Annotated in this window: 48 protein-coding genes and 2 tRNA genes (1 of these 50 running past the window's edge); 26 read left to right on the top strand and 24 right to left on the bottom strand. The window is 69.2% G+C overall.

Annotation, left to right across the window (positions count from 1 at the left end):
* Nucleotides 1-984, bottom strand: a 984-nt coding sequence (locus IEY88_RS30425) for a LacI family DNA-binding transcriptional regulator (RefSeq protein ID WP_189158333.1), incomplete at its 3' end; no start/stop codon positions are given.
* A 99-nt stretch (nucleotides 985-1,083) separates the two neighbouring features.
* Between IEY88_RS30425 and IEY88_RS30430 the strand changes: the two genes are divergently transcribed.
* The 8 genes from IEY88_RS30430 (at nucleotide 1,084) to IEY88_RS30465 (ending at nucleotide 12,102) form a co-directional block, all read left to right on the top strand.
* Nucleotides 1,084-2,337: an ABC transporter substrate-binding protein gene (locus tag IEY88_RS30430; protein ID WP_189158334.1), complete on the top strand. Its 1,254-nt coding sequence runs from the start codon at nucleotides 1,084-1,086 to the stop codon at nucleotides 2,335-2,337.
* 10 nt (nucleotides 2,338-2,347) lie between these two features.
* Nucleotides 2,348-3,217, top strand: a complete 870-nt coding sequence (locus tag IEY88_RS30435) for a carbohydrate ABC transporter permease (RefSeq protein WP_189158335.1) — start codon at nucleotides 2,348-2,350, stop codon at nucleotides 3,215-3,217.
* On the top strand, nucleotides 3,214-4,035 hold the full coding sequence (locus IEY88_RS30440) for a carbohydrate ABC transporter permease (protein ID WP_189158336.1): 822 nt from the start codon (nucleotides 3,214-3,216) through the stop codon (nucleotides 4,033-4,035). The genes IEY88_RS30435 and IEY88_RS30440 overlap by 4 nt, the downstream gene beginning before the upstream one ends.
* Before the next feature lie 20 nt (nucleotides 4,036-4,055).
* The gene (locus tag IEY88_RS30445; RefSeq protein WP_189158337.1) at nucleotides 4,056-5,174 is read left to right on the top strand and encodes a glycoside hydrolase 5 family protein; all 1,119 of its coding nucleotides are present in this window, start codon (nucleotides 4,056-4,058) and stop codon (nucleotides 5,172-5,174) included.
* A 4-nt stretch (nucleotides 5,175-5,178) separates the two neighbouring features.
* Nucleotides 5,179-8,085 carry an alpha-mannosidase gene (locus IEY88_RS30450; RefSeq protein WP_189158338.1) on the top strand — a complete coding sequence of 969 codons (2,907 nt, stop codon included), beginning with the start codon at nucleotides 5,179-5,181 and terminating at the stop codon, nucleotides 8,083-8,085.
* Nucleotides 8,086-8,088: 3 nt separating this feature from the next.
* Entirely contained in the window at nucleotides 8,089-8,988 is a 900-nt protein-coding gene (locus tag IEY88_RS30455) for a glycoside hydrolase family 18 protein (RefSeq protein ID WP_189158339.1), read from the top strand.
* Between the two features lie 116 nt (nucleotides 8,989-9,104).
* Nucleotides 9,105-10,613, top strand: coding sequence for a PKD domain-containing protein (locus IEY88_RS30460; protein ID WP_189158340.1), 1,509 nt, complete (start codon nucleotides 9,105-9,107; stop codon nucleotides 10,611-10,613).
* Between the two features lie 13 nt (nucleotides 10,614-10,626).
* Nucleotides 10,627-12,102 carry a hypothetical protein gene (locus IEY88_RS30465; protein ID WP_189158341.1) on the top strand — a complete coding sequence of 492 codons (1,476 nt, stop codon included), beginning with the start codon at nucleotides 10,627-10,629 and terminating at the stop codon, nucleotides 12,100-12,102.
* On the opposite strand, the gene IEY88_RS30470 is transcribed toward IEY88_RS30465, so the two are convergent.
* Nucleotides 12,099-13,235, bottom strand: coding sequence for a cytochrome P450 (locus IEY88_RS30470; RefSeq protein ID WP_189158342.1), 1,137 nt, complete (start codon nucleotides 13,233-13,235; stop codon nucleotides 12,099-12,101). The two genes, IEY88_RS30465 and IEY88_RS30470, sit on opposite strands and share 4 nt — an antisense overlap.
* 169 nt (nucleotides 13,236-13,404) lie before the next feature.
* Here IEY88_RS30470 and IEY88_RS30475 point away from each other — a divergent pair, with 169 nt between their 5' ends.
* Nucleotides 13,405-13,581 carry a hypothetical protein gene (locus IEY88_RS30475; RefSeq protein ID WP_189158343.1) on the top strand — a complete coding sequence of 59 codons (177 nt, stop codon included), beginning with the start codon at nucleotides 13,405-13,407 and terminating at the stop codon, nucleotides 13,579-13,581.
* Nucleotides 13,582-13,650: 69 nt separating this feature from the next.
* Here the strand turns inward: IEY88_RS30475 and IEY88_RS30480 are convergent, their stop codons facing one another.
* The 3 genes from IEY88_RS30480 to IEY88_RS30490 are packed head-to-tail and all read right to left on the bottom strand — an operon-like array spanning nucleotide 13,651 to nucleotide 17,572.
* Nucleotides 13,651-14,604, bottom strand: a complete 954-nt coding sequence (locus tag IEY88_RS30480; RefSeq protein ID WP_189158344.1) for an ABC transporter substrate-binding protein — start codon at nucleotides 14,602-14,604, stop codon at nucleotides 13,651-13,653.
* Between the two features lie 12 nt (nucleotides 14,605-14,616).
* Nucleotides 14,617-16,557, bottom strand: coding sequence for an ABC transporter permease (locus tag IEY88_RS30485; RefSeq protein WP_189158345.1), 1,941 nt, complete (start codon nucleotides 16,555-16,557; stop codon nucleotides 14,617-14,619).
* Nucleotide 16,558: 1 nt separating this feature from the next.
* Complete coding sequence (locus IEY88_RS30490) at nucleotides 16,559-17,572, bottom strand: quaternary amine ABC transporter ATP-binding protein (protein WP_229693924.1); 1,014 nt, start codon at nucleotides 17,570-17,572, stop codon at nucleotides 16,559-16,561.
* Between the two features lie 222 nt (nucleotides 17,573-17,794).
* Here IEY88_RS30490 and IEY88_RS30495 point away from each other — a divergent pair, with 222 nt between their 5' ends.
* A complete protein-coding gene (locus IEY88_RS30495; RefSeq protein ID WP_229693925.1) occupies nucleotides 17,795-18,760 on the top strand; it encodes an ABC transporter substrate-binding protein in 966 nt (321 codons plus the stop codon).
* A gap of 21 nt (nucleotides 18,761-18,781) precedes the next feature.
* Here the strand turns inward: IEY88_RS30495 and IEY88_RS30500 are convergent, their stop codons facing one another.
* Nucleotides 18,782-20,551: a hypothetical protein gene (locus IEY88_RS30500; RefSeq protein WP_189158347.1), complete on the bottom strand. Its 1,770-nt coding sequence runs from the start codon at nucleotides 20,549-20,551 to the stop codon at nucleotides 18,782-18,784.
* Between the two features lie 19 nt (nucleotides 20,552-20,570).
* Between IEY88_RS30500 and IEY88_RS30505 the strand changes: the two genes are divergently transcribed.
* On the top strand, nucleotides 20,571-21,329 hold the full coding sequence (locus IEY88_RS30505) for an alpha/beta hydrolase family protein (RefSeq protein WP_189158348.1): 759 nt from the start codon (nucleotides 20,571-20,573) through the stop codon (nucleotides 21,327-21,329).
* Between the two features lie 47 nt (nucleotides 21,330-21,376).
* On the opposite strand, the gene IEY88_RS30510 is transcribed toward IEY88_RS30505, so the two are convergent.
* Nucleotides 21,377-21,450: transfer RNA gene (locus IEY88_RS30510), tRNA-Pro, on the bottom strand.
* A 62-nt stretch (nucleotides 21,451-21,512) separates the two neighbouring features.
* Here IEY88_RS30510 and IEY88_RS30515 point away from each other — a divergent pair.
* Nucleotides 21,513-21,583, top strand: a tRNA-Gly gene (locus IEY88_RS30515).
* Between the two features lie 144 nt (nucleotides 21,584-21,727).
* On the opposite strand, the gene IEY88_RS30520 is transcribed toward IEY88_RS30515, so the two are convergent.
* Nucleotides 21,728-22,282, bottom strand: coding sequence for an NAD(P)-dependent oxidoreductase (locus IEY88_RS30520; protein WP_189158349.1), 555 nt, complete (start codon nucleotides 22,280-22,282; stop codon nucleotides 21,728-21,730).
* A 57-nt stretch (nucleotides 22,283-22,339) separates the two neighbouring features.
* On the opposite strand from IEY88_RS30520, the gene IEY88_RS30525 reads away from it, so the two are divergent.
* The 3 genes from IEY88_RS30525 to IEY88_RS30535 all read left to right on the top strand — a co-directional run bounded on the left by IEY88_RS30525 (nucleotide 22,340) and on the right by IEY88_RS30535 (nucleotide 23,497).
* Nucleotides 22,340-22,639: a winged helix-turn-helix transcriptional regulator gene (locus IEY88_RS30525; protein WP_229693926.1), complete on the top strand. Its 300-nt coding sequence runs from the start codon at nucleotides 22,340-22,342 to the stop codon at nucleotides 22,637-22,639.
* Nucleotides 22,636-22,971 carry a VOC family protein gene (locus IEY88_RS30530; RefSeq protein ID WP_189158350.1) on the top strand — a complete coding sequence of 112 codons (336 nt, stop codon included), beginning with the start codon at nucleotides 22,636-22,638 and terminating at the stop codon, nucleotides 22,969-22,971. Before IEY88_RS30525 ends, IEY88_RS30530 begins: the two co-directional genes overlap by 4 nt.
* 190 nt (nucleotides 22,972-23,161) lie before the next feature.
* On the top strand, nucleotides 23,162-23,497 hold the full coding sequence (locus IEY88_RS30535) for a histidine triad nucleotide-binding protein (RefSeq protein ID WP_189158351.1): 336 nt from the start codon (nucleotides 23,162-23,164) through the stop codon (nucleotides 23,495-23,497).
* Here the strand turns inward: IEY88_RS30535 and IEY88_RS30540 are convergent.
* On the bottom strand, nucleotides 23,478-24,086 hold the full coding sequence (locus tag IEY88_RS30540) for an MBL fold metallo-hydrolase (protein WP_189158352.1): 609 nt from the start codon (nucleotides 24,084-24,086) through the stop codon (nucleotides 23,478-23,480). The two genes, IEY88_RS30535 and IEY88_RS30540, sit on opposite strands and share 20 nt — an antisense overlap.
* Nucleotides 24,083-24,763, bottom strand: coding sequence for a 2-phosphosulfolactate phosphatase (locus IEY88_RS30545; protein ID WP_373294219.1), 681 nt, complete (start codon nucleotides 24,761-24,763; stop codon nucleotides 24,083-24,085). The genes IEY88_RS30540 and IEY88_RS30545 overlap by 4 nt, the downstream gene beginning before the upstream one ends.
* A gap of 27 nt (nucleotides 24,764-24,790) precedes the next feature.
* Between IEY88_RS30545 and IEY88_RS30550 the strand changes: the two genes are divergently transcribed.
* Both IEY88_RS30550 and IEY88_RS30555 read left to right on the top strand, forming a co-directional pair.
* On the top strand, nucleotides 24,791-25,243 hold the full coding sequence (locus IEY88_RS30550; RefSeq protein WP_189158354.1) for a ribose-5-phosphate isomerase: 453 nt from the start codon (nucleotides 24,791-24,793) through the stop codon (nucleotides 25,241-25,243).
* A complete protein-coding gene (locus tag IEY88_RS30555; RefSeq protein ID WP_189158355.1) occupies nucleotides 25,236-26,036 on the top strand; it encodes an Fpg/Nei family DNA glycosylase in 801 nt (266 codons plus the stop codon). The genes IEY88_RS30550 and IEY88_RS30555 overlap by 8 nt, the downstream gene beginning before the upstream one ends.
* Nucleotides 26,037-26,093: 57 nt before the next feature.
* Here IEY88_RS30555 and IEY88_RS30560 read toward each other — a convergent pair whose 3' ends face one another.
* From IEY88_RS30560 to IEY88_RS30575, 4 genes are all read right to left on the bottom strand, one after another.
* Nucleotides 26,094-26,831 (bottom strand): hypothetical protein, encoded by a 738-nt coding sequence (locus IEY88_RS30560; RefSeq protein ID WP_189158356.1) that lies wholly within the window; start codon nucleotides 26,829-26,831, stop codon nucleotides 26,094-26,096.
* A gap of 57 nt (nucleotides 26,832-26,888) precedes the next feature.
* Nucleotides 26,889-28,103 (bottom strand): GNAT family N-acetyltransferase, encoded by a 1,215-nt coding sequence (locus IEY88_RS30565; protein ID WP_189158357.1) that lies wholly within the window; start codon nucleotides 28,101-28,103, stop codon nucleotides 26,889-26,891.
* Nucleotides 28,104-28,144: 41 nt separating this feature from the next.
* Entirely contained in the window at nucleotides 28,145-29,497 is a 1,353-nt protein-coding gene (locus IEY88_RS30570) for an aldehyde dehydrogenase family protein (RefSeq protein WP_189158358.1), read from the bottom strand.
* Between the two features lie 185 nt (nucleotides 29,498-29,682).
* Nucleotides 29,683-30,291, bottom strand: a complete 609-nt coding sequence (locus tag IEY88_RS30575; protein WP_189158359.1) for a mycothiol-dependent nitroreductase Rv2466c family protein — start codon at nucleotides 30,289-30,291, stop codon at nucleotides 29,683-29,685.
* 163 nt (nucleotides 30,292-30,454) lie between these two features.
* Here IEY88_RS30575 and pepN point away from each other — a divergent pair, with 163 nt between their 5' ends.
* The 3 genes from pepN (at nucleotide 30,455) to IEY88_RS30590 (ending at nucleotide 35,432) form a co-directional block, all read left to right on the top strand.
* Nucleotides 30,455-33,016, top strand: a complete 2,562-nt coding sequence (gene pepN, locus IEY88_RS30580; protein ID WP_189158360.1) for an aminopeptidase N — start codon at nucleotides 30,455-30,457, stop codon at nucleotides 33,014-33,016.
* Nucleotides 33,017-33,090: 74 nt separating this feature from the next.
* On the top strand, nucleotides 33,091-34,800 hold the full coding sequence (locus IEY88_RS30585) for a GNAT family N-acetyltransferase (protein WP_189158361.1): 1,710 nt from the start codon (nucleotides 33,091-33,093) through the stop codon (nucleotides 34,798-34,800).
* Nucleotides 34,797-35,432, top strand: a complete 636-nt coding sequence (locus IEY88_RS30590; RefSeq protein WP_229693927.1) for a GNAT family N-acetyltransferase — start codon at nucleotides 34,797-34,799, stop codon at nucleotides 35,430-35,432. The genes IEY88_RS30585 and IEY88_RS30590 overlap by 4 nt, the downstream gene beginning before the upstream one ends.
* 41 nt (nucleotides 35,433-35,473) lie before the next feature.
* On the opposite strand, the gene IEY88_RS30595 is transcribed toward IEY88_RS30590, so the two are convergent.
* From IEY88_RS30595 to IEY88_RS30605, 3 genes are read right to left on the bottom strand one after another with little or no spacing between them, the layout of a single operon-like run.
* Nucleotides 35,474-35,947 carry a DUF5130 family protein gene (locus IEY88_RS30595; protein WP_189158362.1) on the bottom strand — a complete coding sequence of 158 codons (474 nt, stop codon included), beginning with the start codon at nucleotides 35,945-35,947 and terminating at the stop codon, nucleotides 35,474-35,476.
* Nucleotides 35,934-36,179 (bottom strand): aa3-type cytochrome oxidase subunit CtaJ, encoded by a 246-nt coding sequence (gene ctaJ, locus IEY88_RS30600; RefSeq protein ID WP_189158363.1) that lies wholly within the window; start codon nucleotides 36,177-36,179, stop codon nucleotides 35,934-35,936. Before ctaJ ends, IEY88_RS30595 begins: the two co-directional genes overlap by 14 nt.
* Nucleotides 36,180-36,199: 20 nt before the next feature.
* The gene (locus IEY88_RS30605; RefSeq protein ID WP_268241270.1) at nucleotides 36,200-37,402 is read right to left on the bottom strand and encodes an MFS transporter; all 1,203 of its coding nucleotides are present in this window, start codon (nucleotides 37,400-37,402) and stop codon (nucleotides 36,200-36,202) included.
* Between the two features lie 270 nt (nucleotides 37,403-37,672).
* Between IEY88_RS30605 and IEY88_RS30610 the strand changes: the two genes are divergently transcribed.
* Nucleotides 37,673-38,200, top strand: coding sequence for a DUF2345 domain-containing protein (locus tag IEY88_RS30610; protein ID WP_189158365.1), 528 nt, complete (start codon nucleotides 37,673-37,675; stop codon nucleotides 38,198-38,200).
* 16 nt (nucleotides 38,201-38,216) lie between these two features.
* On the opposite strand, the gene IEY88_RS30615 is transcribed toward IEY88_RS30610, so the two are convergent.
* Nucleotides 38,217-38,789, bottom strand: coding sequence for an HNH endonuclease (locus IEY88_RS30615; protein ID WP_229693928.1), 573 nt, complete (start codon nucleotides 38,787-38,789; stop codon nucleotides 38,217-38,219).
* 248 nt (nucleotides 38,790-39,037) lie between these two features.
* Between IEY88_RS30615 and IEY88_RS30620 the strand changes: the two genes are divergently transcribed.
* The 4 genes from IEY88_RS30620 to IEY88_RS30635 all read left to right on the top strand — a co-directional run bounded on the left by IEY88_RS30620 (nucleotide 39,038) and on the right by IEY88_RS30635 (nucleotide 44,226).
* The gene (locus IEY88_RS30620) at nucleotides 39,038-41,134 is read left to right on the top strand and encodes a prolyl oligopeptidase family serine peptidase (RefSeq protein WP_189158367.1); all 2,097 of its coding nucleotides are present in this window, start codon (nucleotides 39,038-39,040) and stop codon (nucleotides 41,132-41,134) included.
* 86 nt (nucleotides 41,135-41,220) lie between these two features.
* On the top strand, nucleotides 41,221-42,051 hold the full coding sequence (locus IEY88_RS30625) for a mechanosensitive ion channel family protein (protein WP_189158525.1): 831 nt from the start codon (nucleotides 41,221-41,223) through the stop codon (nucleotides 42,049-42,051).
* Nucleotides 42,052-42,192: 141 nt separating this feature from the next.
* Nucleotides 42,193-42,576, top strand: a complete 384-nt coding sequence (locus IEY88_RS30630; RefSeq protein WP_229693930.1) for a globin — start codon at nucleotides 42,193-42,195, stop codon at nucleotides 42,574-42,576.
* Between the two features lie 57 nt (nucleotides 42,577-42,633).
* Nucleotides 42,634-44,226 carry a glycoside hydrolase family 13 protein gene (locus IEY88_RS30635; protein WP_189158369.1) on the top strand — a complete coding sequence of 531 codons (1,593 nt, stop codon included), beginning with the start codon at nucleotides 42,634-42,636 and terminating at the stop codon, nucleotides 44,224-44,226.
* 48 nt (nucleotides 44,227-44,274) lie between these two features.
* On the opposite strand, the gene IEY88_RS30640 is transcribed toward IEY88_RS30635, so the two are convergent.
* Both IEY88_RS30640 and IEY88_RS30645 read right to left on the bottom strand, forming a co-directional pair.
* Nucleotides 44,275-44,901, bottom strand: coding sequence for a DUF8010 domain-containing protein (locus IEY88_RS30640; protein ID WP_189158526.1), 627 nt, complete (start codon nucleotides 44,899-44,901; stop codon nucleotides 44,275-44,277).
* Nucleotides 44,894-45,325 (bottom strand): acyl-CoA thioesterase, encoded by a 432-nt coding sequence (locus IEY88_RS30645; RefSeq protein ID WP_189158370.1) that lies wholly within the window; start codon nucleotides 45,323-45,325, stop codon nucleotides 44,894-44,896. The genes IEY88_RS30640 and IEY88_RS30645 overlap by 8 nt, the downstream gene beginning before the upstream one ends.
* Nucleotides 45,326-45,410: 85 nt before the next feature.
* On the opposite strand from IEY88_RS30645, the gene IEY88_RS30650 reads away from it, so the two are divergent.
* The gene (locus tag IEY88_RS30650) at nucleotides 45,411-45,908 is read left to right on the top strand and encodes a DUF2975 domain-containing protein (protein WP_189158371.1); all 498 of its coding nucleotides are present in this window, start codon (nucleotides 45,411-45,413) and stop codon (nucleotides 45,906-45,908) included.
* A 56-nt stretch (nucleotides 45,909-45,964) separates the two neighbouring features.
* Here the strand turns inward: IEY88_RS30650 and IEY88_RS30655 are convergent, their stop codons facing one another.
* The 4 genes from IEY88_RS30655 to ssb all read right to left on the bottom strand — a co-directional run.
* Nucleotides 45,965-50,908, bottom strand: coding sequence for an NAD-glutamate dehydrogenase (locus IEY88_RS30655; protein ID WP_189158372.1), 4,944 nt, complete (start codon nucleotides 50,906-50,908; stop codon nucleotides 45,965-45,967).
* Between the two features lie 380 nt (nucleotides 50,909-51,288).
* Nucleotides 51,289-55,395, bottom strand: coding sequence for a histone H1-like repetitive region-containing protein (locus IEY88_RS30660; protein WP_189158373.1), 4,107 nt, complete (start codon nucleotides 55,393-55,395; stop codon nucleotides 51,289-51,291).
* An 18-nt stretch (nucleotides 55,396-55,413) separates the two neighbouring features.
* Nucleotides 55,414-57,090 (bottom strand): energy-dependent translational throttle protein EttA, encoded by a 1,677-nt coding sequence (ettA, locus tag IEY88_RS30665; protein ID WP_189158374.1) that lies wholly within the window; start codon nucleotides 57,088-57,090, stop codon nucleotides 55,414-55,416.
* 262 nt (nucleotides 57,091-57,352) lie between these two features.
* Nucleotides 57,353-57,671: the 3' portion of a single-stranded DNA-binding protein gene (gene ssb / locus IEY88_RS30670; protein ID WP_189158375.1), read on the bottom strand. The gene runs 77 nt beyond the window's last position; 319 of the gene's 396 nt are visible here — the last part of the coding sequence; the start codon falls outside the window, past its right edge; its stop codon occupies nucleotides 57,353-57,355.

Consider the following 57,671-nt stretch of genomic DNA (forward strand, 5'->3'; position numbering starts at 1 on the left):
AACCCCAGTACTCCCCCGAACCACCAACTCAGGCAACACATCCTCGACATCCGTCGGCAACGCCCCACCAACAACAGCCACCAACGCCCGAGCCGCCCGAGCCCCAAACGCGAACGTGTCCCGCGACAAAGCAGTCAACCGCCCGTGCTGACACAAAACCGAGTCATCCCAAGCAACGATCGACAACTCCGAAGGCACAGCCACCCCAAGAGAAGCAGCAACCTCAGCCCCAGCCACAGCCATCACATCGTTGTCATAAACGATCGCCGTAGGCGGCTCCCCCCTCCCCAGCAACTCCCGGGTAGCAGCCGCCCCAGACTCAGCCGTGTAGTCCCCAGCAACCACCACACCGTCCACACCGTCCACAGCAGACGAAGCAAACGCAGCATCCCGCCGAACCGTGTGCAACAGGGACGCCAACCCGGCCACCCGAGCAATCCGACGATGCCCCAAGCCCTTCAAGTACTCCACCACGGAAGTCATGGCCGCGTAGTCATCAGCCCACACCGAAGCCAACGCCCCATGATGCCCGGCCCCACCGACAACCACAGCCGGCAACCCAAGCGAAGACATCAGCGAAACCCGAGGATCCGACACCAGCAGATCCACCAAGAACACCCCATCAACCCGATGCTCAGCCCACCACCGCTGGTACAACGCGATCTCTTCTTCACGCGACGACACCACCTGCAACAACAACGCACACGAGATCTCAGACTGCATCCCAGCGATCAACTGGAAGAAGAACGCCTCGTCCCCCAAAGCCCGAGGCGGCCGCACCAGAACCAGCCCCACCGCATCGGCGGACGCGGACGACAGCGCCCGAGCGGTCACGGAAGGCCGATACCCCAAAGACGAAGCCACGGCCAGCACCCGCGAGCGAGTCGACTCGGACACCCCGGAACGGCCGTTCAAGGCCAGCGACACGGCTCCCTTGGACACCCCGGCCTCCGCCGCGATGTCCTTGATCGTCGGCCTCTTCACGACACCCCGCTCTGTCCGAAAGGAGACAACAAGACGTTCGGAGGCTAGCCGGAGATAAACCGGTTTAGCTAGGGTCCGCGAGCAAGGAGGTGGGTGTCAATGAAGAGGCGCACGTTCCTCGCGGGCCTGGCGGCGGTGCCCGTAGCGGGATGCGGTCTGTCCGGCACGTCCAACACGTCATCATCGGCAACAGGCCAGGTCACGGGCGAGATCACGTTCCAGACCTGGTCCCTCAAGCCCAAGTACACCGACTACGTCAACGGTGTCATCGACGCTTTTCAGAAGCAGCACCAGGGCACCACGGTGAAGTGGGTCGACCAGCCCGCGGACGGGTACCTGGCCAAGGTCATGGCGGACGCGAGCGCGGGCAGTCTGCCCGACGTGATCAACGTGCCGCCGGACCTGAGCTTCCCGCTGGCCAAGGCGGGACAGCTCGTCAACCTCGACGAGTCCCTCAAGGACGCCAAACCCGAGTACCTCGACAACGCCTGGCAGGCGTTCGAGATCCCCGGCAAGGGCGGCTGCTACGGCTTCCCGTGGTACCTCAATACCGGCCCGATCTTCTACAACAAGGCCCTGTTCACCCAGGCGGGCCTGGACCCGGACAAGCCACCGACGAACTTCAAGGAACTCGAAACCCAAGCACTCCAACTGGCGCAGAAGAAGATCGCGATCCTCGGCCAGACCCCGAGCATCGCCGACTTCGGCCTCTACGGCGTCAAGCTCTTCGAGAACGAAAAGTTCACGTTCAACGAGGCCAAGGGCGTCGAGTTCGTCGAAAGCTACAAGCGGATGTACGACGCGGGCGCGCTGATCCCCGAGGCGCTCACGCAGAACTACACCGGCGCCGGCGCGAAGTTCATGGCGCAGCAGACGGCGCTCAACCCCGGCAGCGCGTACGACCTCGGCAAGTTCAAGACCGACGCGCCGAGCCTCTACGCGAACATCGGCATCTCCACGCCCATCACGAACACGGGCAGCGCCAACATGTTCCTGCACGGCATGAGCGTGCCGAAGAGCAGCAAGAACCAGGCGACGGCGCTGGCGTTCGGCCGGTTCGCCACCAACGCCGAGAACCAGGTGAAGTTCGCCAAGCTCGCCTCGATCTTCCCGAGCACCAGCAAGGGCGGCGACGACCCGTACTTCACCACCGAGGACGGCACCGACGAGGCACGGGTCAGGGTGGCCGCGGCCAAGCAGCTCAAGACCGCGGTGAACTACACGCCCGTGCAGTTCAGCGACCAGATGCGCGAGGCACTGCTGCAGCAACTGGCCGACGCCATGCTCGGCAAGAAGTCGCCGAAGCAGGCCCTGGACGACGCGGTCGCCGAGTGCAACCGCCTCCTCAAGTAGGCCAACACAGATGACTCATCGCCCGTACACGCCGTGGCTGTTCCTGGCCCCAGGACTGGCCATCTGCTCGCTGTTCGTCATCTTCCCGTTCCTGAACATGATCGTGCTCGCGTTCACGGACGCGAGCGCGCTGGGCGGCGGCCAGTTCACCGGTGTGGACAACTTCGTGCGGATGGTCCAGGACCCCAAGTTCTGGGCCGCCGCGCGCAACAGCGGTCTCTACATGGTGGGTGTCGTCCCACCACTGGTGCTGTTGCCGCTGCTGATCGCGATGCTCGTGCAGAAGGTCGTGCCGGGCATCGGGATCTTCCGCACGGCGTTCTTCACGCCGGTGATCGCGTCCACGGTCGTGGTCGGGCTCATCTGGACGTGGCTGCTCGACAGCCGCGGCCTGGTGAACAACGTGGTGGAGGCGCTGGGCGGCACCAGGATCGGGTTCCTGACCGACTCGACGCTGCTGCTGATCAGCTCGATGGTGGTGACGGTCTGGCGCGGCCTCGGCTACTACATGGTGATCTACCTGGCCGCGCTCGCCAACGTGCCGAAGGACCTGCACGAGGCCGCGATGGTCGACGGCGCGGGACCGGTCAGGAGGTTCTGGTCGGTCACCGTGCCCAGCCTGCGGCCGACGATGGTGCTGGTCGGGGCGCTGAGCGCGGTCAACGGGTTCCGCGTGTTCTCCGAGATCTACCTGCTGTCGGGCGGGTCCGGCGGTCCGGGCGGGGCGAGCACCACCCTGGTGATGCTCATCCAGTCGGTCGGCCGCGGCCTGACCGGTGAGGTCGGGTACGCGTCGGCGCTCAGCGTGGTCCTGTTCGTGATCCTGCTGGGCCTGCTGCTGGTCACCCTCAAGCTCAACCGCAGGGAGGACCAGCTGTGAAGCGCGCCCACGTCTACCTGGCCCTGCGTTACCTCGGGCTGCTCGCCGTCCTCGCGATCAGCATCGGGCCGTTCCTGTGGCAGTTCGCGACCAGCATCAAGGGGCCGAACGAGGACGTCTTCGTCCCCGACTTCATCCCCGACGACCCGACGTTCGGCAACTACGCCGCCGTCGCCGACGTGGTGCCGGTCTGGAACTTCGCGCTCAACTCGCTCGGCGTCGCGAGCGTCAACGTCATCACGAACTGCCTCGGCGCGGCCATGGCCGGCTACGCCCTGGCACGGCTGAAGTTCAGGGGACGCCGCTTCGCCGCCGTGGTCTTCGCGAGCAGCATCCTGGTGCCGTTCGAGGCGATCATGATCTCGCTGTTCCTGGTGATGCGCGGCTTCGGGCTCACCAACACGCTCACCGCGGTCGTGCTGCCCGGCGCGATCGCCGCGCTCAACGTCCTGTTGCTGCGCAACGCCTTCCTCGCACTCCCCGCCGAAGTCGAGGAAGCCGCGATCATCGACGGCGCCAACGCGTGGCAGCGCTTCACCCGCCTCGCGCTGCCGTCGGTGAAGGGCACGCTGGTCGTGGTGGCGCTGTTCTCGTTCATGTTCAGCTGGGACGACTTCCTGTGGCCGCTCATCGTGCTGAGCGACCAGGAGAAGTACACGCTCACCATCGGCCTCGCGTACCTCCAGGGCACGTTCGTGCAGAACCAGCGGCTGGTGGCGGCGGGCACGATCATCGCCGTCGTCCCGCTGATCCTGCTGTTCCTGTTGCTGCAGAAGCACTTCTTCCGCGGAGTGGGAGAAGGCGCGATCAAGGGCTGACCAAGGCGAGGAGCTCAACCTTGCGTTTCGGCGTGAACTACACCCCGTCCCAGGGCTGGTTTCACCACTGGCTCGACTTCTCCCTCGACGACGTCAAAGCCGACTTCGAGTCCATCAAGGGCCTGGGCCTCGACCACGTGCGGGTCTTCCCGCTGTGGCCGGTGTTCCAGCCCAACCGGAGCCTCGTCCGCCCGAAAGCTGTCGAGCAGCTCGCCCAGATGCTCGACGCCGCTCACGAGACAGGACTGGACGTCCAGGTCGACGTGCTGCAAGGGCACCTGTCGAGCTTCGACTTCTACCCGTCGTGGGTGCAGACCTGGCACCGCCGCAACATCTTCACCGACCCGGACGTCATCAGCGGGCAGCGGTTCTACGTCCGCACCCTCGCCGAGGCCCTCAGGGACAAGCCGAACTTCCTCGGCTTCACCCTGGGCAACGAGGTCAACCTGCTCACCGAGTCGAACCCCTGCGCGCCCGAGCAGGCGGGCGAGTGGATCGACACGCTGCTCGGCGAGTGCGACAAGGCCGCACCGGGCCTCCCGCACGTCCACTCCGAGTACGACGCAGTCTGGTACGAGAGCGAGCACGCGTTCCTGCCGGAGCACGCCGCCAACAAGGGTGCGATGACGACGGTGCACTCGTGGGTCTTCAACGGCACCGCGCAACGCTACGGGCCCATGTCCGCCGAGAGCGTCCATCACGCCGAGTACCTGGTCGAGCTCTCGAAAGCGCACGCCAAAGACCCAGAACGGCCCGTGTGGCTGCAGGAGGTCGGCGCCGCCCAGCCCGAGATCAGCGCCGAGCAGGCACCGCGGTTCGCCGAGCAAACGCTTGCGAACGTGCTGACCTGCTCGAACCTGTGGGGCGTCACGTGGTGGTGCTCGCACGACGTCGACCGCGCGTTGATGGACTTCCCCGAACGCGAGTACGAGTTGGGGTTGTTGACGACGGAACGCGAGGTCAAGCCGCTCGGCGAGGCGATCGCCCGGATCGTGCGCGAGGCAGCGTACGAACCGGTCGAGCGCACGCCGATCACGCTGCACGGCGACCGGCCCTCGTGGGGTCCGGGCGGTGCTTTCTTCGAAGAGTGGATGGGCTTGGCGCGTGACGGCGTGCGGGCCTCGATCGAGCTGGGGTGACGACGTGCACGACGAACGCGCGCTGCTGGAAGAACGACTCAACCGCACGCTGAAGGAACGCATCCGCCCGGCCGTCTACGGCGAGACCGCACCGCTGGAGCTCGCCGTCTGGACCGTGCCGGACGAGCCCGTCCCGGTCGCCGAGGCCCTCGGAGCCACCTACGAACCGGCGCAGGTCGGCGACGCCTGGGGCGCGCCGTGGAGCACGAGCTGGTTCCGGCTGACCGGCAGCGTCCCCGAGGCTTGGGAGGGCAAGCAGGTCGAGGTCGTTCTGGACCTCGGCTTCACCCATCCCGGCCCCGGTTTCCAGTCCGAGGGCCTCGCCTACACGGCCGACGGCCTGCCCATCAAGGGCATCGAGCCGCGCAACACCTACCTGCCCGTGGACGGCTCCGAGGTGCTGTTCTACCTGGAGGCCGCGGGCAACCCGACGATCCTCGACTTCCACCCGTTCCTGCCGACCTCGCTGGGCGACAAGGAGACGGCGGGCACCGAACCGCTGTACAAGATCCTCAAGGCCGAGCTCGCGGTGTTCCAGCCGCAGGTGTGGCACCTGATGCTCGACATCGAGGTGCTCCAGTCGCTGATGAGGGAACTGCCGGACCACGACCCGCGCCGGCACAAGGTCCTGCACGCGCTGGACCGGGCGATGGACGCGCTCGACCTCAACGAGGTCGCCGCGACCGCCGACCTGGCCCGGGAGGAACTGGCCGGTGTGCTGTCGCTGCCCGCCAACGCCTCCGCGCACAAGGTCTCCGCGATCGGCCACGCGCACATCGACTCCGCCTGGCTGTGGCCGCTCAGGGAGACCGTCCGCAAGTGCGCGCGCACGTTCTCGAACGTCACCAAGCTGATGGACGAGTACCCGGACCTCTACTTCGCGTGCTCGCAGGCCCAGCAGTACGCCTGGATGAAGGAGCACCACCCGCACGTCTGGGACCGCGTCCGCGAGAAGGTCCGGAGTGGACAGTTCGTGCCGGTCGGCGGCATGTGGGTCGAGTCCGACACGAACATGCCCGGCGGCGAGGCGATGGCCCGACAGCTCGTGCACGGCAAGCGCTTCTTCCTCGACAACTTCGGCGTCGAGACCGAGGAGGTCTGGCTGCCCGACTCGTTCGGCTACAGCGCCGCACTCCCCCAGCTGATCAAGCTGTCGGGATCGCGCTGGTTCCTCACCCAGAAGCTGTCGTGGAACCAGATCAACAAGTTCCCGCACCACACGTTCTGGTGGGAGGGCATCGACGGCACGCGGATCTTCACGCACTTCCCGCCCGTCGACACCTACAACTCGTCGCTGTCCGGCGAGGAGTTGGCACGGGCGTCGAGGCAGTTCGCCGAGCACGCCAAGGCCTCGCGTTCCCTCGTCCCGTTCGGCTACGGCGACGGCGGTGGCGGCCCGACCCGCGAGATGATGGAGACGGCGCACCGCGTCGCGAACCTCGAAGGCTCGCCGACGGTCCGCGTCGAACCCCCGCGCGACTTCTTCCAGGCCGCGCAAGACGAGTACCCGGACGCCCCGGTGTGGGCGGGCGAGCTGTACCTGGAGAAGCACCGCGCCACCTACACCACGCAGGCCAAGACCAAGCAGGGCAACCGCCGCAGCGAACACCTGCTGCGCGAGGCCGAGCACTGGTCCACAGCCGCCGCGTTGCAGGGCGCCGACTACCCGTACGAAGACCTCGACCGGTTGTGGAAGACCGTGCTGCTGCACCAGTTCCACGACATCCTGCCCGGCAGCTCGATCGCCTGGGTGCACCGCGAGGCGGAGGCCACCTACGCCCGCGTGGCATCCGAACTGAAGGCCCTCACGGCCACCGCGATCGACGCGCTGAAGGGCGAGGGCGACGACGAGCTGACGTTCGACGTGCTCGGCGGTGACACACCTCGCCCGTTCGTCGCACCGGTGGACGGCGTGCTGGACAACGGCAGGCTGCGCGTCACGATCGACGCCGAGGGGATCGTCACCTCGATCCTGGACCTCGAGGAGGACCGCGAAGTCCTGCCACCGCACGGGTTCGCGGGCATGCCGCAACTGCACCGCGACAACCCGAACCAGTGGGACGCCTGGGACATCGACCCGTTCTACCGCAACTGGAAGGCCGACCTGACCCCGTCCGAACGCGTCGACGCTTCCGAAGGTGTCGTGGTCAGGGCGAAGTTCGGCGACTCCGTGCTCACCCAGACCATCCGGCTGCGCGAGGGCGCGAAGCAGGTCGACTTCGACACCGAGGTCGACTGGCAGGAACGGGAGAAGCTGCTCAAGATCGCGTTCCCGCTCGACCTGCGCGCCGAGGTCTCCACGGCGGAGACCCAGTTCGGGCACCTGCACCGCCCGGTGCACACCAACACCTCGTGGGAGGCGGCCAAGTTCGAGATCTGCGCCCACCGCTACCTGCACGTCGGCGAACCCGGCTACGGCGTCGCGGTGGTCAACGACTCGACCTACGGCCACGAGGTCACCCGCACCACCCGTGACGACGGCGGAACCACCACGACCGTGCGCCTGTCCCTGCTGCGCGCACCGAGGTTCCCCGACCCCGAGACCGACCAGGGCGAGCACCGCTTCCGCTACGCCCTCGTGATCGGGAACCTGCCGGCCGCCATCGACGCCGGCTACCGCATCAACCTGCCGCCACAGGCCGTCCGGGGTTCGCGAGCACCAGAACCGTTGGTGCGCACGGATAACCCGGCGGTGAGGGTCGAGGCCTTGAAGCTGGCCGACGACCGGTCGGGCGACGTGGTCGTCCGGCTCTACGAGGCGCACGGCGGCCGTGCCCGCGCCTCGATCAGCACCTCCTTCGCCCACACCCGGATCCAGGAGACCGACCTGCTCGAACGGCCCCTGGCCGAGCAGTCGGCAGAGGTGGTGCTGCGTCCGTTCCAAGTGATCACCCTGCGATTCACGAGGTAGCGCATGAAGAAGCTGTTCCTCGCCCTGCTGCTGGTGGCGCTCGCCGCGCCACCGGCCCAGGCGGCCACCCAGAAGCGAACCGTCGTCTACTACCAGACCCAGTACAGCAACGGCGCGACCGGGACGTACGTCTCGCCCAAGCCCCTGCTCGACCGCGGCACCGGCGTCACGGACGTGCTCGTCGCCGCGATCCACCTCAACGACAACAGGATCGTCCACCTCAACGACCACCCGCCGTCGCACTCGCGGTACACGCAGATGTGGCAGGACCTCGCCGCGATGCAGGCCCGCGGCGTCAACGTGATCGGCATGGTCGGCGGGGCGGCACAAGGGTCGTTCGCAAGGCTGGACACCCAGTTCGACACCTACTACCCGTTGCTGCGCGACACGATCCGCACCTACAGGCTCAACGGCGTCGACCTTGACGTCGAGGAGCGGATGTCGATCGCGGGCATCCGGCGCGTGATCGACCGGCTGAAGACCGACTTCGGCGCGGGCTTCATCGTCACGCTCTCCCCGGTGGCGAGTGCGCTGTGGGGCGGCGGCAATCTCTCCGGCTTCAACTACGAGGACCTGTACCGCAGCCACGGCTCGAAGATCGCGTGGTTCAACGGCCAGTTCTACAACGGCTGGGGCAACGCGGGCAGCACCGCGCACTACGACCAGATCGTCAACCGCCGGGTGATCCCGGCGAACAAGGTCGTGCTCGGCGTCCTCACCAGCACGGCCAACGGCGGGTCGGGCTACGTGAGCATGACGACGCTGAAGAACACCGTCACCAGCCTGAAGACCAAGTACGCCAACTTCGGCGGTGTGGCGGGCTGGGAGTACTTCAACTCGCTGCCCGGCGGCACCGCGGAGCCGTGGCGGTGGGCGGCGGACGTGATGGCGATGCAGAAGTAGGCCGAACGGCGTAACTCGGGCGGGGTTGGGCAACCGGCACCCCGCCCGAGTGCGTTAGGGGGTGGGGCCTTCCACCGGAAGCAGGTGGGGGCGAGGGGCAAAGGGGGAACTTTCGCATGCCTTCTTGGAGATCGGTCGCGGTGGTCACCGCGGTCGCGCTGGGGATGATCACGCCGGGGATCGCGCACGCCGCGCCGCCCGCCAACGACGACTTCGACACCGCCACGGTCATCGGTGCCTTGCCGTACGCCGTCGAGCAGGACACGACGGAGTCGACCAAGGCACTGGACGACCCGGCCGGGTGCAACGGCTACTCGGTGCCGGCCTCTTCCTGGTACCGCTACACCGCGACCGAGGACGGTCTGCTGCGGCTGAAGACCGAGGGCAGCGACCGGGACCTGAACGTGGCCACCTTCACCGGTGGGCGCGGCGACCTGAAGGCGGTCTGGAACTCGTTCTACGACGGCTGCACGACCGAGCGGGACACGCCGCTCACGTTCCCCGTGAAGGCCGGCACCACCTACCACTTCATGGTGAGCGGGACGAACAGTCCCGGTGGCCAGGTGAAGCTCGCGCTGGACAGGATCTCCCGCCTGCCGGGCGACGACCTGGCCGGCGCCGAGCCGGTGACGACGTTGCCGTTCAGCGCGCCGCAGCCGGACTACACCCGCGCCTCCCGCGAGCGCAACGAGCCGAATGCCGGTGGTTGCGCCAGTTCGAGCGCGCCGTCGGTCTGGTACGCCTACACGCCCACGAGGAACCACTCGGTGCTCTTGCACGTCGAGGGATGGGGTTCCGGCCCCACCGCGGCCGTCTACGAGGGCACCTCGATCGACGACCTGACCCTCGTCGGTTGTGAGGGTCCCCAGTACGGCAACGGCAAGTCGGTCGCCGTCATCGCCGGCAGGACGTACTACGTCCAGTGGTCCGGCGGCGGCTACTACAGCTACCCCTCGACCCTCGAACTGACCGAGACGGAGCCGCTCCGGACGAGCGTCCACACCGGTTACGACCACGAGCGATCGGTCTTCGAGACCATCGGCTTCTCCCTCGACCACACGAACGACCACGACGACCCGGTCACGACGGAGTGGGACTTCGGTGACGGCACGACCGCGCCACCGAGCACCGAGACCGGCAAGTCGCACCGCTACGCCGCGGACGGCGTCTACACGGTGACCGTGCGCTCGAAGGCCGGAGACGGCCGCACGGCGACGGACACGACGACGGTCACGGTGAAGACGCACGACGTCGGCATCTCCAAGTTCACCGTGCCCACCGCCGCACGGGCGGGCGAGCAGAAGCAGATCTCCGTCCAGGTCTCGAACACCCGCTACCAGGAGAAGGTGACGACCACCCTGTACCGCAGCGGTCCCGACGGGTGGCAGGAGGTCGGCACGCTCACGATCGACGTACCGGCGCACCCGACCCGCAAGGTGAAGTTCCCCTTCGCCTACACCTTCACCCCGCAGGACGCGGCGGCCGGCAAGGTCTCGTTCCGCGCGGTCGTCGAACCGCAGTTGTCCTACCCGGTGCGCGACTCGGTCCCGGGCGACAACGAGGTCATCTCGATCGCCACGACCGTCAAGCCGGCGCTGGTGTCCGCCGCCGCCGTCGCGAACTGATCCGGGGGAGATCATGAGACTGTCCAAGAGAATTCTCGCGTCCGCGTTCGCCGCGGCGGTGCTGGCGGCATTCGCTCCGGCGGTGGCGCTGGCCGCTCCGGCGGGCGACGACTTCGACACCGCGATCGACGTGACCGCGCTGCCGTTCCAGTCGGCGATCGACACGACCGGTGCCACCAAGGCGACCGACGACCCGAACGCCTGCAACCACTGGGGCGAGGGCTCGGTGTGGTTGCGCTACACCGCACCCGCGGACGGCATCGTCCGGCTGCGGACGCAGTCCACCCGGTTCGGGCCGTTCTTCGGCGTGTTCACCGGCGAGCGCGGCGCACTCACGCCGGTGCAGGGTGCCTGCGCCTCCAGCACTCCCTACGACGACACGTTCCGCGTCCAGGCGGGTGTGACGTACCACGTGATGGTCGTCGAGTACTACCAGGGAAGCGGCGGCCCGGTCAGCGTGTCCCTGCTCCCGATCGACCCCGCGCCGAACGACGCCCTCGCGGCGGCGGCCCCCGTCGAGCTGTCCGACCGCGTCGAGGGCGACCTGCGCCGCGCGTCGGCGGAGCCCGGCGAGCCCGCGGCGAGCTGCGACACCGGTGCGACGCAGTCGGTCTGGTACCGCTACACGCCTTCGCAGGCGAAGTTCGTGCGGTTGCTGTCCGGCCGCGGGGTGGTGAGCGTCCACCGGGCGTCCGACCTGTCCGAACTGGACTGCAAGCCGACCGGTCGCGACATCTACCCGGACGCCGTGTTCGCGGCGACGCCCGGTGAGTCCTACCTGATCCGGGTCGCGGACTCACCGGAGGACGCGGGAACGTTCTTCGTGGAGGTCGGCGAGGCGGCCCCGTTGAAGCCGTACGTCTCCGCTCATCCCAACAACCCCACGGTGTTCACCGACGTCACGCTGCAGCCGTACACCGGTGACCCGCGGCCGTTCGTCAGCGGGACGGTGCACTTCGGTGACGGCGGTTCGGCCCCGATCGTGCCCGGTGAGCAGATCAGGCACCGGTACGCGGCCGACGGCGAGTACACGCTCTCGGTGACGGGGTCGACGAAGGACGGCCGCACCGGCACCGGATCGGGAACGGTGAAGGTCGAGACGCACGACGTGGCCGTCACCGCGTTCACCGTGCCGGCGTCGGCACGAGCGGGCCAGACCAGGTCGTTCACGGCCACGGTCGCCAACACCCGGCACGACGAGAACGTCCGCGTGACGCTCTACAAGGTCGGCGGCGCCCCTGGCGGGTACGACCTGGAGATCGGCCACACCACGCAGTGGGTCGCGGCGTCCGCGTCCGGCAGGACCGGCTTCCCGTTCGCCTACACCTACTCGGCGGAGGACGCCGCGAAGGGCACGGTGGAGTTCCGCGTGGAGGCCACCATGCCCGACCGCGGCTGGGGTTCGGACGCCAAGCCCGACGACAACCAGGCGCGCGCCACGACGACCAGCGTGCGCAAGGCGGCCGGGACGAACGCCGTGGCCGACTAGTCGAAGCGGAAGGTGGCTGTCTCGAGGTTGTCGAGCATCCACTCCCGCCGCACGAGCGGTGCGCCGGTTTCCCTGCGCAGCAACGGAAGCCGGCGCACCATCTCTTCCAGCAGCACCCGCTGCTCCAGCCGCGCGAGGCCCGCGCCGAGGCAGTGGTGCGGGCCGTGCCCGAACGTCATGATCCGCGTCTTGCGGCGGATGTCGAACACCTCGGGGTCCGCGTAGCGCGACGGGTCCCGGTTGGCCGCGCTGAGCCACCCGGTGACCCACTGGCCCGCCGCGATCGCCCGCCCGCCGATCTCGACGTCGCGCAGCACCAGCCGGCGGGGTCCGGGGAACACCGGGTACCAGCGCATGGTCTCCTCGACGGCGCCCGGGATCAGCGACGGGTCGGCGCGCAGCTCTTCCCAGCAGCCGAACTCGGTCAGGAACAGCACCGCGTTCGGGATGCTCGCGTACACCGTGTCGACCCCGGCGCCGAGAAGCATCGCGCAGTACCCGACGAGGTCCCAGTCGGACAGGGGCCGCCCGTCGACGAGGTAACCGCGGTCCTGGGCCGCGATCAGCTCGGCGATCAGGCCGCCCTTCGGCTCGGTCCGCTGGCGGCCGACCTCGTCGGCGAAGAACCGGGCCATCTCGGACTGCGACGGCAGCGTGTTCGTCGTGACCGAGGCCTTGTACCACTCCTCCAGCCACGCGGTCATGAGCGTCTCGGCGCTGAGGTCGAGGCCGAGCAGGTGGCAGATCACCCGCGTGGGCAACGGCCGGGCGATGCGCGCGACGACGTCGAAGCCCGCCGGGTCGAGGTCGTCGACCAGTTCGACGGAGATCGCGCGGATCCGCTCCTCGAGCCTCGCCATCACGCGCGGGCTGAACGGGTCGGCGACGGCGGCCCTCAGGTCGCGGTGGCGCTGCCCGTCCGCGGCCCACATGCCGCTCAGCATGGCGTTGGCGAGCGGGCGCGTCTCGTCGGTCAGGCCGTAGCCCGCGGAGAAGTGCTCCTCGTCGGACAGCACCCGCTGCACGTCGGCGAGGCCGAACACGTGCCAGGTGCCGAGTTGCTCGTCGAAGTGCACTTCGGTGGCGGGATCGAAGAACTTCGCAGGTCGGGTGGGTAAGTGGGCGACAGTCATGCCCTCGATCGTCGCCCCTTACCCGGCCCGGCGGCATCCGCTGATCCGGCTACCGGAGTGCGGCGTAAGGGGTCCGGCGGTGCGACCTTGGGTGATCGTCCGATGTCGGGGCCCACCCCTCAGGAGCAACCTCATCGTCATCAGGAAGACGAACTGAGGAGTGAGTGAGATGGAATGGACGCCCGAGGCGATCAAGGCGGAGATGGACTACCGGCAGGAGGCCCTGCGGGAGGACGCCCGCCGCGTCCGGGAGTACTACCGCAACGGCGGGCAGCCGCGGTCGTGGTGGCACCGGATGACGCACCGGCACGAGCCTGAGGTTCCCGCCGGGCCACAGGCTGCGTGATGCCGGGGGTAGTCGTAGGGGGTGCGGTTCCTCTCGTCCAGGAACCACACCCCCTACGACTCGTGTTCTCTAAGCCTTCGGCAGCCAGGCCTTGACCTTGTCGGCGTTGGCCTCCGCCCACTTCTTGGCGGCGTCCTCGGGCTTCATCTTGTCCTCGGCGATGTACTTCGCCACGGTGTTCTGGTCCTCGTTGGTCCACTTGAAGTTCTTGACCAGCTGGAAGGCCGGGCCGTTGGCGTCCGCGAACTTCTTCGACACGAGCTTGTCGAGGTCGTAGTCCGGGTAGTCGCAGGCGATCTTCTCGGCGTCGGCGTCACAACCCGGCGTGTACGCGGGCAGCTTGACCTTCTCGAGCTTGATCTCGTTGAGCAGCCACTGCGGCGAGTAGAAGTAGCCGATGACCCACTTCTTGTCCTTCTCCGCCTGGCGGAAGGCCTGGATCAGCGCGGTCTCGCTGCCGCCGTAGACGACCTTGTAGTTGAGGTTCAGGTTCTTCACCAGAGCCTCGTCGTTCGTCACGAACGACGGGTCGCCGTCGAGCAGCTGGCCCTTGTCGCCGGACTCGGAGGTCTTGAACTTGTCCGCGTACTTGTTGAGGTTGTTCCAGTCCAGGATGTCGGGGTGCTCCTTGGCGAGCCACGGCGGCACGTACCAGCCGATCTGGCCCTTCACGCCCGTGGACCCCGCGCTGACGGCGGTCTTCTGCTCGTCGACGTACTTCTTGCGCAGGTCGTCGTGGCCCCAGTTCTCGACCACGGCGTCGACCTCACCGGTGCCGAAGCCCTGCCAGGCCACCTCTTCCTTGAGCTCCTTCTTGGTGACCTTGCACTTGAGCTCTTTCTCGGCCACGTACGCGAGCACGGCCGCGTTCGCCTCGTAACCGACCCACGGGTTGATCGCGAGGTTGAACGTGCCGCAGTCGCCGGTCGCACCCGAGGAGGTGTCACCGACCTTGGCGCCACCGCAACCAGCCAAAGCGAGTGCTCCGACGAGCACCGCCCCCAGCACGCTGTGCCTTGCCACTTTCCAGACCTCCTAGTTGGTCCACCGCTTGGCGGCCGCCTGGGTGAGGCGGTCGAGCATCACGCCCAGCACGACGATCGCGAGTCCGGCCGCGAGCCCCTTGCCGTACAACTGTCCCTGCGAGAACCCGGCCACCACGTCGTAACCGAGCGCGCCGGCGCCGACGAGACCGCCGACGACGACCATCGAGAGCACGTAGATCAGGCCCTGGTTGGCGGCGAGCGTCAACGCACCGCGCGCCATGGGCAGCTGCACCTTCACGATCGTCTGCCACGAGCTCGACCCCAGCGCGGTGGACGCCTCGACGGTCGCGGGCGACACCGCGCGGATCCCGTCCGCGATGATCTTGATGGCCACCGGCGCCGCGAACACCACCGCGGCGATGATCGCGGTGAAGCGCGACGCGGAGAACAACGCCAGGAACGGCACCAGGTAGACGAAGGCCGGCATGACCTGCGCGGCGTCGAGCACCGGCCGGATGAACCGGTCGGCCCGCCTGCTCCGTCCCATCCAGACACCGACGACGATCCCGAGCAGCATCACCAGGATCGTGGCGACCAGCGTGGACGCCAGCGTGATCATCGAGTCCTGCCAGAGGCCGGTCGCGATCAGCAGGGCGATGCACACGGCCGAGACGATCGCGGACCGGACACCGCCGACCATGAACGACAGCGCCACGACCACCAGCGCCACCAGGAACCACGGCGACTCGGCCAGCAGCGCCTGCAGCGGGTTGATCAGCGCGAACGTGACGAAGTCCTTGAAACCGCCGGTGAGCACCGGAAGCGAGTCCTGCGCCCACTCCGTCACGGCCGTGGCGCCCTTGTTGATCGAGCTGCCGATCTCCACGTCCGACTGGAACTCCGCCGCCCACAGGTAGGTGTGGGAGAGGTAGACGCAGACGCCCGTGACACCGAGCCCGCCGAACAACGCCCAGCGCGGGAGCTTGCGGCGTTCGCCCGCCGCGGCGGTGGTCACGCGGTCCAGCACGATGGCCAGCACCACGATCGCGAGGCCCGCGTTGAACGCCGTGCCGACGTCGAGGGTCTGCAGCGCCTTCACGACGGTCTTGCCGAGGCCCGGCGCGTCGATCAGCGCGGCGATCGTGACCATGGCCAGCGCGGCCATGATCGTCTGGTTGACGCCGAGCACGATGGTCTTGCGCGCGGACGGCAGCAGCACCTTCACCAGCGTCTGGTTCCGCGTCGCGCCCAGGGACTCACTCGCCTCGACGGTGTTGCGCGGCACCGAACGGATGGCGTGCGCGGTGATCCGGATGGCGGGCGGAGCCGCGTAGATCAGCGTCGCGATCGTCGCACTCGCCGGACCGATCAGGAAGAACAGCGTCAGCGGCGCCAGGTAGACGAACGTCGGCATCGTCTGCATGAAGTCGAGCACCGGCGTCAGGACCCGGTTGGCCCGATCGGACAGTCCCGCCCAGATGCCCAGCGGGATGCCGGCGAGCAACGAGATCACGACCGCGGCCAGCGTCAGCGAGAGCGTGTCCATGCTCTCCTGCCACAGACCCTGCAGGCCGAGGAACACGAAACCCGCGACGGTGAGCAGCGCGACCCGCCAGCCGGCGACCGCGAGGCTGACGAAGCCCGCGATCGCGACCACGCCGAGCCAGCCGATCACCGGCACGGGCCGGCCGAACGACGGCTGCGCGATCAGGGCCTGGATGAACGTCACGAACTCGTCGATGACGAGCCGGATCTCGTTGAAGAAGTACAGGAAGACGGGGTTCGAGTTCCTGGACGCGCCGACCGCGTCGTTGACGCCGTTGATCCAGCGGTGCAACGGCGTCAGGTCGGCGGCGCCGAGCGCGAGCGTCCCGACGTTGCGGAACACCAGCCACAGCACCAGCCAGGCGACGACGATCGCGGCGAAGATCAGCGACTTCTTGTGCTGGAACAGTCGGGGGAGCTGCCGAGGGGCAGCGACGGCGACCACGTCACGCCTCCCCGGCCACGACCCCGAGGATCTCCTCGTCCGCGACCACACCGAGCAGTTCGCCGTCCCGCACGACCTTCACCGGCTTGTCGGCGCCCAGCACGCTGCGGACGGCCTCGCGCACCACGGTCTCCGGCGACAGCTCGGGGCCGTCGAGCTCGTCGTCCGGCCGCGGCGGGCGCATGATCCACTTCAGGGTCAGCACGTGCGACTTCGGCACGTCCCTCACGAAGTCGCGCACGTAGTCGTCCGCGGGTGCGCCGACCAGCTCGTCACCGGTGCCGACCTGCACGACCTTGCCGTCGCGCATGATCAGGATGCGGTCGCCCAGCTTGAGCGCCTCGCTGAGGTCGTGGGTGATGAACACCATCGTCTTGCCGACCTCGCGGTGCAGCCTGATGACCTCGGACTGCATGTCGCGCCGGATCAGCGGGTCGAGCGCGGAGAAGGGTTCGTCGAAGAACAGCACGTCGGGGTCGCCCGCCAGAGCGCGCGCGAGACCGACCCGTTGCTGCATACCGCCGGAGAGTTGATCCGGATAGGACTTCTCGTATCCGGACAGCCCGACGAGGTCGATCACCTCCTGCGACCGCTCGCCCCGTTTCGCCCGCGGTACCCCGCGGATTTCCAGGCCGTAACCGACGTTGTCGGCCACCGTCCGATGTGGGAGAAGACCGAAGTGCTGGAACACCATGGAGAATTTGTTCCTGCGCAGGTCGCGCAGACGTTTGGCGTCCGCGTCGAGAATGTTCTCGCCCTCGAACACAATCGTTCCAGCAGTGGGTTCCACGAGCCTCGTGAGACAACGGACCAGTGTGGACTTGCCTGATCCGGACAATCCCATGACCACGAACATCTCGCCGGGAGCGACGTCGAAGTCGACTCCCCGCACGGCGGCGACGGCACCGGTGCGGTCCATCAACTCCTGCCGTGACAACGCCTTGAGCTCGTCCGAGGCCACCAGTTGCGATGCGTTGGGGCCAAACACCTTCCACAGGTCCCTGACCGAAATCACGGGATCCACGCCAAACCACTCCGACCTGTTGCGGACTGCGCACACCGTTTCTCGATGCGCGACAGCATCGACCTTCGCACGAGTACGGTCAAGGGCTGATACAAATCTGATCCTTTGTGGACAACCGGTCATCCCATGACTTGACGCCGTCTGATCGAAGGGGAAAAGCTGAACGGACCGGTCTCATGCGCCGCTCTCTCCCCCTCCGATGAGGAGCTGTTCGTGCAAGCCCCCAGAATCGCTCTGGCTTTGACGCTCGTGTTGACAATTGCCGGATGTGGCGGTGGATCAACGGCATCACCGCGTTCCAGTTCGGCAGCACCCACCGAGCCCTGCGACTCCATCACCATCGCGGTCAACCCGTGGGTCGGTTACGCGGCGAACGCGGCCGTGGTCGCGTATCTCGCCGAGAAGCGGCTCGGCTGCAAGGTGACGAAGAAGGAAGTCGACGAGCAGACCGCCTGGCAGGGCCTCGACTCCGGCGAGATCGACGTGATCCTGGAGAACTGGGGTCACGAGGACCTGAAGCAGAAGTACATCGACGAGAAGCGCACCGCCGTGCGGGTCGGCCCGTCGGGCAACAAGGGTGTGATCGGCTGGTACGTGCCGCCGTGGATGAAGAAAGAGTTCCCGGACATCACGAACTGGCAGAACCTCAACAAGTACGCCGAGAAGTTCAGGACCGCCCAGTCCGACGGCAAGGGTCAGGTGCTCGACGGCGACCCGTCGTTCGTCACGAACGACGAGGCCCTGGTCAAGAACCTGAACCTGAACTACAAGGTCGTCTACGCGGGCAGCGAGGAGGCCAGCATCAAGGCCTTCCGCCAGGCGCAGGAGAAGAAGACGCCGCTCATCGGCTACTTCTTCGAACCGCAGTGGCTGCACCTCGACATCGAGCTGGTCAAGATCGAACTGCCCGAGTACACGGCGGGCTGTGACGCGGACGCGGCCAAGGTCGCCTGCGACTACCCGCGCTACGAGCTCGACAAGATCGCGTCGAAGAAGTTCATGGACAAGGGCGGCCCCGCTGCCAGGCTCGTGCAGAACTTCCAGTGGAGCAACGACGAGCAGGACACGGTCGCGTCGTTCATCGCGAAGTACAAGATGTCGCCCGACGAGGCGGCGAAGCGGTGGGTCGAGGCGAACCCGGACCGGGTCGAGGACTGGCTGACGAAGGCCAAGCCGTAACTTCCGTCCTCACCTCTTGTCCTAAGTCTTGCCGCGCGACCACCACTTCTCGTCGGGGCCGGAGATGTCCTCGACGCTGAGCCTGCGAACGGACCCCGCTCGCTTGAGCCGGGCCACCAGCTGGTCCTCGCGCTGCGCGAGCCGACGGTAGATCTCCACCGCGGAGGTCTCCCGCCGGCCGCGTTGTCCCTCCTGGGCGCGTCTCTCCACGGTGCGCCAGTTCCCGAGGAACTCGAGCGTCAGGTCGGCGACGGCCTGCCCGGCGTGCGCGGTCAGCGTGTCGGCGGGCGAGGCGAACCGTCCCGCGTGGAACGCCAGGTTCCTCGTGACGTAGAGCCATTCGAGCAGCGCGGCGGCGGTGTCCTCCTGTTCGCGCAGCCAGCCCGCGAGGACCTTCGAGTCCGCGAGCCGGGCGCGCCACAGTTCGGTGAGGTCCTGCACGAGCCCGCCCTCGCTCTCGGCGAGCGCGGTGATGGCCTTCTGGGCGGCGTCCAGGTCCGCGTTCGGGCGGTTGTGCTCGATGAGGACTTCGAGCCACGCGTCCACGGACTTCAGGTGGTGCTTCACACCGGTGGTCGGCACTCGCGCGTCGAGCGGTTTGCGCAGTTCGGTGTCGTGCGTGGTGAGCACGACGTGCAGGCTGACGAGGTGCTGCCGCAGCATCTGCAGCGCGCACGCCTTGGCCAGCCACGCGATCTTGCCCGGGTCGAGCCCGGTCGCCTCCAGCGCACTCCACGCGAGCCCGGCGCTGGCCATCGGCGCGTCGACCTGCCGCGCCAGGTTCGCCACCCGCATCGCACTGCGCAGCTCAGCCGGCCAGTACGCGGTGAGCGGGTAGGCGTTGCCGACCGTGCGCTGGTGCTCCGTGCCGCGCGTGACCCGCCCACCCGGCTCGCTGACCTGCCACACCGGTGCGATGTCCAGCTCGGTGAGCCGCTCCCCCGCCGCGTACTGGTCGAGCACCTCGCTGAGGATCCGGCGCCCCCGCAGCGCGGCCGTGTGCACGTCGGCGGCCACGACCGGCACCCGCACCAGCACCGACGACCCGTTGACGGCGTCCTTCAGGAAGTCGTCCTTCGGCAACCTGTTGCGGTGCAACGGCTCCTGCCGTGCACCGGGCAACAGCCCGTCCAGGTGCCTGAGCACCCGCGCACCCCTGACCACGAGCGCCACAACGTGCTTCCGCTCCTTCGGCCAGAGCACCTCGGAGAGGTCACCGGGCTTCTTGAGCCACCGCAGCAGGTCCGTCCTGAGCTGCCTGCCGTCCCGCCCGTGCATCGCCACGACGACCGCGACCTCGGCGATCATCCTGGCGCGCAACGGAAGCTCCACCCCGTTCCACAGTGGAGTGATCCACCTCCGCACGGCCTTGCGCAGCGCCCGCGGATCGAGCTTCGCCGCGGCGGCGGCCGTCACCAGGGGATCGAGCTTCGGGCCGTCGGCCACGATGGCGGCGTCGACCTGGACGAGAACCCTGCGCGCCTTGGCGAGCTCCAGTCCACCGCCGTGCGCGTAGGCGGGCTTGGCGGCGTCCATGCACGCGAGCGAGGTCGCGATGATGCGCCGTAACAGGTTCCACCGCGGCTGGTCCTCGGTGGCGTGGCTCTCCAACGCGGTCTGGGCACGCGTGACGGCGAGGACAGCGCTGTTGAGCCCCGCGACGTGCTCACCGAGGTGCGCGTCGGGGTCGAGCGCCCTCAGCACACCCTGCAGCAACGCCCGCTGCCCCCGGCCGAGCCCGGCGTCGTCGAACGCCCGCCGCAGCCGGTCGTCGAGGTACTGATAGCGCACGTGACGCACCATAGAGGTCATGGACAACCGGAAAGCGGTCTTCGCGGGCATCGACGGCCAGGCGCTGGCTGGCCGCCTCGAACTACCCGAGGGCGACATCACCGCCACCGCCGTCTTCGCGCACTGCTTCACCTGCGGCAAGGACTCGGTGGCAGCCAGCCGCATCTCCCGCCGGCTGGCCGAACGCGGGGTCGCGGTGCTCAGGTTCGACTTCACCGGCCTGGGCCAGTCCGACGGCGACTTCGCCAACACCACGTTCACGTCCAACGTCGACGACCTCGTCTGCGCCGCGAACCACCTGCGCGACACCATCGGCGCCCCGGCGGTCCTCATCGGACACTCACTGGGCGGCGCCGCCGTACTCGCCGCCGCACACCAGATCCCCGAGGTCAGAGCCGTCGTCACGATCGGGGCACCGTTCGACACCTCCCACGTCGAACACCTGCTCGGCCCGTCCCGCGAGAAGATCGAGGCCGACGGCGTGGCCGAGGTGCTGCTGGCGGGCCGCCCGTTCCGGATCAGCGACGGCTTCCTGCGCGACATCAACCAGCAGAACCAGTCCGCGTGCATCGCGGGCCTCGACCGCGCACTGCTCGTCATGCACTCCCCGCAGGACGACACGGTGGGCATCGACAACGCGAGGCTCGTCTTCGACTCGGCGCGGCACCCCAAGTCGTTCGTGTCGCTGGACGGCGCCGACCACCTGCTGACCGACCGCGCGGACGCCACCTACGTGGCGGAGGTGCTCGCGGCGTGGGCCGGCCGCTACCTGAGGTGAGCCGAAAGCCCTCGACCACGTGCTCCGTCGAGGGCTTTCGTCAACCGTCGGGGCGACAGGATTTGAACCTGCGACCCCCCGCTCCCAAAGCGGGTGCGCTACCAAACTGCGCCACGCCCCGGTTGCACCCAGCTTACCGCCACCCGCTAAGGTAGTGATCGCAGCCCCGCAAAGGGCGGCAACGCGGGCGTAGCTCAATGGTAGAGCCCTAGTCTTCCAAACTAGCTACGCGGGTTCGATTCCCGTCGCCCGCTCGCGACCGAGGTCGACCCATGTCTGCGGAGAACGCAGACCGGGTCGGCCTCTCGTCTTTCTTCTGGGGGCCGAGCCCCCAGACCCCAGCCGGGGCGGTCCCCGGACCCCCATCAAGTGGGGCGGGTCACCCTGCGAAGAGGGGGTCACGCCGAGGCGATGCCGATCTGCGTGTGGCGGTGCGTCGGGTGGTCGATTTCGTCGGCCACGGCCACCGCGAAGTCCTCGTAGGTCAGGGCGTCCGCCGGATCGGGCCCGCTCACCCGGTACCGGCCCGTGGACGTGCCGCCGAAGTTGCCTGCCGGGCTCATCGCCAGCCAGTCGGTAGCGGACGCGGCCAGCACCTCGACTCCTGCCGCGTGTCCCAGGCAGAACGGCTTGTGCTCGGCCGGGAAGTCCGGGTTGTCGAGGAAGCGGACGCCCGGCGCGGTCTCGAGCAGCGGGTAGATGCCGACCACGACGATCCGGCCCGCGCCGGACGCCACCAGGGCGCGGGCCGCTGAGGTGTAGAACTCCGCCGGGTCGCGGGAGAGGTCGACCACCGTGCTCACCGCGACGTCGGGGCCCGCCGCCGCCTCCGCCGCGGCCTCCACGCCGGGGTCGCGGCCGATCCTCGTGACCTCGTGGCCGCGGGACTGCGCGACGGCCGCGATCTGCAGTCCTGCCTTGCCGGACGCACCGAAAACAACGATCTTCGCCATGAGCGCGAAGGTAGGGTGCCGGCAGCCGGTTTCCGCAACGATATCGGGGGTGAGCAGGTGGGATGCACGCACGAGCTGCCGTACCAGATCGGTGACAAGTGGACCGCGCACGTGTTGCGGGGGTTGCAGGACGGGCGTCGGCGGTTCGGTGAGTTGCGGGCCGGGATGTCCTGGGTGACGCCCAAGGTGCTCGCCGAGACGTTGCGGGCGATGGAGCGCGAGGGCACGGTTTCGCGCGAGGCGTTCGAGGAAAACCCGCCGCGGGTCGAGTACGAGCTGACGGCGCACGGGCGCAAGGTGCTCGGACTGCTCGACCTGTGTTGTGACTGGGCCCGAGAGAACCTGGTGGAGACGTGAGGCTCGAACAGATCGTCATCGACAGCAACGATCCGGCGAAGCTCGTCCGGTTCTGGGCGGAGCTGCTCGGCGGTGAGCCGGTGCACCGCGAGCTCGGGTGGGCGCACGTCGAGCCACCCGGTGGCGTGCGGATGTCGTTCCAGCCGGTGCCGGAGCGCAAGGACGTGAAGAACCGGTTCCACCTCGACTTCGAGGTCGACGACATCGAGGCGGCGGTCGTGAAGGCGGTCAGCCTCGGTGCCACCCGCGAGGGTGTCGTGCACACCGACGAGCAGGGCAGCTTCCAGGTCATGCGCGACCCCGAGGGCAACGAGTTCTGCTTCGTCCGCTGAGGACCCGCCTAGTGAACGGCGCGCCAGAGCGCCTCACCGAAGCGGATCGCGAGGACCAGGAGCAGGACGCCGATCGCGAAGCTGATGAGGCACCGGACGATGACCAGCAGTGTGGTGCCCTTCATGCCGTCATGGTTCATCGCCGCCGGGGAGCAGCAACAGAGTCCATCGGGACCAATACGATGCCGTTGTGACCGACTGCCTGTTCTGCCGCATCGTCGCGGGCGAGATCCCGGCGACCGTCGTGACGGAGACCGAGACGACGCTCGCGTTCCGCGACATCGATCCCAAGGCGCCCACGCACGTCCTGGTGATCCCCAAGGAGCACCACACGGCGATCGGCGACGTCGACCCGGTGCTCGCGGGGCAGATCCTCGCCACGGCGGACCAGGTCGCGAAGTCCGAGGGCGTCGACTCCTCCGGCTACCGCCTCGTCTTCAACACCGGCGAGGACGGCGGCCAGACCGTCTTCCACGTGCACTGCCACGTCCTCGGCGGACGCGGTCTCACGTGGCCTCCGGGATAGCCATCTCCCGCACGAACCGGGCGTCGACCGGGTCTCCGTGGCCCGGCACGACGATCCGCGGGTCGAGCTCCAGCAGCAGGTCGAGGACGTGGCGCCAGTTCGACGGCGTCGCGTCCGGACCTGCCTGAGCGGCCGCGCCCTGCTCCACCAGGTCGCCCGCGAACACGACTCCGGCGTCCGGCACGTGCACGACGACGTCGTGCGAGGTGTGCGCGGGACCGAAGTGGTGCAGGTCGACCCGGCGGCCGCCGACGTCGAGCGTGACGGTGTCGCGGAACGTGTGCGTGGGCGCGACGAGCGTGCCCTCGAACGGGTCGTCGTAGTACCTGGCGCGGTCTTCGAGCAGCGACTCGTCCACCACGCAGCCCTCGTGCGCCCACACCTCGCACGGCAGGAACGCCTCGGTGGCCAGCACGTGGTCGAAGTGGTTGTGCGTCAACACGATCCGCGACGGCCGAACCTCGCGCGCCAACGCCGGGTCCATGCCGGAGTCGACGAGCAGCGAGTCACCCGGCCCGGTGACGAGGCCGAGGGTCAGGTCCAACTCGGTGTGGCGGCGCACGAACACTCCGGGCGCGATCTCGATCACCCGGCCCTCCCCTCGACCAGGAGGCCGTCGGAGAGGACGGGCACCGCGCCGCTCACCCCCACCTGCAACGCGAGTTCCACGTCCGCCGCGTGGCCGTTCTCGATCAGCTCCCGCCCGGAGCCGCACTCCCTGACGACCTTCTCGACGTCACTGTTGACGTACGCGGCGCGGGCGAGTCGCGCCTCCGGCGAGGCCTCACCCGTCAAGGCCGCGAGCACGGCACCCGCACCCAGGTGGTCCTCGATGCACGGACGCAACGGCCCGAACTCCCGGGGCCCTGACTTGAGGATGTCGAGGCCCCACCGCTCCCCGCCGGGGATCACGCCGATGGTCCCGCCCAACCCCTGCGCGTGAGCGGCGACCGCCTCGGCGTTGCGCAGGCACGCCGCGAGCACGTGGGCCCCGGTCTCCGCCGCCAGCCTGCAGAGGTTCGAGCCGTTCGGCGACGGCAGGTCGACCACTCCCGTCGCGTCCACGAGTGATGCTGGTCGCAACGTCTTCCCCGATTCGGGCTTCCACCGCGACGGCCGCACCTGGCCGCCGTTGCCCACCACCAGGTCCACGGACGTCGTGAACGACAGCACGTCGACGACTACCAGCACGTCACAGTCCCGCAGCGCGTGGACGCCCTCGGGCCCCCATTCCAGCCTCAGCTGGTACCCCTCCTGGCTGAACACACCCACCAGCGTGTCAGACTCCGTGACGTGCGCGTTTATCTGGCAGCAGACCACGCGGGCTTCGAGCTGAAGTCCCACCTGTCCACGGCTCTCACCGAGCAGGGTTACGAGGTCGTCGACGTCGGTGCCCACGAGTACGACGCCCAGGACGACTACGTGTCGTTCTGCGTCGACGCGGCCGAGAAGGTCGTGGCGGACCCCGGCAGTCTGGGTGTCGTGATCGGCGGCTCGGGCAACGGTGAGCAGATCGCCGCGAACAAGGTGAAGGGCGCCCGCGCCGCGTTGGCGTGGAACGTCGACACCGCCCAGCTCGCCCGCCAGCACAACGACGCCCTGCTCGTCGGCATCGGTGCGCGCCAGCACACGGCCGAGGAAGCGACTGAGATCGTGTCGGCGTTCCTGAAGACGCCGTTCTCGGGCGAGCCGCGCCACCAGCGCCGCATCGACCAGGTCAGCGCGTACGAAGACAAGCGTGCCTGAGGGCCACACGCTGCACCGTCTCGCGCGGCTGCACCAGCGCCGGTACGCGGGCAAACCCGTAGCCGTCACCAGTCCGCAGGGGCGCTTCTCGGCGTCCCTTGTGGACGGACGAAAGCTGCTGCGCGCCGAGGCCCACGGGAAACACCTGTTCCACGTCTACGGCCCTGACGCGATCGTGCACGTCCACCTCGGGCTCTACGGCACGTTCACCGAGTCGCCGCTGCCGGTCCTGCTGCCCGTGGGCCAGGTCCGCATGCGGATGGCCGGCGAGACGCACTGGACGGACCTGCGCGGCCCGACCGCGTGCGAGGTGCTGAACAAGGCCGAGGTCAAGGCGATCCAGCAGCGGCTCGGGCCCGACCCGTTGCGCCGCGACGCCGACTCGGACCGCGCCTACGAGCGGATCATCCGGTCGAAGCAGTCGCTGGCCGTGCTGCTGATGGACCAGAGCGTCCTCGCGGGCGTCGGCAACGTCTACCGCGCCGAGGTGCTGTTCCGGCACAACGTGAACCCGCTGCTGACCGGCAACAAGGTCAGCCGCGAGCTGTGGGACGCGATCTGGGCGGACCTCGTCGTGCTGATGAAGGACGGCGTGAAGGTCGGCCAGATCAACACCGTCCGCGCCGAGCACATGCCCCGTGCCATGGGCCGCGCGCCACGCGTGGACCGGCACGGCGGTGAGGTGTACGTCTACCGCCGTGCCGGGGAGCCGTGCCTGGTCTGCGGCACCGAGGTCCTGACCACCGAACTGGCGGCCCGCAACCTCTTCTGGTGCCCTGTCTGCCAGCCCTGAAATTTTTTGGCCGGGGGCTTTGGGGGTGCGGCTGGAAAGTGCTCAGTTGATGAGCACTTAGAAGTCGAACCCGCCCATGTCGCCGAAGTCGAAGCCGCCGGAGTCGGGGATGTCGGCCACGTCGGAGGCGCCGCCCATGTCGCCCATGCCGACGTCGCCCATGCCGACGTCGCCCATGCCGTAGTCGCCGACGCCGTGCATGCCGGAGAACATGGCGTCCATCAGCAGGAACGTGCCCACGCCCCATGCGCCGGCCACGAGCGCGGGCTTCCACCACGGCTCGGAGTACCAGCCACGCGGCACCGGACGTCCGGCGACCATGCCACCGGGGTAGTAGTAGGGCGTGCCCTGGCCGGACTGCGCCGACGCGGCGTACTGGTGGCCCTCGACGCTGACCTGACGGTCCTCGCTGACGGCACCCGCCTGCTTCTGACCCGCGCTCTCGGGCAGCGCGGGACCGGGGTCCATGCCCATGGCCTCCCGCGCCGCGCGCACGTAGTGCAGGCCTTCCATCGCGGTCTCGGTGACCAACCTGGCCTGCGGGATCGTACGGGCCTGCTCCATCTGGGACCCGGCGGCGGTGAAGCGCTCGGACGCGTCCGCCATCGCCTGCGTCGACGCGGTGTTGCTGCCGGTGAGGCTCATCACCTGCCCACCCAGCCGCTCGACCCAGCGGCGCGCTTCCGCCTTGGCGTCGTCGAGCTCCCGCGCCTTGCGCGCGTTGCTCTGGCTGACCAGGTAGAACACGCCTGCGACCAGCAGTACCAGCACTACGACCCACACGATGGTGCCCACGGCTTTACCTCCCACACCAGGTGAACCGTCAACGAGCGAGCACCGCCGTGAGTTCCGTCAGAACACCTCGGGGCAGTGCGGCTCGTGTGTGCCGAGGAACGCAATCGTCAGCGCGTCCACGTGTCCGGGCGTGTGCTCGACCACGCGGTGTGCGCGCCTGAGCACGGAAAGCCGTGCACCACCGAGAAAAGCGCTGCCGAGTGCGGCGATGTCCAGCGACACGTCCGCCGCGTCCTCGGTGCGCGCGACCGTCGCCTCGCCGCCCTTGACGGTGAGGCGCCACTTGCCGGAGTTCCACGGGCAGAACGAGTCCTCGACCTCCAGCACACTGTCCACATCGGACGAGTACGTGCGCAGCGGCAGGGCGCGGTCGATGTCGACGATGCGCATCCACAACGCGTCCGAGGCTTCGCGGCGGACCTTCCGCGGGTTGTCGACCATGTGCAGGATCGGGTCGTCCCAAGCGGTGTAGAAGGAGATCGACGCGGCGAGGTCCATGTCCAGCAGGAACCGGTAGAGGTCGGCGTAGGCCTGTTCGGTCGTGCAGACCAGCTCACGCACGTGCAGTTCGTTGGCCGGTCCGCTCGGGTCGCCGTTCGCCTTGACCCGGAAGACCACGTAGCCCTCGGGATGCAGGCAGTAGCGGTACGAGGTGAGGCCGTCGCGGTCGACCTCGCGGTCCGCGAGCTGCACGTCCCAGGTGTGCTCGACGCGGCTCAGCCAACCGACCCGCGTGCTCCACACCTGTTCGTAGAACTCACGCATGACGGGGAGCGCTTCTTCTCGCGACACCTGACGGATCCGTGTGTCGCTGACGTGCACGTTGGGATGGAACGGCATACGCGTGGGCATCGTGAGCATGGCAATGCTCGTCGCGTACTCGCCGTAGCCGAACCTGCGGTAGATGGAGCCTTCCGACGCCCACAGCATCGCGAGCGGCTCGCCACTCTCGTGCATGCCGTGCAGCTGTGTCTTCATCAGCAACGACGCCACGCCACGACGCCGATGACCGGGCTTCACCCCCACCACGGTCACCGCGCCGGCCGGGGCCTGACGACCACCCGGAACCGTGATCTCGCGGGTCAGGACCCCGCCGGTGCCGATCATCTCGTCGCCGTCGAACACCGCGTGCGCCCGGTCCCGTTCGAGGGCCTTGAGCCACTTGCTGTCCTCCCCCAGCGCGTCGCCGAGGAAGGCCCAGGCCATCACCCGCTGGAAGTCGGGGAGGTCGGATTCGCCGATGGTCCGGATGCTCAGCGCAGAGTCAGCCATGCCAGCAGTGATACGCGGGTGCGGCGCGACTCGCAGCCCAATTACCGCTGGACCGACTTGACCTCGCAGAACTCGTCGAGCCCGAACTTCCCGAACTCACGCCCGTTGCCCGACTGCCGGTACCCGCCGAACGGCGCGCTCGTGTTGAACGCGGCGGCGTTGATGTCGACCTGCCCGGTCCGCAGCTTTCTGGCGATCCCGAGTGCGCGCTCGGTGTCTGCGGAGAACACGGCACCCGCGAGCCCGTAGATGGTGGAGTTCGCGATCCGCACCGCGTCGGCCTCGTCGGTGTACGGCATGACCGACAGCACCGGCCCGAAGATCTCCTCCTGCGCGATCGTCATCTCCGGCGTCACCCCGCCGAACACCGTCGGCGCGACGTAGAACCCCTGCGGCAACGGCGCGTCCGGCCCACCGGCGGCCAGCGTCGCGCCTTCCTCGACACCCTTGCGGATGTACCCGACGACCCGGTCGCGCTGCGCCTTCGACACCGCCGGCCCGATCCGCGTGGACGGCTCCCCCGGATCCGCCGGCACGTACTTCTTCGCGGCCTGGGCGGCCAGCTCGACGGCCTCGTCGTGCCGATCCGCCGGAACCAGCAGCCGGGTCCACGCGCTGCACGCCTGCCCGTTGTTCATGAACGAGTTCGCGACCGCGATCTTCACCGCCCGCCCGAGGTCGGCGTCGTCCAGCACGACGCACGCGGACTTGCCACCCAACTCGAGCGCGACCCGCTTCACCGTCTCCGCGGCCACCGCCGACACCCGGCGCCCGGCCTTCGTGGAACCGGTGAACGACACCATGTCCACGTCCGGATGCGCGGCCAACGCCTCGCCGACCGTTCCCCCGGTGCCGTGCACCAGCTGGAACACGCCCTCGGGCGTGACCTTCGCGACGATCTCGGCCAGCAGGTCGGCCGTGTGCGGCGCGAGCTCGCTGGGCTTGAGCACCACGGTGTTGCCCGCCGCGAGCGCCGGCACGACCTTCGCGACCATCTGCTGCAGCGGGAAGTTCCACGGCGTGATGGCCGCGACCACCCCGATCGGCTCGCGGAAGACCAGCGAGTTGCCGATCTCCTCCGGCTCGAAGTAGCCGCCCTCCACGACGTCGGCGACACCCTCCGCGATGGCGACGGGGCTCACGACCTGCACCTTCTGGCTGAAGGTGAGGGGCGTGCCCATCTCGCGCGTCATGGTCGCCGCCAGTTCGCCGGATCGCTCCCTCAGCCCCTCGATGATCGCCCGGACCACCTTCGCCCGCTGCTCCGCCGAGGTCTCCGACCAGGCCGGGAAGGCCCTGACCGCGGCGGCCACGGCGGCGTTGACGTCGGCCGGGGTGCCCTCGGCGAGCGTGCCGATGACTTCCTCGGTGGCGGGGTTGACGACCTCGATCACGAGAGCCTCCAGGCGGATGTGACACCAATTCGCTGACAACGGGTCAGCCTGTCACATCTGAGGGCGGGGGTCACGCGCGCCAACGGCCAGGGGCCCTGACCCGCGACTTCGACGTGGTGGTGTGCCATGTCGTCGACGCTAGCCAGGACCCCTGACAGAAAACTCAGGCAAAGCCCGCGAAGGCGTCAGCTGAAGTCGAGGTCACCCGAACGGGTCCGCTTGAGCTCGAAGAAGTACGGGAAGCCGGCGAGCATCCGGGCGCCGTCGAAGATGGTGCCCGCCTCCTCACCCCGCGGGATCTTCGTCAGCACCGGGCCGAAGAACGCGACGCCGTCGATGTGGATGGTCGGCGTGCCGACGTCCATGCCGACCGGGTCCATGCCGCGGTGGTGCGACGCCCGCAGCGCCTCGTCGTACTCGGTCGAGTGCGCGGCCTCGGCGAGCTCGGCCGGCAGCTCGGCGTCGGCCAGCGCCAGCTTGATGACCTCGTCGAAGTCCTGGTTGCCCTCGTTGTGGATGCGCGTGCCCATCGCGGTGTACAGCTTCGGCAGCACCTCGTTGCCGAACTTCTGCTCCGCGGCGATGGCCACGCGAACCGGGCCCCAGCCCTTGGTCATGAGCTCCCGGTACTGCTCGGGCAGGTCGCGGCCCTCGTTCAGCACGGCGAGGCTCATCACGTGGAAGCTCAGGTCGATGTCGCGGACCTTCTCCACCTCGAGGATCCACCGGGAGGAGATCCAGGCGAACGGGCAAAGAGGGTCGAAGTAGAAGTCGACCTTCGCCTTGTCGGTCATGCGTGCCCCTTTAGTGACGGTCGGTGGCGTTATCGCCCCATCAGCCCAACCAGATCACCCTGTCATCTCTTCCCGAGCGCCGGTTCCGTGATTGGATGCGGGAGTCATAACCATTCCCGACGACGTCAGCGCGTAACCAAACGCGTGGCAGACGAGGTGACCAGTGGCCGCGCCCAACCTCACCCGCGACCAGGCTCAGGACCGTGCTGAGCTGCTGGAAGTGGAGTCCTACCGGATCGAGCTGGACCTGACCGACGGTGGCGGAAAGCCCGGTTCGGACACGTTCCGCTCCACCACCACAGTGGTGTTCCGCAGCCGGACTCCGGGTGCTTCCTCGTGGATCGACATCGTGGCGGCGACCGTGCACCGCGCTGTGCTCAACGGAAGCGAACTCGACGTCTCCGGGTACCGCGAGGAGGACGGCGTACCCCTGCCGGACCTCGCGGAGACCAACGAGCTCACCATCGAGGCCGACTGCCGGTACATGAACACCGGCGAGGGCCTGCACCGGTTCGTCGACCCGGTCGACGGCGGCGTGTACCTGTACTCCCAGTTCGAGACCGCGGACGCCAAGCGCATGTTCGCGTGCTTCGACCAGCCCGACCTCAAGTCCGTCTACTCGATGAAGGTGACGGCGCCGCACGACTGGAAGGTCATCTCCAACGGCGAGATCACCGCCACCGAGGACGGCGAGGGCGGCGCGGACGTGCACACGTTCGCCACCACCAAGCCGATGTCGACCTACATCGTGGCCCTGGTCGCCGGTCCCTACGCGGAGTGGCGCGACGAGTTCGTCGAGGGTGACTTCCGGATCCCGCTCGGCATCTACTGCCGCGCCTCGCTCGCTCCCCACATGGACCACGAGCGGCTGTTCACCGAGACCAAGCAGGGTTTCGGGTTCTTCCACAAGGCGTTCGGGGTGCAGTACCCGTTCGGCAAGTACGACCAGTGCTTCGTGCCGGAGTTCAACGCGGGCGCGATGGAGAACGCGGGCTGCGTCACGTTCCTCGAGGACTACGTCTTCCGCAGCCGCGTCACCCGCTACCTCTACGAGCGCCGCGCCGAGACCGTGCTGCACGAGATGGCGCACATGTGGTTCGGCGACCTGGTGACCATGCGCTGGTGGGACGACCTGTGGCTGAACGAGTCGTTCGCCACCTGGGCGTCCGTGCTCGCGCAGGCCGAGGCCACCGAGTACCGCCAGGCCTGGACGACGTTCGCGAAGATCGAGAAGTCGTGGGCGTACCGGCAAGACCAGCTGCCGAGCACGCACCCCGTGGCCGCCGACATCTCGGACGTGCAGGCGGTCGAGGTCAACTTCGACGGCATCACCTACGCCAAGGGCGCCTCGGTGCTCAAGCAGCTCGTCGCGTACGTCGGGCTGGAGAACTTCCTGGCGGGCCTGCGGGTCTACTTCGCGAAGCACGCCTGGGGCAACGCCACGCTGGCCGACCTGCTGGGCGCGCTGGAAGAGGCGTCGGGCCGTGACCTGTCGTGGTGGAGCGCGCAGTGGCTGGAGACGACGGGCCTGAACCTGTTGCGCCCCAAGTTCACCGTCGACGCGCAGGGCAGGTTCACCGAGTTCGCCGTGCTGCAGGGTGGCGCGCGTCCGGGTGCCGGCGAACTGCGCACGCACCGCATCGCGATCGGCGTCTACGACGACGACGGCTCGGGCAAGCTCGTCCGCACGCACCGCCACGAGCTGGACGTGACGGGCGACCGCACCGAGGTCCCCGAACTGGTCGGCGTGCACCGCGGCAAGATCGTGCTGGTCAACGACGACGACCTCACGTACTGCACGATGCGCCTCGACCCGGACTCGCTGGCCGGGCTGATCGACCACATCTCCGACATCGCCGAGCCGCTGCCCCGCACGCTGTGCTGGTCGGCCGCCTGGGAGATGACGCGCGAGGCCGAGCTGAAGGCCCGCGACTTCGTGAACCTGGTGCTCGGCGGCCTGGGCTCCGAGTCCGAGGTCGGTGTGGTGCAACGGCTTCTGCTGCAGGCGCAGACCTCGCTGTCGTCCTACGCGGACGACTCGTGGCGTGCCGAGGGCTGGCGCCGGTTCGTGGCGAAGGCGCTGGAACTGGCGCAGGCGGCCGAGCCGGGCTCCGACCACCAGCTGGCGTTCGTGAACGCGCTGGCCTCCTCGGTGCTCGACGATTCCACTGTGGACGTCCTGCGCGGCTGGTACGACGGCTCCGCCGAGCTGGAGGGCCTGGAGGTCGACACCGACCTGCGCTGGCGCCTGCTGCAGGCCCTCGTCGCGCACGGCAAGGCCGGTCTGCCGGAGATCAACGCCGAGGAGGAGCGCGACCCGACCTCCACCGGTCACCGCCGCGCCCAGTCCACCCGTGCGCTGCGCCCCACGGCCGAGGCCAAGGACGAGGCCTGGGACCGTGCGGTCAACGACGACGACCTGCCCAACGCGGTCAGCGAGGCGATCATCGCGGGCATCTCGCACCCCGGCCAGAAGGAGCTGCTCGCGCCGTACGTCGAGCGCTACTTCCGCGACGTGAAGGGCGTGTGGGACCGCCGCACCTCCGAGCGCGCGCAGTCGATGGTCGTGGGCATGTTCCCGGCGTGGTCGATCACGAGGTCCACTGTGGACGCCGCCGACGCGTGGCTGGCCGACGAGCACCCGCCTGCCCTGCACCGCCTGGTGTCCGAGGGTCGCGCGGGCATCGTGCGGGCCCTGGCCGCCCAGGAGTTCGACCGCTCCTGACGTAGTGCTCGTGAAGCCCCGCAATGTGTTCGCGCGTTGCGGGGCTTCGCGTTAGCGTCTCCTGGGGAGGTCCGGTGAGGTTTCGCTACGAGGTCGTGCGCTGGTGGCTCGACGACGGCGAGTTCGTCGACGAGGTCCTGGCACGGGTCGTGGACGTCGACGGTCTGTTCGCCGATCCCGTGCCGCCCGAGCGCGAACGGCTGGTGCTGCGCGGGTGCACGGCCGCGGCTGCCGAACTCAGCGGCGACTTCCACCTCGGCATCTCGGGCTCGCAGTGGTGGCTCCTGGCCGATCTGGTCGTGCACGCCGAACTGCCCGGCGGTGATCTCGTCGCCAGCGCCTGCGTGACCCAGCTGATCGACGGCGACTTCCACACGGCCCCGACCTACACGCTGTACAAGGACCTGCGCGAAACCGGCACATGCCGTGTCGTGGAAGGGTTTCCGCGCTCGTTCGAGAGCGTCTGGCCGCCGGTGACGCTCATCGGCTGCGACAACCCCGGCCGCATCCGGCCCGCGGAACCCGACCCAGACCGAGGCCCGTACGTGGGGTTGCGCGCGCTGGACCGCGACGGCCGGATCGTGACGCACGCCGGGGTGGCGCTGGACGTCGCGTCGGTGCACCCGTCCGCTGCGGGTGAAGGACTCTTCGACGTCGTGCTCGACCAGTCCCGCTACAACGACGACTGGGTGGTGGGCCAACGCCCCACTCCGGCCGCTCGCGGGGCGTGGCGCGTCTGGATGGAAGGCGTTCCGGCCGAACGGAACCTGTGGGCGCCGCTGAGCCCCGAGGGCCGCATGTGGTGGAACGAGATCGCCGCCAAAGCACCCCGCACGCGTCCCACGGCCGGGGTGCACCACGTCGACGGCAGGCACGCCACGGACGAGTTCGGCCTGCACCTCGCGCTGAGCGAGGCACTGGTCGGGCCCGGCCGGTTCCTGGGCAGCGTCTACGCGATCACCGGGATGTACGAGGAGTGGTGGTTCGTGCCGGGCATCACGCTCGTGTGGCACGAGCCCGGCGTGGCGTTCCAGGCCATGCCCGACTACTTCCTCGGACTGCTGAAGAACCTGCGGCGCAACGGGGTCGACGTGGTGCTGGAATCGTCCACACCGGACCTGGCCGACCGCCTCGACCGGTGCGTGGAGCTCGGCGCGTTCGTCGACCGCTGGATCGCCGGCTGGGCCAGGGCGGAGCAGGTCGAGCCGCACGACCTGCTGGACAACTGGCACGTCTGGGCCGATCTGCCCGGCCGGGAGGAGGAACGGATCCTCGCGGGTGACGCGAACGTGTCGCAGCACGCCGAGGACGTCGAGCTCCAGTCCGTGCCGACCTGGCTGACGGTGGCGACGGACTCACCGGACGAGGTGACGCAGGTGGTCGAGCAGGCCGGGCTGGTCGCGCGCGGACGGGAGACGTTCCTGCGGCGCGGCCTGTTCGACCACCCCGCGCCGAAACCTCCCGACGGCTACTCGGTGCGCGTGAGGCCGGAGGACGACGTGATCGAGGTCGTGGTGACGTTCGAGGGCGAGGAGGCCGCGAGCGGTCTGATCGCCGTCGTGGGTGAAGACGCTGTGCCGCACCGGATCGCGACCAAACCGGAGCACCGGCGGCGCGGGCTCGGCAGCGTCGTGATGGGCGTGCTGGCGAGGGAAGCGGTCAAGGCGGGCGCGAACGAGGGACTGCTGTTCGCGACCCCGGACGGCCTGCACCTGTACCGGAAACTGGGCTGGGACACGATCTCCGACGTCGTGATCGCGGCCAACGGCGAGAGGAAAGCATGATCGGCGAACTGGTGGAACGCTGGCACCGCGGCTGGATCGCGGCCGACGGGCTGACGTCGGCATGGCGTGACGGTCACCTGGTCGTCCACGTGAACCGGTCGCACCGGATGTACGAGTGGATCGCCACAGACGACACGCGGACCCGTGCGATCGCCGAGGTCGTCGCCGCCAGCGCGGAACCGAGCTGGCTGAGCGTTCCCACGCACTCGCCGGCGAAGGCGGTCGCCGAGGTGGAGGCCGCCGGCCTGGTCGTCGCACGGCCGGACGAGACGTTCATGCGACGCCCGCTCGCCGGCCACCCGTTCTCCGCACCACCCGCCGGCTACTCGGTGCGGGTCACCAGGGACCCGGTGGTCAAGGTCGAGGTGCTGGCGGACGACGAGGTGGCGGCCAGCGGGCTGATGGCCGTCGTCGGTCAGGACGCCGTCGCGCACCGCATCGAGACCGCGGAGGCACACCGCCGGCGTGGGCTCGGCAGCGTCGTGATGGGAACGCTTGCGCGAGAGGCGGCGCGGGACGGGGCGACGACCGGGTTGCTGTTCTCGTCGACCGAGGGCGTGCACCTCTACCGCAGCCTCGGCTGGGAGAAGATCTCCGACCTCGTGGTGGCGCGCAACGAGGTCAGCGCGTGAAAAACGCCCCCGGCGGCGTGCCGGGGGCGTTCAGGGGAAGATCAGGAACGGTTGCCCGCCTGGTCGGTCAGCATGCGCAGACCCGACACGAGGCCGCCCGCGAGGTCGCCCTCCTTGAAGGACGCCACCATGCTCATCACGGCGAGCTTGGCGCTGCGGTCGGCGAGACGGCGGTGGGACTCCTCGCCCGTCACGATCTCGACGACGCGCTCGCCCGGCGACACGGCCAGCAGGACGTGGTGCGACGGACGCTCGGTGGAACCGTGCAGCTCCTGCGCGCGCTCGTGCGCGTTCGAGCCGAGCTCACCCAGGTACACGCTGAAGTCGAGGCCCGTGGTGCGGCTGGAGAGCGTCAGCGCCTCGTCCAGCTGCGCGAGCTGGGCTGGCGTGAACGGCAGCTCCGGCGCGTGCGGCTCGTACATCTTCGCCGCGGACACACGACCGCTGTTCGTCACGACGGAACCGAGGGGCAGCGTCGACGGGTCGACGGCCACGATCGCCTTACCAGTTGCCACGTGCGCCTCCCTTGGCGGTCGAGCCCGAGGTACCGGGCTCGGCGGCGCTGTGGTGCTCCGCGCTCAACCCAGCCGGGTTCGCGCTCCACCACACCGGGGCGTAGCCCCACTCCTGGCCGGGCCGGTACCGGGGAATCCGGGTGGCCTTTGGCCTCACCGTCAGCAGCGTGATCACGCCGTAAATGGCCAGCGGGATCAGCGCGAAGACGAGAACGGTCTCCACGATGGTCACGGCGGGTACGGTAGCCGAACTCAGCCGCGCACGAGCGGCCGGGCCAGCAAGATCGCGGTCAATCCCACGATCGAGCCCGCCACGACGTAGACGGTGCCGAGCGACGTGGCGTTCGCGAGCGGCCCGGCGAGGCCCGCGCCCAACGGCGAGAGACCCCAGGCGAGCACCCGATAAGCGCTGGTCACACGACCCATCATCGGGCCGGGCGTGAGCCGCTGCCGCCGGGTCGCGGACAGCACGTTCCACCCGGCGGACGCCACGCCGAACAGCACGCACGCGAGCAACGCCACAGTCAGCCACGGCGTGAGGCCGAACAACGCGAACCCGGCGCCGAGCAACGCGAGGAAGCAGGCCATGACCCGGCCCGAACCCCACCGCGCCGCGAGCCGCGGGGACGCCCAGGCGCCTAGCAGAGCACCGGCCGCCATGCACACTACGAGCAGCGGAACCACCGGTTCGGCGAGGCCGAGCACCTGGATGGAGTAGAGCGCCAGCATGGCGTTGATCGCGGCCGCGCACACAGCTGTGATTGCAACGGCAACTACCAGTGACCGCAGGCCAGGGGTCCGCACGAGGAACCGGGCACCCTCGGCGAGCTGTCCACGAAGATCACTCCCGGAGCGTTCCGGAGCGACGTCCGGCACGCGGGACGCGAGCACCGCGGCGACGACGAACGAGACCGCGTCGAGAGCGAAGCAGGCCGCCGGAGCCCACCAGAAGAGCGCCGCGGCGGCCAGCGGACCCGCCAGGTCCATGCCGATGGTCTCGACCGTCACGAACCGTCCGTTGGCCGCCTCGAGCTCGCCCGGCCCCGCGAGCTCGACGAGCAACACCTGGGACGCCGAGTCCGCGAACGTCTCCGCGGAGGTCAGCACGAAAGCCGTGGCGCACAAGGCGACGACCGTCGCGTGTCCGGTGTGGACGGCGAAGGCGAGCGTTCCGGTCACCCCGGCGCGCAGCCAATGTGCCACGACGACAACGGTTCTCGGTCGCCAACGGTCCACAAGGGCGCCCGCGGGCAGTGCGACGAGCAACCAGGGCAGGGTGAGCGCGACGGCCACAGCGGACACCGCGAGCGGGCTGCGGGTGCTCGCGGCCGTGAACAAGGGCAGCGCGACGAGGCGCACGCCGTCGCCCACGAGCGACACCGCCCAAGCTCCGGTGAGCGCTCGGAAACCCCGTCCATGCACGCCTTTTGCCGTATGACGCACGTCACGTTCCATCAGGTTGAACGCTACAGAGCGTGTCCATACCGGCCAGTAAGGCCAACGAGTGCTCTCGTGCGGCGCAGCGGTTACACCCGGTCAGGCCTCACCCGGACGGCGGCGAACGGGTGCCGGTTTGGGGTCTTGTTCCCGGAACACCCACCTCTTAGCTTTTCACCTATACGGGTCTTGCGCACCCGCCCCGAGCGAGCTGGAGGACACAAAATGTTCACGATGACCCGCCCCGAGGCCGTGACCTTCACTCTTCCGAGCTACAAGGATGATTCAGTGCGTATCACCGCGAGTGACTCCGTCCGGATCACGATGGACGACTCCGTTCGGATCACCGCGGCCGGTTCGGTGCGGATCACCGCCCGCGACTCCGTGCGCATCACCATGGCGGACTCGGTCCGCATCACGGCGAGCGATTCGGTCAGGATCACGTGTGCCGATTCTGTCCGGATCACTGCCCGTGAGGACTCCGTTCGGATCACCGCTCAGCAGGATTCCGTCAGGATCACTGCGCGTGAGGACTCGGTCCGGATCACCATGGACGATTCGGTCCGGATCACCGCGCACGACGACTCCGTGCGGATCACGATGGACGACTCGGTCCGCATCACCGCGCACGACGACAGCGTCCGCATCACCGCGCACGACGACTCGGTGCGGATCACGATGGACGACAGCGTGCGCATCACGGCCCACGACGACTCCGTGCGCATCACGGCCCACGACGACAGCGTCCGCATCACCGCGCTCGACGACTCCGTGCGCATCACGGCACGCCAGGACGACTTCTCCCTCGCGGCCTGAGACCCCGCACCTCGGCTCAGGCCGCCGGTTCACCCAGGTACGGCAACCACTGCGGATCAGCCTCGGCCACGCCGGCGAGCAACCGCCAGTGCGGGCCCCGCGGCGCCGCCGGAACGACGCGCAGCCGCCAGCCCAGTTCGGACAGCAGCTTGTCCGCCTTGCGGTGGTTGCACTTCGCGCAGCAGGCGACGCAGTTGGTCCAGGTGTGAGGTCCGCCACGCGAGCGCGGCACGACGTGGTCGATCGTCTCGGCCCGCCCGCCGCAGTAGGCGCAGCGATAACGGTCGCGGTGCATGAGCCCGGCACGGGTCATCGGCACGCGGCCGCGATAAGGAACGCGCACGTAGGAGCTCAGCCGGATCACGGACGGCACGAGCACCTCGGACTTCGACGAGTGCAGCACCAGCCCGGAGGCGTCCCCGTGCACGACTTCGGCTTTCCCGCAGACCACGAGGACGACCGCCCGGCGCAGTGACAACGCCGTGAGCGGCTCGAACGTGGCGTTCAGCAGCAGGACCTTGCGTCTTCCCCAGGGGAAAACCGCCGGCGTCGGACCGGGACCTCCCCCATCTCGATCCCCATCCGGCACGACCCGGAGCTCGGGCTGATTTCGGCATGGGGGGACCGTCGGCGCCGCCTCGCTCGAAAGCGAGCCGCCGATAGGGGTCGGTTGTCGGTCTGGCACGCGACCACCTCCACCGGTTCAGCCATAGGAGACCACACTTACCAGGAAAAAATCACGTGTGATAAGTGACGTGTCACGGATGCGTGATCGAACCTGGGGTGAACCAGCTCCCTAACGGAGATGGTTTTCAAGAGCCCGCTACCCTTGACAAGGTGACAGAGGCACCCTCCACTCCACTGCCTGCGACGATCTCCTACCCGATCGCCGAGCGGCTAAACCTCACCGAGCAGCTCCACGGGCGCGCAGTCGCCGATCCGTACCGCTGGCTCGAGGACACGGCAGACCCCCGCACCGCGGAGTGGTCGCAGGCGCAGGACGTGCTCGCGCGCTCCTGGCTGGACGCGATGCCCGGCCGCGCACGCCTGGGCGAGCGGCTCAGGGAGCTGATGCGCACGGGTTCGGTGTCCACGCCGGTCTGGCGCGCGGGCAGGGCGTTCTTCACCCGCCGCGGCCCCGAGCAGGACCACCCCGTCGTCGTGGTGCGCGAGAGCGACGGCACCGAGCGCGTGCTGCTCGACGTCAGCGTCCTCGACCCGTCCGGTGCGACCACCCTGGACAGCTGGTCCCCCAGCATCGAGGGCGAACGCCTCGCCTACCAGGTGTCCGTCGGCGGCAACGAGCACTCGCTGCTGCACGTCCTGGACGTCACGACGGGCGAGCACGTCGAGGGTCCGATCGACCGGTGCCGCTACTCCTCCGTCGGCTGGCTGCCGGGCGGCGAGGAGTTCTACTACGTGCGCCAGCTCGACCCGGCCCTGCTGCCCGAGGACGAGAAGCTGTTCCACCGCCGCGTGTGGCGCCACCGCGTCGGCACGGACCCGGAGACCGACCTCAACGTGCACGGCGACGGCGAGGCGCACACCTTCTACTACTCGCTCACCGTCTCGCAGGACGGCCGCTGGCTCGTCGTGAGCGGCGCGCCCAGCACGCTCAAGCACGACTCCGTGTGGATCGCCGACCTGCACGGCGACGGCGAGCTCGAGCCCGTGATCCTCACCGACGCCGGCGTGCAGTGCTCCGCGTTCGTCGCCCGCGACGGCAGGCTCTACCTGCACACCAACCACGGCGCGCCCCGGCAGCGGCTCTGCGTCGCCGACCCCGCGCGCCCCACCGAGTGGACCGAGCTCATCGCCGAGGAGCCGGACTCGGTCCTCGACGGCGTGCGCTGGATGAACGGCGACCTGGTCGTCCTGCGCACCCGGCACGCGGTGTCCGAGCTGCACCTGCACGACGCCGCGACCGGCGCGCACCAGCGGGAGATCCCGCTGCCCGGCACGGGTTCGCTGCACGGCATGTCCGTTGTGGACGCCCTGACCACGCACGACCAGGACACGCTGTGGTTCGGGTGGACGGACTTCGTGACGCCGCAGTCGGTGTTCCGGTTCTCGAAGGCGACCGGTGAGACGGTGCTGCACGAGGCCGCACCGGGCCGCGTCGAGCTGCCGGCCGTCACCACGCAGCAGATCGCGTACGAGTCCAAGGACGGCACGACGGTCCGGATGTTCGTCGTCAGCGGCGAGCAGAAGCCCGACCTGCCCCGTCCCACGCTGCTCACCGGCTACGGCGGCTTCGCGATCGGACGCGGCCCCGGCTACAGCGCGACCACGCTCGCGTGGGTCGAGGCGGGCGGCGTGTGGGTGCACGTGTCGTTGCGCGGCGGCGACGAGGAAGGCGAGGACTGGCACGTCGCCGGCATGCGCGCCAACAAGCAGAACGTGTTCGACGACTTCCACGCCGCGGCGGAACGCCTGGTGCGCGACGGGTGGACGACGCCGCAGCAGCTGTCGATCATGGGAGGCTCCAACGGCGGTCTGCTCGTGGGCGCCGCGCTGACGCAGCGGCCCGAGCTGTACGCGGCCGTGGTGTGCTCAGCGCCACTGCTCGACATGGTGCGCTACGAGAAGTTCCTGCTCGGACGGTTGTGGGCCGACGAGTACGGCAGCGCAAGCGTTTCCGAGGAGCTGGGCTGGCTGCTCTCCTACTCGCCTTATCACCAAGTGGTAACGGACGTTGAGTACCCTTCTGTGTTGTTCACGGTGTTCGAGTCGGATTCTCGTGTGGACCCCAACCACGCCAGGAAGATGTGCGCGGCGCTGCAGCACGCTTCGTCAAGTGATCCGACCAAGCACCCCGTGCTGATCCGCCGCGAGACCGAGGTCGGTCACGCGGGCAGGTCGGTCAGCCGGACGGTGGCTCTCGCCGTGGACCAGCTGACGTTTCTCGCGAATGCCACCGGCATGGAGTTGTAGGAGGGCACGACCAGGTGACCAGTCCCGTGGATGACGTCACGAACAAGGCTGCTGAGGCGGTCACCTTCGTCGACAAGTACGGCCCGATGATCCTCACGGGCGCGATCAAGATCATCGTGATCCTGATCGCCGCCGTCGTGATCAGGGCTCTGCTGCGCAAGGTCATCGACCGGATCACCACGCCCGGCAAGGAAGGCAGGAAGCCGGGACTCCTCAAGCCGTTGCGCGAGCGGGCCCCTCAGGCGCTCGGAAACTTGATCTCCGAGCGCCGGGAGCAGCGCGCGAAGACGATCGGCTCGGTGCTCAAGTCCATCGTCACGATCATGATCTTCGGCATCGCCTTCCTCGAGATCCTGATCGTGGTGGGCATCAACATCACGCCGATCCTGACCTCGGCGGGCATCCTGGGCGTCGCCATCGGTTTCGGCGCCCAGAACCTGGTGAAGGACTTCCTGGCCGGCATGTTCATGCTGCTGGAGGACCAGTACGGCGTCGGCGACGTCGTGGACCTGGGCCCTGCGACCGGCACCGTCGAGGCCGTCGCGCTGCGCACCACCACGATCCGGGACACCGGCGGCACCGTCTGGTACGTCCGCAACGGCGAGATCCTGCGCGTCGGCAACTCGTCGCAGGGCTTCGCGGTCGCGGTCGTCGACCTGCCGCTGAGCTACGGCGCGAACCTCGCCGAGGCCACCCAGGTGCTCGACCGCACAGTCCGCGAGGTGGCCGACAAGGACCCGCTGAAGGCCGACATCACGGCCAAGCCCGAGGTGCTCGGCGTCGAGAAGTTCACGCCGGAGGGCATCACCCTGCGGGTCACCGCGAAGACGCGTCCCGGCCGTCAGTGGGCGGTCCAGCGCAACCTGCGCGCGCAGCTGATGCCGGCGCTGGAAGAAGCCGGTTTCACCGCGAAATAGCTCCAAACGCAGGTGCCGGGTGAGTTAGAACACCCATTCGAGACGATGATCACCCGGCGTCCTGCCAGTTCACACCCCTATGGCGCACCCAACAGCCGGGGTGCCCTGCGCGCGGTGGCCCGCGTGAGTCAGGATGGGTGTGTGGGAAACCCCGTGAGCTTCTTCGAACAGGTCGGTGGCGAGGAGACGTTCCACCGCATCGTCGCGCGCTTCTACAAAGAGGTGAAGTCCGACGAGGTCCTCCTCCCCCTGTACCCGGAAGAAGACCTCGGACCTGCGGAGGAACGGCTGCGGCTGTTCCTGATGCAGTACTGGGGCGGCCCCCACACCTACTCGGACAACCGGGGCCACCCGCGGCTGCGGATGCGCCACGTGCCGTTCAAGATCGGACCGATCGAGCGGGACGCGTGGCTGCGCTGCATGAGGATCGCCGTCGACGAGGCCGGCTTGGACGAGGCTCACCGCAAGCAGCTCTGGGACTACATGGAGATGGCGGCGAACAGTCTGATGAACAGCTTTTCCTGACCGCCCGTCACCCGTTCGGGTCCTTTAGCAGCGAGACGAATGGCAGGATGACCCCCCGTGCGCCGATCCTCCGACCTCACCCCTGAGATCGCCGAAGAGTCCGCCTGGTGGCGTGACGCCGTCTTCTACCAGGTCTACGTGCGTTCCTTCGCCGACTCCAACGGCGACGGCGTCGGCGACCTCGACGGCATCCGCTCCCGCCTCGGCTACCTCGAACTGCTCGGGGTGGACGCCCTGTGGCTCACCCCGTTCTACCGCTCGCCGATGGCCGACCACGGCTACGACGTGGCCGACCCGCGTGACGTCGACCCGCTGTTCGGCGACCTGGCCGCGTTCGACCGGCTGGTGGCGGACGCGCACGAGCACAACATCCGCGTGACGGTCGACCTGGTCCCGAACCACTCGAGCGACCTGCACGTGTGGTTCCAGGAGGCGCTGCAGGCCGGTCCCGGCAGCATGGAGCGCGCCCGCTACATCTTCCGCGAGGGCCGCGGCTTCGACGGCTCGCAGCCGCCGAACAACTGGGTGTCCGTCTTCGGCGGTCCCGCGTGGACCCGCGTGCCGGACGGCCAGTGGTACCTGCACCTGTTCGCGCCGGAGCAGCCCGACCTCAACTGGGAGCACCCGGAGGTCCGCGCCGACCTGGAGCAGACGCTGCGGTTCTGGCTCGACCGCGGTGTCGACGGCTTCCGCATCGACGTGGCGCACGGCATGGCCAAGCCGGAAGGCCTGCCGGACATGGAGATCCGCACGCAGATCCCGGGTGTGCTGAGCGACGACGTGCACGACCCGCGGTTCGACAACGACGGCGTGCACGAGATCCACCGCATGATCCGCAAGGTCATGGACGGCTACCCCGGCACCATGGCCGTCGGCGAGATCTGGGTGAAGGACGACGAGCGCTTCGCCGCCTACGTCCGCCCCGACGAGCTGCACCTGGGCTTCAACTTCCGGCTGGTCGAGGCCGGCTTCGACGCCGACGCCGTCCGCACGGCCATCGAGCACTCGCTCGGCGCCGTCGCCCTGAGCGGCACCCCCGCCACCTGGACGCTGTCCAACCACGACGTGGTGCGCCACGTGACGCGGTACGGCGGCGGCGCGGCCGGCGAGAAGCGGGCCCGCGCGATGACGCTGGTCGAGCTGGCACTGCCGGGCGTCATCTACCTCTACAACGGCGAAGAGCTCGGCCTGCCGAACGTGGAGCTGCCGGACTGGGCCCTGCAGGACCCGACCTGGGAGCGTTCCGGGCGCACCGAGCGCGGGCGTGACGGGTGCCGCGTGCCGATCCCCTGGGAGGGCACCAGCCCGCCGTTCGGGTTCTCGACGGCCGTGAACACCTGGCTGCCGCAGCCGAACGAGTGGGACCACCTCACGGCCGAGGCACAGCTGGAGGACCCGGGCTCGATGCTCTCGCTCTACCGCGAGGCGCTGGAGCACCGGAAGTCCAACGCGTCGTTCGCCGGCGACGAGCTCGAGTGGTACGGCGCCCCGGCCGGGTGCTTCGCGTTCCGGCGCAAGGGTGGCGGGCTGATCTGCGCCCTCAACACCTCGGGCGCGTCCGTGCCGTTGCCGCCCGGCCAGGTGCTGCTGTCGTCCGGTCCGATGGACGGCGACCAGCTGCCGCCCGACACGGCCGTCTGGCTCGTCTGATCCGCTTCTGAGGGGCGGCCACCACCCGGTGGCCGCCCTTCCGGTTCGTCAGACGATCAGCGGCAGCATGGAGTGGCGCCGCCGGACCACCGCGCCGAAGCGGGCGTCGATGCGCAGCCACGAGTCGGTCGCGGTCACCCGCACGTCACCGTCGTCGCCGAGGAAACCCATGCCCGACAACGCGAACAGGACCCGCAGCGGGATCTTGACGTCGAGGCCGGACCCGCTGACGGTCAGCACCGTCTGATCCAGCAACGAGGCCGGCGGCGTGCCCTGCGGCCCGGTGTTCTCCCGCGCCACCTCGACGCCCTCGTCCGCGAGCTTCGCGACGACCTCGACCGGCAGCCGGTCGACCATCAGCCAGCCCTCGGCGGGCGGCAGGGCCGTGCGCCACATCAGGTCCTTGGCGGGTCCCGGGTCGATGCGTTCGTCGCGCATGACCGCGAGGCCCGTCAGCAGCTCCGAGCCGGACACCGTGACGTCCGCCGGAATCGCTTGTCCCGCAACGGTTCGCGTCGCGAGCGCGTCGAACGGCGTGGCCACCCACGCGTCGAGCCGCTCCTCGTCGCGGTTGCGCAGCCGCACGACGCTCTGCGCCTCGAGCCGCACCGCCCGCGCGGCGAACGCACCCAGGTCGTCTCTCTCGGCCGCGTCGGCCAACACCAGTTCAGGCACCATTTCCCCCTGCACGCCACCCGGCGAGAAAGTCGCGCTCGGCCTCGGTCAGCCTGCGCGGTCGTGCGGTAGTCACGTTGTAGGGCGCCAGAAGCGTCTCGGCCCTGACCGCCACCGGGCTGTTCGCGTCGCGCCCGACGCGCACCACGTAGTCGAGCGTCAGCGAAGCGGCTTTCAGTTCCCGCACCGACATCTCCACCTGGACCTGCTCGCCGTTGAACACGATCGGCGCCAGGTACTCGACCACGAGCTTCGCCACGACCATGCCCTCGGCCAGTTCCTTGACCCCGTGGCGGGCGGCCTCGGTGAACAGCAGCTCGATCCGGGCTTCTTCCAGCAACGTCACCGTGTTCGCGTGGTTGACGTGGCCGAACGCATCCATGTCCGACCATCGAGGCCGGACACCCGTGACGAAGACACCCATGCAGGGACCCTACCGTTCACGGACCTTCACAGGACCTCCACACCAGCCGATTGAAAATCGATAGGCAGCTCTCGATACTCGATTCATGTCTCGTGTAGTGGTGGTCTTCCTGCAGGCTCTGCTCGCCATGGCGTTCCTCGGCGGGGTGTTCGCCCAGGTCGCGATCATTCCGGGGACCGCGGCGAACGAGGTCGAGAACTTCCCGCCCTACGAGTCGGTGAGACTGCCGTTCGTGGTGTCGGCGGTCGTTTTCGTGGCGTGCCTTCAGGTTCTCGCGGTGGCGCTGGGCGGAATGCTGCACAGGGCGGGCGAGGGCACCGTGTTCGAGTCCGGTGCGCTCACGTGGACGAACATCGCGATCGGCGCCATCGCCGCGGGTGCCCTGGTGCTCGCGTGGCTGTTCGTCTACGTCACGTTCACCGACATCCCGTCCCCCGCGGACGGCATGGAGGTCCTGGGGCTGTGGATGGGATCCGCTGTCGGCACGGTCGCGGCGGTCGGAGTCGCCCTGCTGGTCTTCGTCGGCCGGCAGTGGCTCGGCCGAGCGATCGACCAGCGCGCCGAACTGGAGCAGGTCGCCTGAGAACGCGCCGGGGCGCCGCGGAGGGGATTCCGCGGCGCCCCGGTTTCTCGTTGCTCTTACCTGACCATGCTCCGCACCTGACGGGCGGCGACGGAGAGGGTCGCGAGGTCCAGCTGGTGGACCCGGTTGATCTCCTCCAGCGCGCCGCGGGCGCGAGCCAGGCGGGAGGCGTTGGCCTGCTCCCACTTGGCGATCTTCTCGGTCGCCGTGTCGTCCTCGTCGCTCGCCCGCAGCACGTCGACCGAGATGGCCCGCAGCGACGAGTAGAAGTCGTCGCGCAGTGCCAGCCGGGCCAGGGCGTGCCAGCGGTTGCCGCGCTCCAGGCTCGTCACCGAGTCCAGCATGTGGTCGATGTCGAGGTGGTCGGACAGCGCGAAGTACAGCTCGGCGGTCTCGCGGTGCGTGCGCTCCGGACCCGCCCCACCGGCCGGGCCGAACTCGCGTTCGGCCAGCTCGGCGATCTCGGTGACGTCGAGCAGCCCGTACATGTAGAGCAGCGCGGCCACCTTGCGGGCCAGCTCGGCCGGTACGCCCTGTTCGACGTACCGCTCCGCCTTGCCCGCGACGACGGCCAGTTCCTTGCCCTGCAACAGTTCGAAGGCGAAGGGGCTGAGCTGCTCGACCACGCCGCGGAAGCGGTTGATCGTGGAGCCGACCGCGAGCGGCTGGGGACGGTTGGAGAGCAGCCAGCGGGACGCGCGGTCCAGCAGGCGGCGGGTCTCGAGGACCATGCTGTCCTGGACGTCGGTCCCCACCGCGGTGTCGAGCGCCTGGATCTCGCGCCAGATCTGCGGCAGGTCGAAGACCTGGGTGACGACGGCGTACGCGCGGACCGCGTCCGTCGCCGACGCGCTCATCTCCTCGGCCAGGCGGAAGGCGAAGGAGATGCCACCGCCGTCGACGACCTCGTTGACGACGACCGTGGTGATGATCTGCCGTGCCAGCGGGTGGTTCGGAATCGCGGCGCCGAAGCGGGCGCGCAGCAGGCTCGGGAAGTAGTCCGGGAGCTTGCGGGTGAACGTGTCGATCGTCGGGATGTCGCTCGCGAGCAGCTCTTCCTTCAGCGTGAGCTTGGTGAACGCGAGCAGCGTGCAGAGCTCCGGCGAGGTGAGGCCCTGGCCGTTCTTCTCCAGTGCCTTGAACTCCGCCGCGCTCGGCAGCGCCTCCAGCTTGCGGTTGAGCGCGCCGCGAGCCTCCAGATCGGCCGTGAAACGCGCGTGCACCGACAGCATCGGGGCGGCGTGCGCCCGGCTGACGCCGAGGACGTTGTTCTGCGAGTAGTTGTCCGCCAGCACGAGCTCGCCGACCTCGTCGGTCATCTCGGCGAGGACCTCGTTGCGCTGCTGCTGCTCCACCGAACCCTCCCGGACCAGCTGGTCCAGCAGGATCTTGATGTTGACCTCGTGGTCGGAGCAGTCGACGCCCGCGGAGTTGTCGAGCGCGTCGGTGTTGACCCTGCCCTGGTTGCGGGCGAACTCGATGCGGCCGCGCTGGGTCAGACCCAGGTTGCCGCCCTCACCGACGACCTTGACGCGCAGCTCGTTGCCGTCGACGCGGATCGAGTCGTTCGCCTTGTCGCCGACGTCGGCGTGCGTCTCGGTCGACGCCTTGACGTACGTGCCGATGCCGCCGTTCCAGAGCAGGTCGACCGGCGCGAGCAGGATCGCCTTCTTGAGCTCCGGCGGGGACAGCTTCACGACGCCCTCGGGCAGCCCCAGCGCGACGCGGGCCTGCTCGGAGATCGGGATCGACTTCGAGGCGAGCGGGAAGATGCCGCCGCCCTCGCTGATCAGCGAGCGGTCGTAGTCGTCCCACGACGAGCGCGGCACGGTGAACAGGCGGACGCGTTCGGCGAACGAGCTCGCCGCGACCGGGTTCGGGTCGATGAAGATGTGCCGGTGGTCGAACGCGGCCACGAGCCGGATGTGCTCGGAGAGCATCATGCCGTTGCCGAACACGTCACCGGACATGTCGCCGATGCCGACGACGGTGAACTCCTGGGTCTGCGTGTCCAGGTCGAGCTCGCGGAACGAGCGCTTCACGCTCTCCCACGCGCCCTTGGCCGTGATGCCCATGGCCTTGTGGTCGTAACCGATCGAGCCACCGGACGCGAACGCGTCGCCCAGCCAGAAGCCGTAGCTCTGGCTCACGCCGTTCGCGATGTCGGAGAACGTCGCGGTGCCCTTGTCCGCGGCGACGACCAGGTACGTGTCGTCCGCGTCGTAGCGCACGACCTGCGACGCGGGCACGACCTCGTTGTTGATCAGGTTGTCGGTGAGGTCGAGCAGGCCCGAGATGAACATCTTGTAGCAGGCGATGCCCTCGGACATGAAGTTCTCGCGGTCGATGCCGGGGTCGCCGGTGGGGGCGATCGGCTTCTTGACGACGAAGCCGCCCTTCGCGCCGACCGGCACGATCACGGCGTTCTTCACGGCCTGCGCCTTGACGAGGCCCAGCACCTCCGTGCGGAAGTCCTCGCGGCGGTCGGACCAGCGCAGACCACCGCGCGCGACGCTGCCGAAGCGCAGGTGCACGCCCTCGACCCGCGGCGAGTACACGAAGATCTCGAACTTCGGCCGCGGCTGCGGCAGGTCCGGGATGGCCTGCGGGTCGAGCTTGACCGACAGGTACGGCCGGCCGTTGCCGTTGGCGTCGCGGAAGAAGTAGTTCGTCCGCAGCGTGGCGTTGATCAGCGTGAGCAGGCTGCGCAGGATCCGGTCCGCGTCGAGGCTCGTGACGTCGTCGATCAGCTTGCCGGTCTCGACGACCATCGTCTCGGTGCGGTCGGCGCGCGTGGCGTCGTCCAGGCGCGGGTCGAACCGCGACTCGAACAACGCGACCAGCGCGATGGCCACGCTCGTGTGGCTGAGCACGGCGTCCTCGATGTAGTCCTGCGAGTACGGCGTGCCCGCCTGCCGCAGGTACTTCGCGTACGCGCGCAGCATCGCGGCCTGCTGCCAGGTGAGCCCGGCCTGCAGCACCAGCGAGTTGAACCGGTCGACCTCGGCCTCACCGCGCCAGACGGCGGCGAACGCGTCCTGGAACCGCACCCGCACGTTCTCGAGGTCGGCCTCGGACAGCTGGGCCAGCGCGGCCTTGTCGATGCGCAGGCCGAAGTCGTAGATCCAGCACTGCACGCCGTCTTCGCGGGCGATCTCGTACGGCCGCTCGTCGACCACGATGACGCCCATGCGCTGCAGCATCGGCAGCACGTCCGAGAGCGTGATGCCCTCGCCGGTCACGAAGAGCTTGAAGCGCCGTTCGCCGGGCTCGGCGTCCTCCGGCACGTAGAAGACCATGTCGAGGTCGCCCTCGACGAGCTTCTCGATGCGCCGGTAGTCCTCGAGGCCCGTGCTGGCCGGGAAGTCCTCCTTGTAGGCCTCCGGGAAGACCGTGGAGAACCGCTGCCCCTGCTCGGTCGCCGACTCGGCGCCGAGCTCGCCCTCGTCACCGACGACGGCCTCGACCATGCGGTCGTCCCAGCTGCGGACGGCCTCGGCCAGCTTGGCCTGGATCGCCGTGACGTCCGGGTCGAGGGTGCGCGCCGGATCCGTGTGCACCATGAAGTGCACACGGGCCAGAGCGGACTCACCGATGCGCGCGCTGTACTCGAGGTTCAGACCCCCGAGCTCGGCGAGCAGCACCTCCTGCATCGCGAGGCGGCTCGTCGTCGTGTAGCGGTCGCGCGGCAGGTAGACCAGGCACGAGAAGAAGCGGCCGAACGGGTCGCGGCGCAGGAACAGCCGCAGCCGGCGGCGTTCCGCGAGCGCGATGACACCTGTCGTCACCTGGTAGAGCGTCTCCGCGTCGACCGAGAACAGCTCGGTGCGCGGGTAGTTCTGGATGACCTCGAGCATCCGCTGGCCCGAGTACGACTGCAGCGGGAAGCCCGCGCGGTGGATGACGTCGCGCACGCGGCGTTCGATCACCGGGATGTCCAGCACGTTCTCGTGCAGCGCGGTGGTGCTGAAGATGCCGAGGAACCGGTGCTCGCCGGAGACGTTGCCCTTGGCGTCGAACGTCTTCACGCCCACGTAGTAGGGGTAGACGCTGCGGTGCACGCTGCTCTGCGCGCTCGCCTGCGTCAGCACCAGCAGGTCGGGGCTCAGCGCCTGCGCGCCGTTGTCCGGCCCGGCGGTGAGGCTGCGCGCGGCGAGGCTGTCCTGGCGCAGCACGCCGAGACCGCTCGCGAGCACGGCCCGCAGCGCGGGTTCACCGTCCTCCTCGACGAGCTCGTACTGCCGGTAGCCCATGAACGTGAAGTGCCCGTTCGCGAGCCACTCCAGCAGGTTCGAGCCGTCCGTCGTGGCCTCGGACGAGTCCTTCTTCAGCTCCTCGGCCAGCTGCAGCGCCGTCGTGACCATGCGGTCGGTGTCCTCGACGACCTCGCGGACGTCGGTCAGCACCGTCAGCAGCCGCGTCTCGAGCTCGCGGGCGCGATCGGGGTCGGTGATGAGGTCGACCTCGATGTTCATCCACGACTCGGCCAGCGCGTCGGCGGGCGGATCGGCCGGATCGGCGAGCGGCAGCACCTCGGTGCGCGCACCGGTGACCGGGTCACGCCGCACCACGACGATCGGGTGCACGACGCGATGCACCTGCACGCCACCCCGCGTGAGCTCGGACGCGACCGAGTCGACGAGGTAGGGCATGTCGTCCGTGACGACCTGGACCACGGTGACAGGACACTGCCACCCGTCAGCGCCGCGCGTCGGGTTGAGGATGCGCACCGCGGCGCGTCCGGGAACGCGGCTCTCGGCGAGCTGGTAGTTCGACCGCACCGCACCGACCAGGTCCACCGGGTCGTCGTCGTTGACTTCCTCGGCGGGCACGTGGCGGTAGAAGAGGCGGATCAGGTCAGCGAGTTCGGGGGCATTGGCGGCGGCCCGTTCGATCAGCTCGTCACGGACCTGCTCAGGACTGGCCGTTGGACTGCCATCACCCGCGGCGGGGGCCGCGGAGACGTCGTCGGTTCGGGTCGGGGCTCCAGTCGAGGTCATGTTCAGGCGACTCCACGCTATCCGGCACCTTTGTGTGCCGGGTCCGGCCCCACCATAGATGGGGTGGCGGGGATCACCGGCAACGGGAGGTGCACTGACGGACCACTGAATCGTGGGCTGAATCGAGTCACATCATCAGTGGTGACAAGGCTTTCCGCTTCCATGGACACGACAGGGCACCGGCGGTCTCAGCCGCCCCCGCACCCCGTCGGCCCACACGTTCATCCGATCATGGGCCACGCGGCGCCGTGACCACCGGGGAACCACCACCCCGCCCACCGCTGGTCGCCGTCCGGCCACACCCGCGACCTCCTGCTCAGCGCCGGGCCGGCGCCGGGCAGACGAGGTTGGGCAAGGCTTGAGGTGTGGCGCTGGCCACCTCACACCCCCGGCAGCGTCCAACCAGGGGGCCCGTCCGCCCGGACGGGCCGAATCGGACCGGTGGTCTCGCTGTCCGACGCGGCCGGCACGGGGGCGATCGGCCCGGTCTTCTCCTGCGCGGACTCCTCCGCCGGTGTCCCGGCGAAGTAGGACTCCTGGCTGGACTGGGTTGGGAAGCCGTGGACCCGGCTCAGCGAGCTCTGCGAACTCTCGGTGGAGAGCTCCGGTAAGGGCGGCTGCTGGGATCCGAAGGAGTGGCTCGCGCCGAACGGGGTGTCCGGCGAGGGCGCGGGGTCCTGCTGTGTGCCGAAGGGCCGACCCGTGCCGAACAGCGGGTCCGGCGACCTCGCCGAGTCCTGCTGAGCGTCAGACGAGCGTCCCGTGCCGAACAGCGGGTCCGAGAGCCCCGCGGACTCCTGCGGCGCGTCGAACGGCGTGTCAGACGAGGTCGCGTGGTCCTGCGTGCCGAAGGAACGACCCGAACCGAACAGTGCGTCCGACGACGGCGCGGTCTCCGCCGCCGAGTCCTGCTGGGCACCGAAGGACAAGCCCGTCCGAAACAACGCCTCCGAACTGGACGGGCTCTCCGCCGCCGAGTCCTGCCCGCTGCCGAAGGAGCGACCCGGCCCGAAGAGGGCGTCCGAGCCGGACGTGGCGTCTGTCGCTGCCCCGGTCGTGGCCGCACCGAACAACTCCCCCGGCCGTGACGCCGGATCCGCGGTGGCGGGCCCGGTGTCGGCAGGGAGTGCCGGGTGGTCTGTCGCGGAGGTGTCCGGTGCGGGTTCCGCCGCAGACCAGCCCGGCGCGTCCAGGTCCGCGGCGTCGACTTGGTCCTCGTCGGAGCGGCGACCCGTCTCGTAGGCGACCAGTGCCTCGGCCAGCAGGTCGGCGAGGCTCAGTTCGCTCGGCCTGCGGCGACTGCTCGGGCGGCCCGTCCGTTCGGTGGACTCGCTCTTCGAGCTGCTGCCGGGGGCGTCACCTGGCTCGGTGGACGGTGCCTCTGAGTCGGAGGCGAAGAAGTCGTACGACGCGGCCTGGTCGGGCTCGCCGACCGCGCGGAAGCCCGTCTCGGTCGGCGCGTCGGTGTCGGACTGGGAGTCGACGGACGGTGATGAGCCGAAGGCCTGGGTGCCGAAGCTCGTCTGCGTGCCGAAGCTCGGCTGGTCCGGCTGGGATTGCACGCGGACCGGGGCCGTGGGGAGGTCCGAGGGGTCGTCGTCCACGTCCGCCGAGCTGAGGAACGTCGTCGACATCAGGTCCGGCTCCGGCGCCTGCGGGATCTCGGCCGGCACCGGCGGGATCGGGTCCGAGGCGTGCGGGAGCGGGTTCTGCTCTCGTTCGCGGTCCGGGTCTTCCGCCGGCTCGGGTGGGGTGGGGTCGGAGGCGGCGGGCTTCGGCTTCGGGGTGCTGAAGTCGAGGACGCTGAAGTCCAGGTCGGGGAGCTTGCGTTCGTCCGGGTCGTGCGCCGTGGCCGGGAAACCCGCTGCCGGGGTGTGCGGCGGGTAGGCCGGCTCGTCCAGGTGGGGGCCGAAGTCCGGGGCCGCCGGCGCACGGGAGAACGCCGCGGCAAGGCCCGAGCGGGACGAGCCGTCCAGGGTCTCCTGGTCGCCCGAGTAGTCGGGGCGGGACGAGGACGGCTTGTCACCGAAGCGGTCGGAGCGGGACGACAGGCCCGAGTCCGCGAAGTAGTTCTGCGACGGTTCCGAGGCGGAAGTGTCGTGGCGCAGGCTCGACGGGGGCTCGACCCGCCACGACGGGGTGTCGGCCTCGGGCTCGGCGGCGCGGGCTCGGCGACGGCCGCCTGCTCGCAGGCCCTGGGCCTTGAGCATGTCCAGCACGCTTTCCGACTGGGATCCGGACGCCTCGGCGCGCGCGGCGGCCTCCGCGCGTGCCGCTTCCTCGCGGGCGGCGGCCTCCTTGGCCGCCTCCTCGCGTTCCACGGCCTGGCGGGCGACCTCCTGGTGCGCCGCCTCCTGACGGGCGACGTCGCGGCGGACCGCCTCCTGGCGCGCTGCCTCGCGGCGAGCCTCTTCCTGGCGCACGGCTTCCTGGCGGGCCACCTCCTGCCGGGCCAGTTCCTGACGTGCGGACTCCTGGCGAGCGGCTTCCTGACGGGCCGCCTCCTCGCGGGCGGCCGCCTGCCTGGCGGCTTCCTGGCGGGCCGCTTCCTGACGCGCTGCCTCTTCACGGGCGGCTTCCTGACGGGCCGCCTCCTGCCGAGCCGCTTCCTGCCGAGCCGCTTCCTGGCGAGCGGCTTCCTCGGCGGCCTGGGCTTCGCGTTCGGCCTGGGCGCGCTGTTCGGCGCGGGCCTGGCGTTCCGCCTCGATCTGGCGGCGGGCCTCGCGCTGCAACTCCATGAGCTGCTGCTCGACCTTGCGCTTGCGTTCCTGCTCCACGGTCAGCTGCGGCTGTCCGGTTTGAGGCTGGCCGGACTCAGGCTGTCCGGACTGAGGCTGCCCCGGCTGAGGCTGGCCCGGTTGAGGCTGTCCGGGCTGAGGCTGGCCCGACTCACGCTGTCCGGACTGAGGCTGCCCCGGCTGCCGGCCAGGCGGCGGCTCGGTATCCGGAAGTGCCGGTGTGATGGGGATTTCGGCGATGGTGGTCGGCCGGTCGTCGTCGATCTCGCCGGCGGCCACACGGGCGGCGCGGCGGCGGCCGCTGACCATCGCGCCCGCGGACGCGATCAGGCCGGAGGCGGGGACGGTGCGGTCGGAGGGGGAAGACGAAGAGGAGGACGGCAGGGGTGCTGGTGGCGGTTCCACGGCTTCCGGGGTCTTGTCATCGGGTTCGCCGAACGGCTGGACCATGCGCCACCGATCGGCGGCGTGTTGTCGGGCCGCGGACAAACCTTCCACGGTCATGTCTTCGGCAGCGCGCCGGACGCGCTGGACCTTCAGCCCGTCGCCCTTGCGGACCTGGACCGGGCGCCACTGCCGGAGTTGTTGCTTCAGTGCGGCGGACAGCACGCCGTCGGTGACCACCTGCATGCCCTCGACGGGACGGAGCACGCTCGCCAGTTGCTGGTGCAGATCGGCGGGCTGGCGGTGGACGCCGGAGAACTCGGCGGCGAGCCGGGCGCGCACCGCGTAGACGGCACGGGCTCGGCGGCGTTCGGCGGCGTGGGCGGAGCGCAGGTTCGTGAGCGCGTCGGCCAGTTCACCGGACACCTCGTGCACGTGGGCCAGCGCGAGCAGGCTTTCCGCGAGCAACGAGTCGAGCTGGTGGCGTTCGGCGCTCGCGGCGGCCTCGCGCAGCATGTCCCGGGCCAGCGCGACCCGGCCGGCGGGCAGGTGCACGCGCGTGGCCAGCGCCAGCCGGAGCCAGCCCGTCGTCGACGCCGACGGCGAGCGCACCGGGCGGTCGAGCAGCGGTGCGCCGGCGTCGGCCGCGTCGAGCAGGCGGTTCGCGTCCATCAGCGCGAGCACCAGCTCCAGCGTGAGCCGGCCGACGCCTTGGCCGCTGTCCGCGCACGGATCGGAGAACCTGCTCAGCAGGTCGAGCCCTTCACGTGCGGCACCGATGGCGGCGGCGATGTCGCCCCACCGCCGGTGCTGCGCGGCCTGCACCGCGCGGATCAGACCGCGCAGCAGCAGACGTGTGTCCTCGTCGAGCGTCGTGTCGGCGACGTAGAGCTGGTCCGCCTCGGCGAGCGCCCTCGTGGGCTCGTCGCCGCGGCCGACCGTGACGAGGCACTCGCTGGCCTGCACCAGCGCGGACGCCCGCAGCTCCGCGGGCACGTCCGGCGCTTCGAGCACCGGGGTGACCGCGGCGAACCCCGTCAGCGGGGCTCCCACGGACCGCGCGCAGGCCGCGAGCTCGACTCGCAGCAGCCACGCGGTCTCGTACTCGCCCGCGGCCTCGGCCGCCTTGAGGGCGTCGATCGCCCTGTCGGCGAAGCGGACCTCGCGGCCCATGCGGTTGCCCGCGAAGACCACGAGCGACTCCGCACGCAGGCGGTCGGCTTCGTCGCGGCGGGTGGAGGCGAGCGCGACCGCGCGCTCACCCAGCACCAGAGCGAGCTCAGGTGCGCGCCAACGCAGCATCCAGGCGGGCACGACCAGCGTGCTCACCTCGACGTTCGCCTGCGTCTCGCCCCTCGCCGCCACGACGTCGCCGTTGCCCTCTCAGTCCCGTGTCAGCTTGCGGTAAGTGACGCGGTGCGGCCTCGCGGCGTCGGCACCCAGGCGCTCGAGCTTGTTCTTCTCGTAGCCCTCGAAGTTGCCCTCGAACCAGTACCACTTCGACGGGTCCTCGTCCGTGCCCTCCCACGCGAGGATGTGCGTGGCGACGCGGTCGAGGAACCACCGGTCGTGGGAGATGACCACGGCGCAGCCGGGGAACTGCTCGAGAGCGTTCTCCAGCGAACCGAGGGTCTCCACGTCCAGGTCGTTCGTCGGCTCGTCCAGCAGGATCAGGTTGCCGCCGAGCTTGAGCGTGAGCGCGAGGTTGAGGCGGTTGCGCTCACCACCGGACAGCACGCCCGCGGGCTTCTGCTGATCCGGGCCCTTGAAGCCGAACGCGCTGACGTAGGCGCGGGACGGCATCTCGACGTTGCCGACGTGGATGTAGTCGAGTCCGCCGGACACGACCTCCCACACGTTCTTCTTCGGGTCGATGCCGCCGCGGTTCTGGTCGACGTAGGACAGCAGCACCGTCTCGCCGACCTTCACGCCACCGTCGTCGGGCTTCTCGAGACCGACGATGGTCTTGAACAGCGTCGTCTTGCCGACGCCGTTCGGGCCGATGACACCGACGATGCCGTTGCGCGGCAACGTGAACGACAGCCCGTCGATCAGGACCCGGTCGCCGAAGCCCTTCTTCAGCTTGTCGACCTCAACCACGACGTTGCCCAGACGCGGGCCCGGCGGGATCTGGATCTCCTCGAAGTCGAGCTTGCGGGTCTTCTCCGCCTCGGCCGCCATCTCCTCGTAGCGGTCGAGGCGCGCCTTCGACTTCGCCTGGCGGGCCTTGGCGCCGGAGCGCACCCACTCCAGCTCGTCCTTGAGGCGCTTCTGCAGCTTCTGGTCCTTCTTGCCCGAGATCGCGAGGCGCTCGGCCTTCTTCTCCAGGTACGTGGAGTAGTTGCCCTCGTAGGGGTGGGTCTTGCCCCGGTCGATCTCGAGGATCCACTCGGCCAGGTTGTCCAGGAAGTACCTGTCGTGGGTCACGGCGAGCACGGCGCCGCTGTACTGCGCGAGGTGCTGCTCCAGCCACAGGACGCTTTCCGCGTCCAGGTGGTTGGTGGGCTCGTCGAGCAGCAGCAGGTCGGGCTTGCTCAGCAGCAGCTTGCACAGCGCGACGCGGCGGCGCTCACCACCGGAGAGCTTGGTGACGTCGGCGTCGGGCGGCGGGCAGCGCAGGGCGTCCATCGCCTGGTCGAGCTGCGAGTCGATGTCCCACGCGTTCGCGTGGTCGAGCTCCTCCTGGAGCTTGCCCATCTCCTCCATCAGCTCGTCGGAGTAGTCGGTCGCCATCAGCTCGGCGATCTCGTTGAAGCGGTCCAGCTTCACCTTGATCTCGCCCAGGCCCTCCTGGACGTTGCCGAGGACGGTCTTCTCCTCGTTGAGCGGCGGCTCCTGCTGCAGGATGCCCACCGTGTAGCCGGGGGCGAGGTAGGCCTCGCCGTTGCCGGGCGTGTCCAACCCCGCCATGATCTTGAGCACGCTCGACTTGCCGGCGCCGTTGGGACCGACCACACCGATCTTCGCGCCGGGGTAGAACATGATCGTGACGTCATCGAGGATGACCTTGTCACCGTGCGCCTTGCGCACCTTTTTCATGGTGTAGATGAACTCGGCCATGGCGGCGATCGTAGAGCGGTGCCCAGAGGCTCCTGACCTCGGTCGCCGACAAGCAGCCGCCCACCCCCGGAACGAGCGTCACGCGACTCGGTGACCAGCCCGTTCCATTCGAACGTGAACGACCCTCGGCGATCGGTCCTCAGCGGCTCCGACCTACGAGCTTCCCTCCCTCTTCGTGGATCTCGGTACGTACATCTTCTCCGGCTCCGCCCGCTCGTTCGGGTGACTTCTCGAAGTCCGGAACCGGGTTGCCCCGAACGGCTCAGAAAGGAACGGGTTCCTCGGCGAGATCTTCGGCGGCCTGTGGCTCAACGAGCGGTGCGCCACCCAGTGACTGCACCCGGCTCAAGTCCAGCCCGACGTGCACGGCGTCGAGGTGGATCGCCAGCCTCTTCCCGTCGTCCTTCTCGTAGTACCGCATGCGCAGCTTGCCCTGGACGATCACCGGATCACCCTTGGACAGCGTGGTCTTCACGCTGTCGGCGAGCTTGCGCCAGCACGAAACGCTCAACCACAACGTCTCGCCGTCCTCCCAGTCGCCCGCCGCCGTGTTGTACCGGCGCTCAGTCGAGCTGATGCGG

Origin of the sequence: Lentzea pudingi (assembly GCF_014646255.1) — a bacterium.
In the GTDB taxonomy this organism is placed as follows: Bacteria; Actinomycetota; Actinomycetes; order Mycobacteriales; family Pseudonocardiaceae; genus Lentzea; species Lentzea pudingi.

Excerpts from the sequence above, each read along its gene's own strand:
- IEY88_RS30575 (WP_189158359.1), bottom strand. The coding sequence starts at position 30,291 with ATGACCGACAAGGCGAAGGTCGACTTCTACTTCGACCCTCTTTGCCCG.
- IEY88_RS30505 (WP_189158348.1), top strand. The coding sequence starts at position 20,571 with ATGGACAACCGGAAAGCGGTCTTCGCGGGCATCGACGGCCAGGCGCTG.
- IEY88_RS30520 (WP_189158349.1), bottom strand. The coding sequence starts at position 22,282 with ATGGCGAAGATCGTTGTTTTCGGTGCGTCCGGCAAGGCAGGACTGCAG.
- IEY88_RS30430 (WP_189158334.1), top strand. The coding sequence starts at position 1,084 with ATGAAGAGGCGCACGTTCCTCGCGGGCCTGGCGGCGGTGCCCGTAGCG.
- IEY88_RS30605 (WP_268241270.1), bottom strand. The coding sequence starts at position 37,402 with ATGGAACGTGACGTGCGTCATACGGCAAAAGGCGTGCATGGACGGGGT.
- IEY88_RS30475 (WP_189158343.1), top strand. The coding sequence starts at position 13,405 with ATGGAATGGACGCCCGAGGCGATCAAGGCGGAGATGGACTACCGGCAG.
- IEY88_RS30645 (WP_189158370.1), bottom strand. The coding sequence starts at position 45,325 with ATGGGTGTCTTCGTCACGGGTGTCCGGCCTCGATGGTCGGACATGGAT.
- IEY88_RS30470 (WP_189158342.1), bottom strand. The coding sequence starts at position 13,235 with ATGACTGTCGCCCACTTACCCACCCGACCTGCGAAGTTCTTCGATCCC.
- IEY88_RS30435 (WP_189158335.1), top strand. The coding sequence starts at position 2,348 with ATGACTCATCGCCCGTACACGCCGTGGCTGTTCCTGGCCCCAGGACTG.
- IEY88_RS30590 (WP_229693927.1), top strand. The coding sequence starts at position 34,797 with ATGATCGGCGAACTGGTGGAACGCTGGCACCGCGGCTGGATCGCGGCC.
- IEY88_RS30655 (WP_189158372.1), bottom strand. The coding sequence starts at position 50,908 with ATGACCTCGACTGGAGCCCCGACCCGAACCGACGACGTCTCCGCGGCC.
- IEY88_RS30465 (WP_189158341.1), top strand. The coding sequence starts at position 10,627 with ATGAGACTGTCCAAGAGAATTCTCGCGTCCGCGTTCGCCGCGGCGGTG.
- IEY88_RS30625 (WP_189158525.1), top strand. The coding sequence starts at position 41,221 with ATGATCCTCACGGGCGCGATCAAGATCATCGTGATCCTGATCGCCGCC.
- IEY88_RS30455 (WP_189158339.1), top strand. The coding sequence starts at position 8,089 with ATGAAGAAGCTGTTCCTCGCCCTGCTGCTGGTGGCGCTCGCCGCGCCA.
- IEY88_RS30650 (WP_189158371.1), top strand. The coding sequence starts at position 45,411 with ATGTCTCGTGTAGTGGTGGTCTTCCTGCAGGCTCTGCTCGCCATGGCG.
- IEY88_RS30565 (WP_189158357.1), bottom strand. The coding sequence starts at position 28,103 with ATGGCTGACTCTGCGCTGAGCATCCGGACCATCGGCGAATCCGACCTC.
- IEY88_RS30460 (WP_189158340.1), top strand. The coding sequence starts at position 9,105 with ATGCCTTCTTGGAGATCGGTCGCGGTGGTCACCGCGGTCGCGCTGGGG.
- ettA (WP_189158374.1), bottom strand. The coding sequence starts at position 57,090 with ATGGCCGAGTTCATCTACACCATGAAAAAGGTGCGCAAGGCGCACGGT.